The organism is Kitasatospora sp. NPDC101235 (assembly GCF_044767505.1).
Taxonomy (GTDB): domain Bacteria; phylum Actinomycetota; class Actinomycetes; order Streptomycetales; family Streptomycetaceae; genus Kitasatospora.
On the sequence record NZ_JBIWNZ010000027.1, the window covers coordinates 1 to 56468 of the forward strand.

The following is a 56468-nucleotide window of genomic DNA, read 5'->3' on the forward strand; positions in this document are numbered from 1 at the left end:
AGCCCTTCAACGACACCAGAGGATGGTGCTTCAATGTCGCAGTTCAGCTCCACGCCCGGCTCGCGATCGGTCATCGGACGCAATTCCCCGGGGTCCCCGACGCTCCTACTCATCGGCACGGGCACGGAGCAGTACCGCCGCTACGCGCTGGAGCAGATCGCCGAGCGCCACCGCGTCGTCCTTCTCACCCCGGCCGCGCCCACCTGGGCACTGCCCTACATCGCCGACCACGAGGTCGCCGACACCCGCGACCCGGACCAGGCCCTGGCCGCCGCCGAACGCCTCGCCGCCCGCCACCGCATCACCGGCGTGCTCACGTGGGACGAGTACGCCCAGCACAGCGCCGCCCGCCTCGCCGCCGCCCTCGGCACCTTCGGCAACTCCGAAGCCACCGCCCGCGCCTGCCGCAACAAGGCCGCCAGCCGTGCGGCCTTCGCCGCCGCGGGAGTCCCCTCCGCCGCCAGCCACCACGCCGACACCCTCGACCAGGCCCTGGCCGCCGCCGAGACCATCGGATACCCCGTCGTCGTGAAGCCGGCCGCGGCGGCCGGCAGCATCGGGGTGCGCCTCGCGGACGTCCCCTCAGACCTCGTCGACGCCTACACCCAGGCCGCAGCCCACGCAGGTCACGACGGTGTCCTCGTCGAGGAGTACCTGGACGGGCCGGAGGTATCGGTCGAGTGCGTCACCGCCCTCGGCATGACCACGCCCGTTGCCGTCACCCGCAAGCATCTGGGGCCCGCGCCGTACTTCGAGGAGACCGGCCACAGCGTCGAAGCGGGCGACCCGCTCCTCGCCCTGGTGGGCCCCGTGGCCGTACAGGCCCTGGACGCCGTCGGCTTCGCCAACGGCGTCTCCCACGTGGAGATGCGGCTGACGGACGGCGGCAGCACACCCCGCCTGATCGAGGTCAACGGACGCCTGGGCGGTGATCTGATCCCGCACTTGGTCCGCGAGGCCACCGGTATCGACCTCCCGCTCGCCGCCGCCGACATCGCCCTCGGCCTGCAGCCCGACCTCACCCCCACCCGGCGCCGGGCCGCCGCCATCCACATGACCTACGCCCCCGCCACCGGCCGCCTCACCTGCGCGACGGCGGACCCCGCACTGCGCGAACAGCCTTGGCTGGAACGCCTGGTCTGGGAGAAGCGGAGCGGCGACCACGTCGCCCTTCCGCCCGCCGGCGACCTCGGCACCGCCCGCGTCGCCCACCTCATCGCCCGAGACACCACCGCCGAGCGCTGCCTCCAGCACCTCGCCGACGCCAACCACCACCTCGACATCACCGTCGAGTAACCCAACGAGAAGGCCGGGTTCGGCGCGCGCACCGCGCGCCGGACCCGGCCTTCGTCGCAGCGGAGGCTCAACTTCGCTGGTACCGGCCAACTCCCAGTCGAACGCCGCCTGGATGTGACCGAGCCGACATTCGTAAATCGGACAAATCGGAACAAGACTCTCAATGTCTTGTGTTCTACCCCATACATCACGAGTAAGGGGGGCTCCTTGAGCCTGTTCGACCGCAGCGACGACCAGCAACCCAACTTCACCAACTTCCGCTACGGCCACGAGCCGCAGCCGGCCGAGCCGGCTCCGAGCACCCTGGCCGTCCCGCACCCGAACCCCCTGAGCCCCCGCGGCATGCTCATCTCCTGCGCCCAGTGCCAGGCGACCCGCGACTGGCTCCTGATCCACGTTCACCCCAACCTGGTGTTCGTGCGCTGCCGGTGCGCCCACGAGTGGCGCGAGACGGACCTGGAGGCGAGCGACGTCGCCGAGGCCCGGGACGACAACTTCGAAGAGCGCGAGTGGGACTCCTTCGAGGAGATGTACCAAGGCCTGGGCTTCGACGGCCTGTTCAGCGGCACGTACCTCTCGTAGCGAGCCGAGTTGCTTCTGATGCAACGTTCACCAGGTGCGGCGAACGGCCTCGACCTGGGACCGCATCAAGGGGGCCGGTCGAAGCCGGTTCCCCTGATGCGTCTCCCCTCGGGCGTTGGCACCCGGGGTCAATCCGCGAGGTCCTCGGGGCCCGGAGAACTCCCGCCGGGGGCGGGGAGGTCGGTCCCGTCCAGAATGTGCTCACCAGGGTGCCTGGTCGGCGCATTGAGGCGCAGCTCGGGCGGGAACGGCGGGAGGCCGGTCAGCGCCGTGGCGAGCCCGGTGTCGTCCAGGCCCGCCAGCGGGTCCAGCTTGATCGCCGTGGCCAGGATCTGCCGCAGCTCTTCCTCGACTGCCCTGAGGTCCAGTTCCCGGTCGGCCACCGTGACCCGCCACGCTGCCGCATCGACGCCTTGTGCCGGCGGTGTTGGGAAGGGGGACGCGATCCCCTGCTCCCACTCGGCTGCCGTCGGCTGCGAGTGGTGGGCGACCCACTCGTCCAGGTGCTCGTCGAAGTGCTCGGCGGCGTCGCGGACCTTGCGGTCAAGCACTGCGGCGCCGTCCGGCACCTGGAGCAGGCCGCACAGGTACGCGCCGCGCACCTTGCGCCAGTCCTGTCCCTCCGGGGTCTGCCAACGCTGCTTGTTGGTGATCGGCTGGAGCATCTTGGAGACCTTCGCGGTGTACATCAGGAAGGCCTCGATCTGCATCCACGCCCGCGGGTCGGGTGGAACCTGACCCGCGAGGTCCGCAGCCTCGCCCGGCGCGGTCAAGGCGTACCGGACGTCCCGGACCAACCAGGTCAGGTAGACCCGGCAGGTCCAATCACTCTTGATTGCATCGGTGTTCACGATCGGCCATCCCCCCTGGGGGAGTCGTCCGGTTCACGCCTTTTCCTGGAGCGAGGTCCGAGATGCCGTCTTACTCCAGGGTGAGCAGGGCGAGGAGGAACGGCGGGGCCAGACTGCGCATCCTCTCGCGGCCGTCGTCGTCGGTGTTCGCGAGCGTGGTGTTGAAGGCATCGGCCATGAAGAGCAGTTGCGCGGCGGTGGCGGTCTGCTCCGCCGGGGTCGGGTCCGGTTCGGACAGCCCGGTCAGCAGGAAGGTCCGGCTGGCCCCGACGAACATGCCCCTCGCCCACCACAGGGTGGCCTCAGCCGGTCGGCGGCCGCGCAGTTGGCCTCCGCCCAGCACGGGACCTCCCCTGCCGCTGTCCAGGCTGCTCGCAGCCGCTCGATCGGGGTTGCCTGGGCCACGGTGTAGAGGTGGTTGGCGACGCTGTCGGCAGGCAGGCCTGGAAGCTGGTGTCGCGGCGGGTCCGCCAGGGCCGCCAGCGGTTCGCGGGGGTCGGTCTCCAGCAGGTGGGCGGCCCACTGCGGGGTGCCGTTCGCGACGAAGTCGCGGGCTGCCCGGGCGAGCGTATCGGGGGCCATCTCGCCGGGGCCGGCCATGGCCGTGATCGCCGAGTGGAACAGGAAGCCGGTCTTGCCCAGGGGCTCGGCCTCGGCTGCCCCCGGATCGAGGTCGGCGGCGAACTGCCACCCCGGGGCGAGGTCCGGCCTAGCCAGGAGCTGCCGATCGATCGCCTGGATGCGGCGCTGCACCGCGGAGAGGCGGCGCTCCTGGGTGCCGACCAGGTCGGCCGCGCCGTCGTACACCCACTCCCGGAGGTCACCGTCCACCGGCATCGGGCCGAAGCCACGCCGTAACTGCCTGGCGAGGTCCTCTGCCGGACGCGCGAAGGCGCGGCGAACGGTCTCCTCGGGCACGGGCAGGCCGGCGCCGAAGGCCCTCAGCGCGAGGTGGCCGCGGTCGGCGCCCTGGCGGCGGTTGCGGGCGAGCCAGACCACCAGCTCCACCAACTGCTCGTCCGCCGTCGAGGAGCTGCCGCCCGAGGGGCGACCGGGGTAGTCCCGGCGGTGGGCCGGGAGCAGCGGGTTCGGACGGCTGCGCCAGCGTTCGAGATGACGTGCCGACACCTCGGCGCCGCGCTTCGCCGCGAGATCGATCAACCAGCGGTCGGCTGGGCTGGGGGAAGTTCTGGCCATGAGTCGAACGTAGTGCGGCCGCGTGTGCTCCGGTCGGTCTGCTGCGAATGACGGGCGGTGAAGCGCGGCTTGGTGTAGCGTCCGCCCGCCGTAGAACCCCCCGATGTTCCCCCGGTTTGGACGGAACACGACTTGCTTCGATTGGAGACGCGAAGCCGGAAGGGCCGGCATGTGGAGCCAACAGGCACAGGAGGGGCGGGAGATGGGAACAGAATCGATCAGCGCGGGACATGTCCGTAGCGGGCGCCGGGCGCGTCGGAGGGCGGCTGGAGTCCGATGGCGGCGGTACCTGCGGATGGCCGGCGTCAGCGCATTGAGAGGTGCGTCGTCGGCGGCGGGTGCGGCGGCCGTCAGCGGCGCGCTGTGGTGGCTGGGGCATCGGTGACGGACCGCGTAGGCCAACAGCACGCTGCCCCCCTTCCCCGGCGCGGGAAGGGGGGCAGCTGCGCTCCGTTCTCTGTCGGGGCAGGCAGGTGCTCAGCGGGCGCGGTAGTGAACCGTTGCGCTGGCAGCGTCGACGGCGACGACCCGGCCTTCCCGCTCCAGCCGGGCCAGGCTGAGCCGCACGGGGCCGGGTCGGCGGCCCAGGTGACGGGCCGCGGACTCGGCGCTGTGCGGCAGCGGGGCGGTGCGCAGCAGCGCGAGGACGTCGGTGTCGGTGAGGTCGTCCCAGGAACGGGCGGCGCCGAGGGTGAAGATGGTGAAGGAACCGCAGACGATGAGGAAACCGCTGTTGACGGCGTGGTGGGCGAGCGCGTTGTAGGCGCTGAGCGCGCCGAACCCGGCGGCGCCGGCGATGCCGGTGGCCAGCAGGCCTCGGACGAACAGCTTGAGGCGGTGGTTGTTCCCGGGGCGGGCGGTTCTCTTCACGGGGGCTGCTTCCTGGGCGAAGGGGGTGAGGGGACCGGTTCCGGGGCGGCGGTCAGTTGGACTTGTCGCGTTGGCGGGGAATGCGGCCGGTGGTGAAGGCGGTGGTCGTGGCGCGCTGGAGGCGTTGGAGCTTCATCTGGAGCGCGATCTGCTGGAAGCAGGTCAGGAGCATTCCGAGGGCGATCAGGCGCTGGTGGAGGCCTGCGCAGATCACGGCGCTGACGGCAGTGGAGACGGTTCCGGCGATGGCGAGGTACTGCGCGGACGTGAGGTCCCGGGTGATGTCGGATTCGTTGGTGTTGGTGCCGGTGGTGATGGCGAAGCCCTTCTGGTTCAGCGGGTGGTGCGGGTGTGCATGGCGGTCAGAAGGTCGAGGACCAGCTCGACCGGCGTGTGGCGGTCGAAGGTGGCCTTCCAGCCGGGATCGTGGGCGGTGCCCGTGATCGCGATCGTCCAGGTGTCCACCGTCGGATCGTCGGGCGCGTAGCCGAGGTAGACGCGTGTGTCGGGCGATGCGGCGTGGATGCTGCCGCGCGGGTCGAGGACCCAACTCCACCGGTGGAGCGCCAGGAAGTCGCTGATCAGGTAGGGACTGCCCGCGCCGATCAGCCACGTCCGGTGATCGACGCGACCGCCCGGAACGAGCCCGGGAACGGTGGGGGCGGTGACGGCGACGGTCATGAGGACCCCTTCCTTGTCGAAGGCGTTCATGGTTCCTTGCCGATGGCCGGTTTGCGTAGTTTGTGACGTCTGCCGGGGGCGAACACGGGGGTGATGCACGACGAGCGCTGTGCCGAAGCGCGTTAGTTGTCACATCGGCACGCAAACTGTCACCAAGATCGCGGAGTGCTGCCGGTCGGCCCCTACGGCCCGTGGATCACCGGCCAGACCACCTCGACCGGGGCCGTCGAGACGGTCACCTACAGCACCGGCGGGAACGGCCCACGCCCCCTCGGCCCTACGTGACCCCCTTCACCGTCAATCCGGGCGACGGCACGCCGGCGACCGAGATCACCTCCGAGTACACCGACCCGCACCGGCCAGGAAGCCGCCACTCGGTAGCTCTGGTGCGTCGGACGCGGCCGGCAGCGTCCGGTAGCAGGCCCGGCACCCCGCACGCACAACCGACGTCGAGCCCCCGCAGCAGCAGACGGGCCATGCCGCGCACACCGTGCAGGGGCTCCAGGGCCTGCGGGGCGATGGGCATCCGGTGCTTGAGAAGAATGTCGGGTTCCGCTGAGGGCGATCAGCCTGCCTGCGGTGGACGCGGGCTGGGAGACTCCCGCAGGGCAGCACCACCTGGGCAACGGCCCCGCCGCTGGGTCGTCAAGAAGGTCTGGACCGCGCCCGCGTCGCACCGGGGAGAGAGCCACCAGGAGGAAGACTTGGCACCGGAACCGCTCACCGACACGGGCCCGCCCGAAGGGTTCGATCCGCGCGGCCGCGACCGGGACGACCTCTACGGGGCGCTCGCACGGCTGCGGGACCTCGGCGAGGTCGTCTACTCCCGGCAGTTGCAGGCGTGGTGCGTGACAGGACATGAGGACATCGCAGCGATCCTGCGCAACGACGCGGACTTCTCCGCCCGCGACCACAAGCCGCGGCCCACACTCGACCTGCCGCCGGACGTCGCGGAGATACTGCGCACCTGGAGCGGCGACTCGGCGTCGCTGGGCGAGATGGACCCGCCCGAACACACCCGCGTCCGGTCCGTGATCAACGCGGGATTCACCCCATGGGCGCTGCAGCCGGCGGAGGCAGACATCCGGGCCACCGCCGTGCAGCTGCTGCAACCCCTCACCGAGGTCGCGGAGTTCGACCTGGTCGCCGACTTCGCGCTGCCCTACGCACTGACGGTGATCCTGCGCTTCCTCGGCATCCCGGAAGAGCACCACCAGGACTGCCTGCGCTGGTCCGACCACAAGGTCCAGCTCATGGTCGGCCGCGACCACACCCCGCAGCAGCTGCGGGAGTGCGCCACCGGTCTGCGCGACTTCGGCGCGTTCGCCCGAGAGCTGACGGCGCGGCGGCTGGCCGAGCCGCGCGAGGACCTGATCAGCACGATGCTGCACGAGTCCCCGCACGGCCACCGGCTCACACCGGAGGAGGTGGCCGCGCTGATCCCGACCCTGATCATCACCGGCCACACCACGTTGGCGCAGGGGCTGGCGATCACCGTCCGACACCAGCTCCGGTCGCCGGGCGGCTGGACCGCGGTGGTGGACGGCAGGGTGTCGATTCCCCACCTGGTGGAGGAGGGCCTGCGGCTGGACTGCCCGGTGGTCGGGATGTACCGGACCACGGTGCGGGAGGTGACGGTGGCCGGGCAGGTGCTGCCCGCCGGGAGCAAGGTGCTGCTGCTGTACGGGGCCGCCAACCACGATCCCGGCCGGTACCCGGAGCCGGACCACTGCCGGCCCGAGCGGTGGCCGACGGCCGCGCATCTCGCATTCGGCCGGGGCACGCACTACTGCGCGGGCGCCGGCCTGGCCCGCGCGGAGTTGCGGATCGCCCTGGAGGAACTGGCCGCCCGCTTCCCCGGCCTGTCGGCGGCCTCTGAGGCCGGCCCGGTCTACCGGCCGACGTTCCCGTTGCGGGCTCTGACCGCTCTTCGGGTGCGGCCGTGAACGAGCTGCTCGACTGCCCTGGCGCCCTGCCCCTCCCGTCGAGCGCCGGTCGTCCGTTCGACGCGGTGATCGCCGACGTCGACGACACCCTGACCCTCGACAACTCGGCGGCCGAACTGCTGACCGCCGCCGGGATCCCGCTGCAGCGGCTCGGCGAGCTGATCCGCGAGTCCGAATCCGGACGGCTCAGCCAGGCCGCCGCCGACCGGCGCCTGCTGGAACTACTGACCTCCAACGGCCCACTGACCCGCACGACAGCCGGGGCGGTGTTCGCCAAGGTCAGGCTCCGGCCGCCGGTGCCCGCGATGATCCGCGGATTCCAGCGGGCCGGGCTGCGGGTGGGCCTGGTCTCCGCCTCCTTCAACACGTACGTGGCGGGGATGGCGGCACGGCTGGGGGTCACCGACTGGTACAGCAACGTCCAGCTCGGCTTCGCCGAGAACGAGTCGCTGAGCACGGTGGAGTTCACCATCGACGCCGCCACGCTCAAGCACCGGCAGCTCCACGACTTCTGCGCCCGGTACGGGCTGCATCCCAGTCGGGTGCTGGTGGCCGGTGACAGCGGCTACGACCTGCAGATGTTCGCCTGCACCGGGCGGGGTGCCCTGCTGGCGTTCCCGCACAACTCCCACCTGCAGCCGCACGCCTGGCAGGTCATCGACCGGATCGACGAGCTGGCCGGCCTGGCGGCGCCCTCCGGCCCCACGCGCCCCCTGACCTGAGACACGAGCGGCATCCCTTCCGAAAGGCGTTCCCATGCGTTTCCGTCCCACCTTGCCCGACGACGTCCGCTGGCCCGAGGACGCCCTCCCGGCCGGGTGGCGCACCGCGATGGACCGGCTCACCACCTACCTGGTCGGCCGGGTCCAGGCGGGCGGCGTCTACGACCCCTGCCACAGCCGGGTACTGGAATCGGCCCTCGCGCTCGCCCTTCTGCGAGGCAGGCCCGAATACGCCGAACAGGCCGAGCGCATCGTCGGATACCTCGAGCGCAACCGCGCCGCCGCCCACCCGCTGGAGCAGGTCGCCGTCGCGGCTGCCTGCGGCGAGTCGGCCGACCGCCTGGCCCTCGACTTCGACGTCTTGATCGCGCAGGCCCCCGAGTTCACCGGCCGCCGCAAGCGCGCCTTCTTCGAGGCGCTGCTCATCGCCTGCGGCCTCCAGCTCGGCGCGGACGGAGAGCCGGACGAGGCGTCCTTCTCCAACGCCGGGCTCCACCCCTGGGCCGAGGTCCAGACCACCGCGGTGAAGCTCATATGGGCCACCGTCCCGGGTGCGAAGTGCCAGGCCGGGCAGCCTGACGTCGAGCTGCTGCTCGCCACCCAGGGCCGGGACGGCCTCTGGGAGGGCAATCTCCTGGTGCACCTGTCGGTGCTACACGCCCTGCACCGCCTCGGCGGACACGAGGACGTGGTGCGGGCCGGGGTCGAGCGGTTCCTCGCCCACCAGCGGCCCGACGGCGGGATCCCGTTCTTCACCGACACCGACACCTGGTGCACCGCGACCGCCGGGGTGGCGCTGCTGGCCGCCGGTGTATCCGAGGACGTGGTCCGGGCTGTCGCCGACAACCTGGTCAAGCGGCAGAAGCCGAACGGCGGCTGGTCGGTCACCGACATCTCCGAGGTCACCGACATCGACGACACCTCGGTCACCCTCGAACTCCTCCAGACCCTGGGCGACCCTGCACACAAGCAGGCGGTCGACAGCGCGCGGCAGACCGTGCTCGCCCTCCGCAGCCCGGACGGCGGCTTCCCCACCTACATCGTCGGCGCGCCGTCCGAGGCCAGCATGACCGCCGCCGCGATCAACGGCCTCACCTGCGCGCCGCCCCAGGACCCGGCCGTCCTCACCGACGCCCTGGCCTACCTCGCCGGCCAGCAGCGCCCGGACGGCACCTTCCCGCCGGACTGGAGCGCCAGCAGGTTCCACACGATCTTCCGCGCCGTCCTGGCCGCCTCGCACTTCGACGTTCCCGCCGCACACGAGCTCCGGGCGAAGGCCCTCGACCACGTCCTGCGCAGCCAGCACACCAACGGCGGCTGGGGCCAGCAACCCGGCTCGCCCAGCGACCCCGTCAGCACCGCCTACGCCCTGATCGCCCTCTGCCACCAGCCGGACCCCCGGCCGGTCGCCGCCGGCATCGCCTACCTGATGGCTCACCAGGACGTCAAGGGGAGCATCGACTCGATCTCCGACTCGATCGGCCCCCGCCCCTTCGTCTTCCGTATCCCCGTCCTGAGCGACATCTTCACCCTCCTGGCTTTCGGCCACGTCTCCCACCGCATGGCGCTCATCCCGGCCCAGGTGACAGAGGAACCAGCCCCGACCAGCGCACGACCGTGACCACCGGGACCGGGCAGGGACACCAGCAGACCAGCTCTTGCCCTAGCCGCTTCGTACGGGCTCCGGCAAGCAGCTGACCCGCGAGCGCCGCCGCCCTGACGGCCACCGGCGCGTTCCCCGCCCAAGCCGGCACCACACGGGCACCCGGAATCGTGGTGACCACCGTCAAGGGCGGCGCGGCCGTCGCCGGCATCGAGGTCCTCCCGGACGGCTCGGCGCTTGTCGTCGCCACCAGCAACGGCAAGATCATCGTGGCGAGGTACACCCCTGGAGCGAACTCGAACCCGGTGAGGATCAAGGCGCTGGCGGCCGTGCGGGTTCCGACAGATTTGTCAAGTACCTGGCGACTCCACTGACTGGGCGCCACCGCCTCGATACGATCTTGCTCGCCGGCGGGACGGTCCTGCGGGCAGGTGGCTGCCGCCACGCACACCGCAGGAGGACGTACCCATGGACAAGCGGCTGATACCGGTCGAGGACTTCACCAACGCGCTGAGCGAGGTGTCCGGTGCCCTGACGACGGCCGAGCTCGGCTGCCAGGTCGTCATCGCCCAGCCCGACATCTACCTGGACGAGGTCCCGGCGTTCATCCCTAGCCAGAAGCTCGCCCGGAAGAACGCCACGCGCTGGACGGAGAACCTCCGGGGCGAGCTGCTGAACACCTTCACCAAGGCGAAGTCGTTCGCCAACCTCTACGGCGCGATGACCGAGACCGACGTCGACAAGCTGGTCAGCCTGCTCGACAGCGAGGCGGGCAAGCAGGAGTTCGCCAAGGCGATCCTGCGCTACAAGGACGAGGCCAACACCGCGCTGGCCGCAGTCCGGGGGACCTCCGGCAACCTGAAGCAGTTCACCAACAGCCTCAACACCGATCTGCGTGACTTCCACCAGATCCACTCGGAGGTCGTGGCGAAGTACTCCAGCCAGGACAGCCGGACCGAACAACTCGTCCAGGAGATGGCGACCTTGGCTGAGGCCAGGTCACAGGAGACGGAGGCCGTGGCCGTGTTGGCGGCCAAGACCGGCGCCGGGGTCACCGCCACTCTCGGCACGGTTGCGGCCGGGGCGACGGTGTCGCTGACCAAGGCCGACCTGGTTGCCGCACCCCCCGGCCCCAACGAGGAGGTGCGCCGGAAGTTCGGGGCCTTGGCCGCCTTGGACGGCCAGTTCTCCGCATTGGCCGGGGAGGCGGTGGCTCACCAGCAGCAGCCGGCCGTACTGCAGTGGCTCTCCGGCAGCTACGCCGATCTTGGGCGCCCTCGCGACACCGCTCTGACCGGCCTGGTCGACGCCTGGACCGCGACGGCCAGCAGCTTCGGCGAAATCGCCGAGTCGGCGCAGGGCACCGTTGACGAGCAGACCCGCACTCGCGTCCGCACGAACCTGATCCAGGCGATCGCGGCCGCCAAGGAGCTCAAGACCCTGGCCGAGAAGCTGGAGGCCAGGGGCGTAGTGGTCGTCAACCCCACGTCGAAGTGATCACCGGTCACCGGCCCGCCAGGCCGGTGACCTTCCCCCGGGTGCTCCCGGAGCTGAGACGGCGGGGCCTGTCCGGGCGGGTCCACGCGCCGGCCGGATCTCAGCGTGGAAAGCGCGAGCGACATGTCGGACGGTGACGCCAAGCGTGAGAATCACGCGCTGGTGACAAGTAGCCCGAGCATCCGGTGACAACTACCATGCCACGGCCACCACTTCCGCCCAGGTCCGCCGCCGATAGCAGTGACAACTAGCGCGGATCGGCACAAGCGCCCCCAGGCCGGGCGAGGCTCGGTCTGGGGGCGCAACGTGAGGTCGTGGATGTGCAGTTGAGGGCTGCGGCAGCTACCGGGAGAATGCGTGCCCGTTCCGTGCGGGGGCGGTCGACGGTGCCGGGACGGCGCTGCCTGCGGGTTGTGCCGAGCGGATGAGGGCGCTGCCGGCGTGCGCGGCCAGGGCGCGGCTGCTTCCGCGGACCGGGGCCACCGGCGTGACGGTGGCCTGTGCGGGGAGGGCGCGGAGGTCGGCGCCGTAGCGGCGGACGGGGGCCGGGTTGAGGACGGCACCGTACAGGGAGGACACGAGACGGGTTGGCGTGCCCGAGGACGCGGTGATCCACCAGCGTTCGTCGTCGGTGCCGCCGGTGATCACCCAGCGGGCCTTGGTGCCGGCGAGTTCGGCCTCCGGGTCCAGGGCGCCGGGGAGGTGGTGGACCTCCGCGTAGCCGTCGGGGGACTGCCACAGGGGGTGGGAGAGCCGCTCGTCCTCGACGGTGTGCCAGCCCGCCGAGGCGAGGGTCTCGTCGAGGGTGGTCGGGTAGGTGTCGGCGAGGTAGTGCTCGGGGCCTTGGGCGTGGGCGGTGACGAGGTCGGTGGCGAAGTCGGCGACGATCTCGGCGGGGACGTGGTCGTCCATGGTGACGATCCATGCCGGAGTGCCGTGGAAGGGGTCGCGGGAGGCCGTGGTCTTCCACAGCGGGCCGGGGGTTTCCGGGAGGAAGCCGAACCGGATCCGGAGGTCCGGCGAGGCCGCGTACACGTTGGCCAGTGGGTCGTCGCCCATGAGCCAGCGGGCGTTGGCGAGTCGGCCGATGGTGGTGTCGGGAAGGCCGGCGCCGGGGGCGAGGTACCGAGGGGAGACGAAGTACTCGCGCCAGGCGTTGCCGGGGGCGCTGGGTGCGTTGGTGTCGGGGACGGACGAGGTCAGGGAGTTCTCCGGGGTGTTCGCGGGGGCTGGGTGACGTCGGTCCGTGCGGCCGGGGCCGGGGCCGGGGGCGGCAGGGCGGAAGCGGTCCGGGCCGTTGCGGCCGAGCGCGGGCCGAGCGCCTGGTCTGGGTCGGGGTGGAGGCGGCGGTAGGCGTCCACCAGGACGGGGGCGTGGTCGGCCCACTCGTTCATCTCGTGCCAGATCTCGGCGGCGATCTCCTCGACCAGCGGGTGGCCGAGTTCGTGGGCCATGGCGATCGTGTCGGTGATCCGCTGCCAGCTGGAGTAGTAGGCGCTGCTGAGCGCCCGCCTGCTGTGGAGGAGCCTCGGGTCGGGAGGGTCGGCCGTGGCCACCGCACCGACCCGTAGCAGGAAGCCGGCCGCGCACGGCAGGAGCGCCATGTAGTGCTGCCAGGCGGCCAGGTCGCGGGCGACGATGCCGGTGTCCCACCCATCGGTGTCCACGATGTTGCCGTCGGCGTCGCAGAAGCCGTCGCTGATGGCGTCCCAGTCGTCGGCGGCCTGCTTGATGCCGCGGGCCGCGGTCTCGACGACGCCGATGTACTCGGAGGCGGTGCGGATGGTCGGGCCTTTCGGGTCATCGGGTCCGGCGGCGCGCGGGGCGCGCGGCGGGTTCCCCTGCCGGATCGACCGCCGGCGGCTGCGGGGGCGCGGAGGTCGTGCGCGTTGCGGCGGCGATCCTGCGGGCGGGCGCGGGGGCGGCGAGCGGGACGATCGTGGCGTGGGGCCAGTGGAACGGCGGGACCTCGACCGGACGGCGCACCACGGGCGCGGGGTCGGCGACGGCGCGGTACATCGCGGCCACGACCGCGGGCGGGGATCCTGGGGAGAACTCGGCGCTCCAGTGGTGCGGGCTGTCCTCGGGGCCGCCGAAGAAGCTGTAGCCGGGCTCCTGCTGGCGCGGGAAGTTGCTCTCGCCCGGGCCGGGCTAGCGCAGTACGAAGCTGGCCAGGCTGTCGGGCGGATCGTGCACCTGGTAGTCCTCGCCGGAGAAGGTGACCGTCCATCCCGGGGCGGGGGGCCAGCGTTCGAAGTCGACTTCGTTGCCGCCGTTCGGCGGGCCGTGGGGCGCCTGGGAGTCCGTGCGAAGCGCGGAGGCAAGGACAGCGACGGCGGGCAGGACGAACTCGACCGGGGTGTGGCGGCTGATGGCCGCGTGCCACAGGAGGCTGCTGTCCGGAGCCTCCTCGCTCAGGATCAGCGCCGGGCCGTCGCTGGACCAGCGGGCCTCGTGGATCTTCACCCGCCCGCACGGGCTGAGGGCCCGAACGCCGTGGCCGTGGGTGGTGATGAACCAGCCGTGGTCGCGGTGCAGGACGTGCAGCACCTCCTGGTAGTCAGCCGGGCCGCCGGCGAGGTAGGGCGGTGCGATGCCGACCAGCCGGGAGCGGGGGTCGGAGGTCACCGCAGGGTCCTCCGGCTTCCCGGGGCGATGCCGGTGCTCGATGCCGCCGGCCGGTCCGGGCCGACCGGGGACGGTGCGGCGGAGCGGACGCGGGCGGCCGACGACCTCGCGGTGGCCGGCGGTTCGGCGACGCGTGCGGCGGTCTGCCGCAGCAGGCGGTGCTGCGCGGCCCGGGGAAGGGTGGACAGGTTCCGAAGGTGCTTCGGGGCGTCGGGGTTGAGGAGGGAGGTACCGCCGAGTCCCGCGGTGGTGAGCAGCGCCTGCACGGTCGCCGCGTGGACCAGCGGTGCCATGGCGTAGCCCGAGACGTACTCGCTGGCTCCGGGGAGGACCTCCGCCAGGCCGGTCGCTTCGTCCGCGCCGAACTCGGTGACGGCGAGCACGTCGAGGACGGCGGCGCGCAGCACGGCCGGATCGCGGTCGGATCGGGACAACGGGCCGCCCCAGGGCAGCAGTTCAGTGGGCGGCGAGAGGTCCGGCAGGGCGCTGCGCAGCGCGCTGTCGTAGCGGGGCAGGAGTCGGGCGGTCACCGCCGCCGCGGCACGGGCCGGATCCGGGGAGACGGCGATGCCGTGCGGAGAGAGGTGCTCGACGTCGTCCGTTGTGCGGCCGAACACCGCAGGCAGGAGCGGGGCGACGATGTACTGCCCGGTGTGGGGGAAGGGGCGGGGCAGCACCAGCAGTTCACGGCCCGCCGGACCGCGCAGGACCCCGGCGCTGGTGTACCTGAACTCTCCCAGCGCCCAGTCGGCGTGGGCGAGGTCCCAGAGCCGGTCGTGGAGTGCGTTGCGGGCGGCAGTGGTCGGCAACTCGACGGTGTCGGAGACCCATTGGTCCGGCAAGCGGGGTGCGAGCGCCTGGGTGAAGCCGGCCAGCGTCATGTCGGGTTCGACCCGGTGTGCTTCGGCCGCAGCGTTGGAAGCGGAGAGGATGTTCACCGGCGGCTCCTGGACGGGCCGGTGGTATCCGGGGCCGGGCCGGTCGTGGTGGCGGCAGCCTGGTTCAGCCGTACGGGGCGGATGTAGCGCAGGCCGGCCGCGGAGCGCCGGTCCTCGGGCTGTCTGGCGGCCGTCGGTGTCGTCAGCTGCAACAGTGTGGCGCGGGGCAGCCCGTCGACATGACGGGTAACCGGCCGGTCTGCGGAGGCCGCCTCCAGGGCGGCGTTGATGACCCACGCGGGTGCGCCGGAGGTGAAGTCTGCCCTCCACCCGGCTTCGCCCTGTTGGCCGGCGTTGACGGATACGGACCACCTGGCCCCCTGAGTGAGGTGCGAGGGGGTGTAGACGAGCCGGGCCGCGCGGTCAGGAGAGCGCCAAGTGGCGGGTCGACCGGACCAGTTGACACTGAGCCACCCTGCCCGGGCCGCGACGGCGTCGGGCGATCCGAGTTCACGCAGGTGCCTGTGGTCCGCGCCCGAGAGGAACTGGGCGGTGGCGACGGCGCTGGCCGCCACCGCCTCGGACGGTGTCTGGGCGGTGAAGCTGACCGACCAGGCGGGTGAACCGTCGACGGGGCTGTGGCAGGCCAGGGACCAGTCGCCCTCCGGGTTCTGCCGCAGGCTGGCTCTGTCGCCGGGGGCGCGGAGGGAGGGGTGGGGCAGGCCGTCTTCCTGTGCCCAGCCGTGGCGGAGCATGGGCGTGGTGATGTCGGCGCGGTCGCCGGGACCGGCCAGGTAGACGGGGCGGACGTGAATGTGCGAGGTCGCAGTCAAGGGAGCCTTGGGGGAGGGACGTTGGGTGCGGGATCAGCGGGAGCGGGGCCTTCCGGTGGACGGCGGCCGGGCCGACGCCGGGGTGAGGGGCGGCGTGTCGCTGGTCGGTATGGTGGTCTGGCGGGCGGCCGTGGCGCGGGCGCTCGGCGAGGTGACGGGCGGCAGCGGCACGCTGGTGTCCCGGGTCCACGCGTACGCGGCGTCGAGATCGGGGAAGCCGCCCTCGCGGACCGTGTACGTGCCGTCGTCGACCTGCCGCTGGTAGTGGAAGACCCGCACCGGGTCGGTGGCGGCTGGCGCGGTGTCCTGCGCGATGACCCAGATGTCGTACGGCTCGCCCTCGTCCGTGTAGCTGTCGCGCACGGTGAATCGGTCGCCGGACGAACGCAGGGACTCCTCGATCCGCCGGGTGAGAGGGTCGGCAGGGCGGATGGGGGTGGCGGCGGATGACGCGAGTTGCTCGGGATCCGCGCCCCGGGCGATGAGCCAGCGTTCGGCGAGCGGTACCAGCGCCTCGGTCTCCATGGCCGCCCGGATGGTGCCGGTGACGTTGTCGCGTTCCAGGTGGACGGCGATGATGTCGGGTTCACCGGGGACACCGTAGATCGCGGACTTGTCGAAGGCGATCACGTAGCTGGTGCGAAGCCGGGCGGCCGGGTCGCCCTGGTGCTGAGCGGCGAGGAACAGGAACGCGCTCTCGCGGACGGCCAGTTGCGAGAGGACCTCTTCGCTCTGGTTGTCGGCGGGCTCCAGGTCGTAGACGTCGAAGCCGAGGGCGGAGTTGGCAGTGAGGGCGGTGGGGGCGATGGTGTCTCCTGGGTCAGCGGTGTCGACCTGCGGATCGGCTGGCGGGCGTGGTGGCGGCGGCGGTCGGGACTGGGCCTGCTGGGCCGGTCCGGGTGCTGCGCGCGGTGGCGGCGGCGCGGCGGGTGGCCGCCGGAGCGGAGGAAGCGGCTGCCCGCGCTGCCTGGGCGGCCAGCCATGTCCGGGCGTCGGCGCCGTCGCCGGTGTGGTGCAGGCGGACGGTGAAGGTGCCGGCGCGCTGGTCGCGCGTGATGACGGCGGCGAGGTGGCGGCTGACGACCGAGCCCAGGACGGTGCTGATGCGCAGACCGGGGGTGTGCTCCACCGCGAAGTCGGCACCGCTGTGGAGCAGGACGCGGGCGCCGACGGCGTCGTCCGCGGTGGCGGGGTCGAGGCCGGCTAGGCCGAAGTCGGCGCCGTCGGTCGCGTTCATCGGCGCGGCGCCCGGCGGGCGGTGGGCTTCCCCGCCGGGGCGGTGAGTTCCGCGCTCGGGTCGGTGGCGGCCGGACGGCGGGTGCGCGCGGTCGACGCTGCTGCCCGTCCCGGCTCACGGTGGTGGTTGTGCCACGCATCGAGGGCGTCGTACATGATCCGCAGCTGGCGCAGCGCGGTGTTCGCCGGGGTGTCGTAGAGCGACTGCCCGGGACGCAGCGGCGTGTCCGCGGGCAGCTGGGCGGCGAGTTCGCCGGCGCCGCGACTGAGTAGGTGGGCGACCAGGTCGCGGTGGGGTGCGGGCAGGTCCGGCAGGGAACGCGTCGCGTCGGGGCTCGCCTCGGCGGCGGCCAGGGACAGGACGTTCTCGATCGCCTCGGCGACGTGCCGGTCGGGTCGGGCCAGGCCGAGCGCCTGGGCGGTGAGGTACGCGGTCGCCCAGACGTGCGACAGCTCGCGGGCGGCCTCCGTCGTGGACTGGCGGGCGATGTCGTAACAGCCGGTGTGGGCGAGCAGGCGGGCGTCCTGCAGGCGCTGGAGGTGGTGTCTGATCTGTGCGGGTTCCATGCCGTGGCTGGCGGGAGGGCCGTGGAGGCGCTCGTCGTGCAGCTCGTAGTGGTTGACCCCGAGCAGGGTTCGGACGGTGCCCGGGGCCGCGAGCATCTGCAGGAATCGGTGGGCGGGTGAGGTGGCGGTCAGCTGGAGTTCTCCATCGAGGTCAGCGCGTGCGGGCGGTGTCGGCCCGGGGCCCGTTGGTCGGCACCGCGGTTGTCTTCCGGCACCCGAGCGGCTCCTGGAGTGTGGTGGTCAGTGGCGGGGAGCGGACGGGTGGGCCTGTTGACCGACGTCGGCGACGGGCGCGGGGGCCTGGCCGACGGGCCGGACCGGGCCGGTGGCGTGCCGCGACGCGGTGGAGGCGGCGCTGGTCCGGGCCCGTGAGGCCAGGCCAGGTTCGGGAGGCGTCGTTCTGGCTGGTGCCGGGCCCGTGGCCGGCCCGGTGGCGGTCATCGTGCCGGCCTTCCGGCGCGGACCGGATCGATCGCCTGCGCCGGGTCCAGGCTTGGCGCCGCGACGGACGGGGACGCCACCTCCGTGCGGGCGTGTCCGGCAAGGGAGGCGTGGACCCGGGAGCCGGCGGGCGTCGGCCGAAGCTTTCGTCCGGCATAGAGGGACCGGCTCATGTCGTGCTCGACCAACTTGCGGTCGATCAGCCAGTTGACGGACACGGTGCTGACGCGCATGCCCGGGCTGATGATCTGCTGGCCGTGCCGGATGCCGCTCTCCCGCACGATGACCTCGCCGCGGGCGACGGCGTCGAGGGCCAGGCGCTGGGGGGCACTCAGCTTCACCGGACGGGACTGTTCGGCCGCGCGCTGTGGTGTCGGCGTCCGCTCCGGCGTGGCGGGCTCGGCCGGTAGTCGGGTGGCCAGCAGCTGGTGCAGCCCGGCGAGGCGCTCCAGGCGCTGGTGGAGCTCGGCGCGGCGTGCGCAGAGGAGGTCGAGCGTGTGGGCGCTGGTGCCGATCACGCCGGTGGTCAGCGGCATGTCGGTGTCGAGGCCGTCGATGACGCGTTGCACGTCGCTGCGGATGCTGCGGGCGCTGGCGACCATGTTCTGCTGGACGTGGTCGAGGCGGCGTGCGACACGGAGGACTTCGGAGGCAGAGCTGCCGAGCAGGCTTCCCTCGTCGTCGCGACCGCCCGGTATGTCCCTGGGGTGGGCGACGTCGAACTCCCTGAGGACCATCGCGGTGCCGATCATCGTCGGATCGGCGGACACGGGTACGGGCGTGCCGGAGGGCTGTTTCACAGCGTGGCCGCCGCGCGGGCGGCGACGGTGGCGAGGCCGACCTCGACGGCTTCGGCCAGAGTGTCCACCAGGGGGGCGCCGTCGGTGGCCAGGCGCTCGGGGCAGTGCAGGCCGCCGGTGTGCAGGACCGGGACGGCGCCGACCGCGCGGGCGGCGACCGCGTCGTCGGCGCTGTCGCCAATCACGATGACGTGGGCCGGGTCGATGCCGGGGCCGAGGGCGGCGAGGTGGGCGGCGAGCGCCGGGGCCTTGGTGGAGACGGAGGGGCCGACGCGGCCGTCGATACGGTCCATCAGCCCGGCGATGCCGACCTGCCGCAGTTCGTGCAGCAGCCGCTCGTGCGGGGCGAGGGAGAGCAGGGACTGGCCGATGCCGCGGGCGCGCAGGCCCAGCATCACCTGCCTTACGCCCGTGCGGAGCTTGACCGGACGCTGGTCGAGTACGGCGAGAAAGGCGGCGTCGTTGCTGGCCCACTCGGCGTCGGAGATCGGCCGGCCGAGGAGGTGGTCGTAGAAGCTGCGGATCGGAACCCGGTGCTGGGAGCGGTAGGTGTCGACGCTGACCGGCTCGCCGCCGAGGGCGGGCAGGGTGGCGTTGAGGGCCGCGACATGGTCGCCGAGGTCGTCGCGGACGGTGCCGTTCCAGTCCCAGACGATGCGGACGCGGGCGGCGGCGGTGGTGCTGGTGGTCAAGCGCTTGTCTCCTGAGAGGTGGTGGGGTGGGGGGTGAGCAGGTCGGTGCGGGGGAGGAGGACGGCCGCGGCCAGGAAGGCGGCGAACACGGCGAGGGCGGCGACGGGGGTGGTGCCGTGGTCGGCGAGGCGGCCGGCGATGGCGGTTCCCACGGCCTGGCCGACGCCGACGACCGCGACCAGCCAGGCCGCGGCCTCGGTGACGGCCCCCTTGGGAGCGAGGCCGTCGCAGAGCGCGAAGGCGCAGGCGAGCAGCGGGGAGAGGTAGAGGCCGGGCACGACACCGAAGGCGAGGGCAGCCAGCGGAAAGGTGGCGAACAGCATCGGGGTGAAGCAGACCGCGTACCCGCCGGCCGCCGCGAGCAGCTGGCGCTGGGGCGAGAACGGCCAGGGGGAGCGGGTGTAGGAGATCCCGCCGAGCAGGCTTCCGACGGACAGCGCGGCGGGCAGCAGCCCGGTCAACCAGCCGGCCCCGGTCCGGTCGGCGAGGCCGATGGCCAGGACGTTGAAGGCGCCGAGGTTGACGCCCAGGCAGAGCATCGCGGCGAGCAGGACCAGCAGGCCGCGCGAACGCAGAGGTCCGCTCCAGTGGACCTCGCGCCGCTCGGCCGGCGGCCAGCCGGCAGGCGGGCGGGTGGCGACGATGGCCGCGCCGATGCCACCGACGATTGCGCACGCCAACAACGCGGCTGTGGGGGAGAGGAGTTCGCACAGGACGGTGGCGCCCAGCGGCCCGGCGACGAAGACGATCTCCTGGCTGACGCTGTCCAGGGTGAAGGCCACCCGCTGCTCGGCCGGATCGGGTACGAGCCGCGGCCACAGTGCACGAAGTCCGGCCTCCAGCGGTGGTGTTGCAGCGCCGGCGAGCACGGCGAGCGCTCCGGCGATGAGCGGCCGGGTTGCCAGGTCGGTCGCGGCGAGCAGGGCGAACGCCGTGAACGCCACACTCGCCGCGAGGGCCGAGACGATCCCCAGCCGTGTGCGGTCGACGAGCCGTCCGAGCAGGGGCTGGCCGACGGCGCCGGCCAGCCCGTAGAGGGCGGCGAGGACGGCCCCGAGTACCACCGGTCCGCCCTCGGCGCGGACGGCGAGCAGCAGAGCGAGGGGCGCCATCGCGGTGGGCAGCCGGCCGACGAGGGTGCCGGCGAGCAGCGCGCGCACGTGCGGGCGGGCGAGGACCTCGCGGGAGGTGGGGCGGGGCCGGTCGGTGGAAGCGGGGTGCATGCGGGCGGCGGGGTCTCCTGGTGGTGCGGGTGGCGGGATCAGCCGGGCGGGGCGGTGCGCAGTGTGGCGGCGGCGGCCCCGAGGTGGGCGCTGGCGCTGGTGAGCAGCGCGGCGGCGCGCAGGCGCCCGGCCTGGGCGAGCCCGGCGGTGTCGGTGATGGTGCTGTCGGGGGCGGACAGCTGGTCGAGGACGGTGGCCATCGAGCCGCCGGCGGACAGCAGAGCCTGCTGGGCCTGCTCGATCCTCGCGAGCGCGCGAAGGTAGGCGCGGGTGGGCGGGTCGGCGGCGTCCACGACGGCGGCGGCCGAGGCGCTGACGGTGGCGAGGTGGACCAGGGTGGTCAGTAGGTTGCGGCTGAGCAGCCGGACCGGGTCCGGTGCGCGGTGGGGGATGCCGAGTGCGCGGGCGAGGGCCTGGACCTGCTCCGACTCCTCCTGGAGGTCGGCGGTCAGCAGTACGGCCGCCTCATGGCGGGCGGTGGTCAACGGCTCCTCCGGGGGGCTGCGGTGCTGCTTTGGGCGGGGGTGACGACGGAGGAGGCGGGACCTGCGGCCCGGGCGGCCGGCGAGGTCTGGCGGGCCGCGTCGGAGCGGTACGGGTCCGGTCCGATCTCCAGGTAGCGGTGCAGCGCGTTCGGCAGATCGGCACTGCGTCGGCGGGCCGGGGACTCTGCGGCGAGGCAGCCGACGACGCTCTCGGCGAGCGCCTCCGGGCAGTCGCCCACCAGTTCGGCCTCCCAGCCCTCGCCGTCCACGCCGACCGTGACCAGCCACGCCTGCTGGTCGGGAGGGCACAGGATCTCCGCGAGGTTGTCGGGCGAGGTGATCCGCGTGGTCCCGCGCCCGAGGGTGTCCGCGTCGTCCCATCCGGCTTCCGACAGGCAGCGCAGTGCCTCGCCGAGATCGGAGCGGTCGGGTGCCCTGTCCTCGCCGACCATGGCGGCCTCGACCAGCGCTTCGGCGGCGCAGGCCAGGACTTCGTCGGGGGTCTGGGCGCTGAACGTGGCGTGCCAGCCGGGACCTTGAACGGTGAGCGCCTCCCGCTGGTACCGCTTGTCGGCGGGGTCGTGCAGCAGCACCTCGACGCCCCCGCGGGAGAACGCCTGGCCCTGGTCCCGCGCGGCGGGGGTCCAGGACGCCTCCTGGAGGACCCTGCGGGCGCGGACGACGGAGGTGTACGAGCCCAGAGCGAGGTAGGCGGGCCGGACGCCGACGGTCCGGCTGCTCCGGGAGGGGTCGGGAAGGACGGGCCTGACCCGCGGCTTCGGCTTCGGGTCGGAGGCGGCTGTGCGGCGCGCCCGGGGAGCGCGCGGGGAAGGGGCGGTGGTGGAATCCATGGCAGTCCTCAACGCCGCTTGGCGGCAGTAGAGTTGGAGACGAGAGGGGCAGGCTGCGGCGGGACCTCGTGGCTGAAGGTCAGCGCGGCGGTCGCCGAGCGGACCGAGGCGGCCCTGGCGCGCGCGGTCGCCAGTTGCGACGGCGACGGCGCCTGCGCCACGGCCGGGGCTGCGGTCCCGGCGGGGGCCGCGGGCGAGGGCTTCGCGGTGGCCGGGGCGGGAGCGGTGTTGCGGGCGGTGGCGCGGCGGACGGTCGTCTCGGAGCGCGGCGGCGCCGGAAGATGGCGCTGGGCCCATCGGCCGATGGCCTCCAGCGGGGCGGCGAGGGCCTTGCCGGCCGTGGTCAGTCCGTACATGTAGGTGCGGCGCTCGCCGGTGCGCTCGACGATCCCGTCCGCCTCCAGCTGCTGGAGCCGCTGGTAGAGGCTGCTGGGGTCGATGCCGGCCGGCAGGGCGTCGTCGAGGATCTCGCTCGGGTAGGCGGGTTCTCCGTAGGCGGCCAGGGCCATCACGGTGGAGACGGTGTGTGCCCGGTTGAGCGTGGCCAGGGCCTGCTCGGTGTAGGCGCCCGGACCGGTCCCGTACTCGGGGACGCCCTGGTGGGCGGAGGCCCAGCGGGTGACGGGGATCTGGAGGTAGGCGACGGCCTCGCGCCCCGCCCGGGTGGAGGAGACGAGGGTCGTGCCGGCCTCTTGCCGTCGGGTGATCAGCCCGTTCTCCTCCATCGCGTCCAGGCGCCGCTCCAGCTGGGCCTCGGTCATCCCGTGCGACCTCTCCGCCAGTTCGGACATCGGTCGGGTGCCGTCGGCGAGCTTGAGCAGGCGCAGAAGCGAGATGGTGTCCTGCGGGCCGAGGACGGACACGGCGGCCTGGATGCGCTGGGCCTGGGCAAGGGGGGAGGAGGGCATGGTGGTGGTCCTTCGCGTGGAGGAAGACGGGCGGCGGCGGGGCGGGTCAGGCCGCGGGCAGGGAGGTGAGCAGCTGCAGCCGGCGGGCGGCCGTGTTGTAGACCTGGTGTCCGCTGCGGCGTCCGACGGCGAGCAGGTAGATCCCGCCGCGGTCGGAGGCGGCCTGGGGCGGGTGCTCCTGGTAGACCAGGCGCCAGCAGCGGTCGTGGTCGAGGTAGATCCGGCGGCAGCCGGTCAGGTCCCACAGCCCGCGCCGGCCGAGGACGGGGCCGCGCTGCTGGCAGCGGACCAGGCGGCGCAGGTGGTCGACGGCGGCGTCCTGCAGGTCCTGCGGGAGTCGGCCGAGGTCGATGAGTGCCGCCGGGTGGGCATCGAAGTCGAGCAGGGCGGCGGCGGTCACGGGCGGTCCTCGGTTAGACGGAGATGCGGGGCACCCCGGGCTGGGGCAGGGAGTCCGGGTCGGTGAAGGGCGGGTGCGGCAGCAGGCGGTGGTGCGGGTGGTCCGGATTGGTGGTGCACGCGCCGAACGGCCCGTCCGGGGCGCGGAGTTTGAGCAGCAGCGGCTCCAGGTGATCCCTTTGCCACACGCTCGGTCCGGTGGCGCCGGAGCGGGAGTCGGTCAGCTCCTGCCAGGCCAGCCAGCAGTGGTGGATCCGGGCCAGCGCCTCGTCGTGCTCGGGCCACCGGGCGCACCAGGGCCTGCCGCTGGTGATCTCCTGTCCGTAGACGCCGAGCAGGATGTGGTCGACCCACGGGACCATCGTGGCCACCTCGGCGGCCAGGGCGTCGTCGTCGAAGGCCAGGAGGGTCAGTGACACCGCGTCGGCCTCGTCCGGCCCGCCGTCCGCCTCCGCGGCCGGGCCGCCTTCGGCCAGTGGCCCGACTGCGGGATCGGCGTCGTCCTGCTCGTCGGCCAGACGCTCGGCCACGATGGCCAGCGAGTCACGCTCCGCCTGGAGGCGGGCCAGGGTGGCACGCCACTCCGCCACGGTCTCCGGTGAGACCACCGGACGGCCTGGCGGATCGGCGGGCATAGGGGTGGACAAGGGCGGCTCCTGGGGGAATCGGTCGTGCGTCGGTGAACACGACTCTGCCCGCCAGGCGATCCCTTGCTCGGGAGCTATGCCATGGGGTATGGCCCCCAGGAATTCACCGGGCAGGCGCCGGATGATTTCCGCAGAGAGGAATGCCTGTGGTCAGCAACTTGGTTGCCAGTGCCGCCTGTTGGGGGACGACCCCATTTCCCAGTGCGGTCAGCTGAGCGGATCGGGAAATTGACGTGACCTGCGTCACGTGGCCTTTTTCGAGGCCCATTGTCCATTCGACGAATTCCGGGGAGAGGCGGCCGCGGGAATCCACGGGATCGGGTGCCGGGCGGGTTATCCGTTCCCAGCGAGTGATGGCGGCGGCGTACTCGCCCCAGCGCACCGCGGCTGCGGCCACATCGGCAGCTCCGGCTGCGGCACGGGCGGGCTGAAGCCCTTGCGTCCGGGCCGGGGAGGGCCCCCGGCGGCGCCCGCCTTCGAGGTCCGGTGCAGCTTCGCCGCCGCGCTCGGCAAGGTCAGATCGCCCTTCGAGCCGCGCTGGTTGGGGCCGCCCTTGGTGCCGTCGCTCGCCCGCGGCGTCGGCAGCAGATGCTCCACCAGATCGGACAGGTTGGGGCCGTGGCCGCCGGCCTTCCTGCGGTCCGGGTGCTGGGAGCCGCCGATCGAGCCGAGGTTCGAGGTCGGGGTGAGCAGCAGCGTGACCACGTGGCCGAGGTCCTCCCGCCCGGTGTCCGGCCCCTTGGAGTCCCGTGCCCGCGGGGTCGGCAGGTTCGGCGGGCCAGGCGGCGATGAAGACCCGCTCGCGCCGGTGGGGTGCTCCGACGTCGGAGGCGCGTAGCACCTGCCAGCGCGCGTCGTACCCTGCGTCGGCCAGGTCCCCGAGTATGGCACCGAGTGCCCGCAGATGATGCTCATCTCCGGTGTCTCCCAGACACCACGGGCACCGTTCCATGTCGCCATCGGGATTCGAGCGAGCGGGGGTGGAGAGCAGGCCTCGGACGTTTTCAAGGATCACCAAGCAGGGTCGGAGAGTTCGGATGGAGCGGGCGATGGTGTGCCACAGCCCGGAGCGGGTGCCCTCGGCGAGGCCGGCCCTGGTTCCGGCGACGGAGACGTCGGTGCACGGGAAACCAGCGACGAGGACGCACACGGGCTCGACCTCGGTGAAGTCGACCTCGGTGATGTCGCCCAGGTTCGGGACGGCGGGCCAGTGGCGCTGAAGGATGTCGGCGGCGCCGGGTGCGGGGTCTGCGTGCCAGGCGACGGTGCCGCCGAGCACCGACTGGACGCCGAGGTCGAGCCCTCCGTAGCCGGAGCAGAGCGAGCCGATGCGAAGACCGTTCATCGCGACGTCCTGCCTCGGGCGTCCGTCGGCAGAGACCAGGTGCGAGGTGCGTCGGCGGGAGCGAAGACGGCGGCTGCTCGGCGTGCCACGGCGGAGCGGACCCGGGCGGCGCTGGCCCGCAGGCTGTTTCGGGTGGGCTCGGCGGTACGTTCGGCTGCGATCTGCAGGCTGGTGGCGGCGCGGTCCAGGAGCAGCTCGGAGCGCCGCAGCGACAGGTGGTGTCCGCTCGGATCGGCGGTGTAGGGGCGGCCGGTGGCAGGGTCGTGCCGGATGGCCCGGTCGAGGGAGACGAGGTGCCGGTCGGCTTCGGCGAGGCCCAGGGCGGCGTCCCGCAGGGCCAGGCCGACGGGATGGGGTCGCGTGCCGGGAGGGCGGGATGCGGTGAGGTTTGCCGCGAGCGTGACGACGGAAAGGTGGTTCTGGCGTAGCGCCTCGATGTGTTCGGGCGCTGTGTGCAGGGCGTCCGGCCGTCGGAGGGAGTCGAGGTCCGTGCGGGCGATGCGTATTCGGTCGGCGGCGGCGGACAGGTCGGTGCGGAGGGAGGACAGGAACGGGCTCCAGGTGGGGGATCAGAGCCGCTTGGTCATGGAGGGGCCGGCCGCGGGCTGGTGGCTGGGGCGTGCGGCGTCGGGACCGGTGCGGAACGGGCGGGTGAACGCGGAGCGCAGACGGGCGGCGGCTCCGCGGGCGGGGCGGCCGGCCCCGGCGACGGGGCGGGTGGACTTCGCGGCGGATCTGGGTGCCGGGCCGTTGTCGCGCAGGTTGCGGGCGGCCAAGGAGAGCGTCTGGGCAGCGTCCTGATAGAGCCACTGGGCGTGCTGGCAGGCGAGGGGCGTCGGTGAGAGCCGGTGTGTGTCGGCGAGTTCAAGGACCTCGCTGATCCGCTGCAGCGCCATCGCCGACATCGAGACCGCCCGGGTGGTGGCCCGCCGCTCGCGATGGGCGGCGGCGGCCTTCTCGGGTGCGGCGAACGGGTCGCCCGGCCGCAGGGCGGCTTCGGTCAGCCCGGTGTGGAGCACGTGCAGGGCGAAGAGCTGCGCGCCGACCGTGTCAGGGGCAGGCAGGGGGCCGTGCGCGGGTACGGCGGGCCACGAGCCGGCGACCTCGTCGAGCATCGCCGCGAGTTCCCACGCGGTGGGGTGCGCGGTGGACAGAACGGGACTCCTGAGGGTCAGCGGCCTCGGCGCAGCGGGATGACCGGAGCCGTGGGGGTGACGGGTTCGGGGCGGCCGGCGCTCGCGGGCTGGGCGCTGACGATCCGGGACCGGGCGGCGGCAGCCGAGGCCTGCGTGGTGCGGATGGGCAGCGGGACCACCGGTGCTGGGTCTGTGTCGGTGAGCAGGTCGGCGACGGTGGCCAGTTCGCGGGTGGCGATGACGGCCAGGGCGTCGGCGTCGGCGAGCGCCTGCTGGACTCCGCGGGCGCCGCCGGGGTCGAGGAGCCGGGTTGCGGCACCGGCCACAGCGGCCAGGGCCTCACCGGCACGCGAAGCGGTGGCGGCGAACACGGCGAGGGCACGGCGGTCGGATCGGGGATCCGCGACTCGAAAGAGATACTCGTCGCTTGCCTCAGCGGCGATTGCGACCAGGTGGGTCATCGGCCACGCGGCCTGGGAGGGGTGGTCGGTGATGCCGGGAAGCGTGCGGCGAACGGCCTCCAGCCGGTCGGCCAGCGACCGCATCACGACTGTGGGGTCGGTGTCGTTCAGGGCACTCCGATCGTCAGAGGGACACAGCGGGGGTCACCGGCGAGGGGCTGCTGGGGCCGGTCGTGCGGTCGGCGCGGGGGGCCGGGAGACCACTTGGGAGGCCCCGGCCCGCCGCGCCGCCGCGGCGGCACTCGCCTGCCCGGGGCCCGGGGCGAGCACCGAGGCCTGGCCCCTGGCCTTCGCCCGGGCGGCGACCATCCGGGCCGTCGGGCCGGCGGGCTCGGCCACAGCCTGCCGTTCCTGTTTCAGCTCGCGCTTTCGGACCGTGCCGAGCCCGGTGCGGAATCGGCGGATCGTGGCAATGACCTGGCTGAGCTCTTTGTCAGCGGCGACGAACTGGGCCGACACGCGCAGGTTCAGACCGGAGGACTGGAAGTGCGAGCGGTACTTGCTACGGGGGCGGCTCTGGTTGGCCAGGTCGCAGGCGTCGTCGAGGAGTTCGGTGAGCTTGTGCAGGACGGGGCTGGTCCGGGTGGCGGCGAACGCGGGCCCCCAGTCCTCGCCGTAGTTCGCCGGCGCCGGTCCGGTGCGGTGCGAGAGCTCGGCCCGCAGACGGGAGGCGGCGGAGATGTAGTCGGCCAGGGCGCCGATGTCCCGCGCCAGCAGATCCGGTGTCGCGGACCGCGACCGTTTTGCGGTCTGGCGAAGGCTGCGCCGGATGGTGGCCAGCTGGTCGGCGAGGTCGGTCAGACGTTGGACGTCCTCCTCGCGGATATCGGTCACCGGCGGCGACCGGATGGCGCGGACGGCTGGCCGGCAGCAGGAACGGAGGCCGTCGCGGAGACGGCGCGGGAACGCCGGGTGCGGGCGACCTCCGGCGCGGCAGCGGACGGCAACTTCTTGCTCAGCACCACCAACTCGTCCCCTGCGGCGACCGCGGCATTGCGTCCTTCGGTGATCGCGCACAGCATCTGGTAGCCCAGACGCCGCTCCCGCTCGACAGCTTCGGCGTCGTCCAGTTGAGCCGGAGGTCCGTCGTCGAGGAGGATGGCCAGGGCGTGAGCGAGGTGGCGGTGGACGGTGGCGGCTCGCGCCCGTCCGGTGCGGAAGGCCGATGTTGCCGCCGCGAGGCGCCGCGGATCCTGGGCCGGTGTGGAGGCGGCGAGGTCGTACATCCGGGTCGAGCAGTGCCGCAGCACGGTCCTGGCGTTCTCGCACTCTTCGGTGACGGCCTTGACCATGCCGGAACGGCCGGGCACATGGGCTGTCTTGTCGAGGTTCTCCGCGACGAAGGTGAAGATGCGCGCCATCTGCGCCAACTCGGCTTCGTAGCTAATGGCTAGAGGCTCCGAACGAGGAATGGGTGGCTCCTGGAAGGGCTAGCGGCCATGTGCTGCGGCCGGGGCGGGGGCCGCGGCGGAGCTGGCCGGAGGGGCGGTGAGCGAAGTGGGGGCGGGCGTACCGGCGGTGCGGGCGAGGGCGGCCCGGCTGCGCACCGGGGGCAGGGTGGCGGAGCTGCGGCCTGAGCGGGCCTGGTGGCGCAGGGCTTCGCTGGCGTCGGTGAGTGCGAGCCGAGTGTGGGAGAGAGCAAGGTTCAGCTCGCGTTCGGCGCGCTCGCGGACGGCTTCGGCGCGCGGGCTGCTCAGGTCGGCGACCTCGTGGAGGCGAGCGGACATGGCGACGGCACGGCTGATGCTGGACATCGCCCGCCCGACCTCGGAGCTGGCGTCGGCCAGTGCGCGGGCCGTGGCCCGCCGGGTGCTGTCGGCACGCGGCGACGACGCCAGAACGTCGGCGGTCGCGACCAGGTGGGCGTGCCGGTCGCTGATGCGGCCGACGTGCTGGGCCAGCTCGCGCACACCGGGAGGGCCTTGCTCCCGGTACGCACCGGGCAGGGCAGCGGCCACGACATCGAGGCCGTCGGCAGCGGCGCGCAGCCGAGTGGCCTCGGGGCTCGGCGGTCGGGGAGAACTCGTGGAGGGCAGGACGGACTCCTAGGAGGATTAGCTGGACTGAGGGGGAGCGGGTCGGGCGGGCGGATGTCCTGCGGGATGACGGGGTGGTCGGGGTGGTCGGGTTCGTTCAGCGGGTGCTCCTGATGGGGGATCCGCGTGGCGTCGCGGCTTCGGCTGGCGACGGGCGAGAGGCGCCAGGCAAGGCGGCGGTGGGAACCCGGGTGCGCGCGGCTGCGCGCCGGTCGGTCCCACCGGGGACCGGTGTGGGGCCGGATCGGAGAGAGGAGCCGTCGGCGGTGCGCCAGCGATCCTGGACGGCCTCGGCCAGGCCGAGGGTGTGCAGCGCGCAGCCGAGCAGGCGAGCGGCCGGCAAGGAGACATCCCGCGCGAGGAGGCGCACGACGCCGGCCGAAGCGGCACTGTGGCGCAGGACCGAGGCACGCAGGACCCGCTCGCCCCAGTACTGCGGGTCGCCGGTGAAGCCGTCGCGGGTGGCCGCACGCACGCCGTCGGCAGTGACGGCACCGCAGGCGATGGCACCCTGCTGCTGCGCCTCCCAGAGCACGGTCAGCGTGTCGACGGGCTCGCCCCGGCGGGCGAGGGCGGCCAGGGCCTGGTAGACGGCGCCGTGGCCGCGGTCGAGGAAGTCGCCCGGCCGCAGCCACCGGACGATCTGCTGCAGCCCGTCGGGGGCGGCCGTGGCGGAGGAGAGCAGCGCAGCCTCGTCGACCGTGGTCGACTCCCGGACGGCATCGGCCAGTTCGAGCGGCCACGGGCCGGGCAGCGGGCGAGGCCGCTCGTCCAGCGCGCCCCAGAGATCGGCCAGCTCGTGGACGGCCTGGCGCAGCTCGCCGGTCAGCTCCAGCACGCCGTCCAGGTCGCCGGTCCGCGCGGCGTGCTGGAGCCGGTGCGCACGTTCGTGGACTTGGCGGCGGATCGAGGACTCCAGCACCATCCTGGCGTAGGCACGGGCGTGGCGCGGGTACGGGCAGGCGGCGATCAGGCTCGCGCCGTAGCTCGGGCTCAGCCCCCGGCTGGCCGCTCCCGCTGCGGCCATCGCCTCCAGCGCGAAGTCCCGGAGCTGCTTGTCGTCGGCTCCCTCGGCCGCGCCGGGGTGGCCGGCCGTTCGCTGCGCGAGCAGGACCTCGTACAGGGCGGCGTGGGCGGGGCGGAGAAAGTGAGATGATCTCAACCAGGATGCGACGGAGTCGAGTTCCGGGGGAGACAGGAGAAGAGCGCCGAGCAGGGCCTGCTCCGCTTCCAGGTCGGGGGCGAGTCCGGCGGCGGTCACCGTCACCGCGTCCGCCGCGCGACGGTGGCCGCGCCCTGGACCGGTGCGACCCGGTCGCGTACGGGAGCGGGAAGGCCGAGCGGGGCGAGCCCGGTGACCGGGTCGGTGGCGGACAGAAGCGGGGTGGTGCCCGCGTACGCGTCGATCCCGTCGATCCAGTCCCGGGCCTGGGCCAGTGTGCGGAAGCCGCCCTCCGTGATGGTGTACGTCGCGCGCTGCACGTTGACGGTCTCCAGCTGGATGAGGAACCGGCGGCCGACAGCACGCGGGTGCCGATCCTGCAGCAGGACGAAGGTCGCCTCCCGCTCGCCGTTGAAGAACGAGGGGTAGGCGTTGGCAGAGTCCAGGAATCGGTAGCGGTCGCCGCAGCGCCGGACCCGGTCCTCGATCAGCCGGGTGGCTCTGGAGCCGGGGCGGGTGAAGCCGTAGTCCTGTCCGGAGATCAGTCCTTCGGCCCGGTCGCCGGGGCCGAGGTTGTACGGGTCGTCCGGGACCGGCCGGTAGTCGGCGACGGCGCGAGGGTCGGCCCCCCGTCCGACCAGCCAGCGACCCGCCCACCCGAAGGTCGGCGCACCGCGGGCGTGGACGCGGCAGCGGTGGGTGCCCGGGTCGAACGCGACGTGGACGGCGAGGGCCCGGTTCATCCCCGGAGGCCCGCCGATGGTGTTCCAATCGAAAGCCACCAGGAAGCGCTGGTCGCCCGCCTGGTGGGAGCTGACGACCTCGAACAGCTCGGGCTCCAGGGTCAGGTACTCGATGGTGGCCTCGGAAGCCGGGTCCTCGGGCGTCCAGCCGCGCAGGGCCTGGGCGATGTCTTTCACGAGCCTCCTGCTCGGATCGGGATTGTCGGGGTGCCCGTCAGCGGCGGCACGGGCTTCTCCTGGCGGATCGCCTGCCGTCAGCGGGACGGCTTCGCCGGGCGCGGGGGCGGCGCGGACTCCGAGGGCATCACGAAGGCGTCGAGGCCCGGCAGCACCGGCGTCGCGGAGACGATCGCTGCGCCCCGCCGGGCGTGGCCGGCGGCGACGGATCTGGCGGCCGCGGATCTGGCGGCGGCCTGGCTTCGCGGGCCGTAGAGGTTCGTGAGGTAGTGGCGTACCGGATCCCGCCACGGGCGGCCGAGGAGCGGCCCCAGGATCCGGGCGACATCGGTGGGGGCTGCGACATCGGCGGCCTGCCGGAAGCGGGCCGACTCCGAGCCGGTCCACGGGTGGTCCGCCGGCATCCCGACCAGCAGCGCCACTTCCGCCAGTCCGAGCCGCCGTCCGGGGTCGTTCGCCCAGTAGGCGCTGCGGGACCGGCCGGTGAGGGCGGGTGCTGTCCGGTCCGCCGACCACTCGTTGCCGCCCGAGGTGACGCGGTTACCCCGGGTGTTGACCCGAACTCCCGCGCGCCAGCCCAGCGCCTCGGCCGCGGTTCGGGCGGGGACCGGGTCTGCGGGGTCGACGGAGTTGAACTTGACGAATCGGTGCCGGGCGGCGACGAGGTAGGTGCGACGCCGGTGGGAGGCGAGGCCGAGGTCTGCCGCGTCCAGCTGCCAGTGGGCGGAGTCGCACCAGTCGGCCATCTCGAGTACCTCGCCGATCGCGTCCGGCACGACCGGTGGCAGCGCGCCGGACTGTTCCATGGCGAGCCACTGCACGTTGTCGTAGCAGGCGGAGAGGCTGAGTGCCCAGAGCGCGGCCTCGGCGACGAGCCCGATGTCCGGGTCGGTCATCCTGGAGATCGGCTCGCGGGCGTCGTTGCGGGCGATCAGCGGACCTGTCCACCCGCAGTTCCCGTCCCAGACAGGATCGGTGCAGATCAGACAGCTGTCCGCTTCGTCGCACTCGCCGTCGTCGTGCCAGTGCCCGAACGACGCCTCCAGCGCCAGGGGCAACATGTCGAGGAGCAACTCCAAGTTCTCGTGGGCGTGGCCCTGCCGGAGGCCTGCTGGGCTCCAGGTGATGCACGGCGCGCTGACGATCAGGCCTTCGACATGCCGAAGGGCCGGGTGGGTGGGGTCGAGGTGGCGTACGTCGTAGCGGATGCGCCGGAACCCGGCGGCCTCCGCTGTGGCGGCAGCGTCCGCGTCCAGCTCGACGCCGACGACATCGAAGGGCGTGCCCCCGTCGGCGAGGATCTGGAGCCCGACGTCCCAACCGCCGGGGCCGGCGAACAAGTTGACGATCCTGGGCGGGTCTCCGCGGCGCGGCGGGAACAGCCAGGAGACCGGCCATGGGTGTGCGAGCGTGACCAGTTCGCGGTAGGACCACGGTCCCGTCTGCCGTAGTTGAGGGAACCACGCGGGATCCCCGGCCGTGGAGAGGTTGGGCCACCGGCGGGGCGGAAGAGATGTGTACTCCTGCCGCACTACCGGGCTCGACCCGGTGCGGAAGATGCCGATGCGAGCGAGGGCGCCGGTCGGAGTGCCTCGCGGTCCGGCTCCCTCCCTGCACTTGCCGGAGAGGGAGCGCCGAGTTGAGCGGTCGCGGTGGTGCCCAGTGCGGCGGCCCTGCGGGGCGAGCCGGCCGAGGTGGCGTGCGGAAGGCGCAGGCCGACGGCGATCTGGGAGTCGATCTCGTCCAGCGTCTCGACGTGACGGCGAAACGAGCTGGCAAGGTGCGGGCCCGCGATGGAAGGGTCCGAGAGTGCCACCAGGGAGGAGCGCAGGCTGCGCAGGAGCTTGAGGTCGTCCCTGATGGATGTGGTCCGTGTGGCCGGGACGGCCTCCCACTCGCCGGTGAGGTCTTCGAGATCGCCGTAGATCCCGCCGGCCACCTCGTTCAGGACATCGGGATCGAGGTGGGGAAAGGAACTGTCCGCCAGAGCGTGCGGGTGGACCGCACGAAGGTCGACGAGATGGTCCGCGAGCCACCACAGGGCGTCGACCTGGTGCATCGCGGTGAACTGTGGGGCCTCCGCCGGGGCGAAGACCCGGATGTAGGTGTCGACCGCTTCACGGACCGCGTCGGGCAGGATTCCCCTGGCACAGAGCAGATCCCGTTGGTTCTCGCGGGTGAGGGTGCCGGCATCGGAGCGCCCGTCCCGGTTGAACACGGAGTGCTCGGCGAAGCCGAACCAGTTGCCGGGTAGCTCCCCGTACGCACTGGAGACGATGCGGATGTTGATGCCCGTCCACGTGTCGTGGACGCTACCCTGCGCGAGCGTGGCGATGATGACGGCGTCGGCGCGGTGGGTGATCTGCTGGAGGCCGGTGGTGGTTCCATCCGGCAGCGGACGGATGAAACGCAAGGCCTTCGCTTGGTCGACCGTGGTGTACGAGGACGTCAGAAATGGCCTCCGGATAGGGCGGGTATGGCAGTGCCACCGACCGCGTCGAGGTCAGCGGGCGTGGCGGTGCGGGGGTGGGCCGGCCGTGGACCCGCTTCGGCTCGGAAGGAAGGGGTCCAGGACAGGCGGTGGAGCGAGCAGATGGCTGGAATGGGCGAGCGCCGGATGGCGCCGACCGGGTGAAGGTGCGAGCATCCCGGTTGCCACTTCGGTGAGATCGGTGCCGATCGCCTCCAGCCGCCTCCTGGCTTCGGCGAACTTCATGGCCCGGTCGTTGTCATGCCGTTCCCACAGTCGGTCCTCGGCGACCTCGAGAAAGCGGTGTAGTTGGGCGAACGCGCCGTCGTCGTGGTCGACGACGTGCGCGACGACACCGGCGAATTCGAGCGGCCCCTCCGTCGATGACGCCAGGTTGGCCCAGTGCGTGATGCTCGACCCGGGCGGTGTGGTCGGCGGCTGGTGGCTGCGGGCCAGAACCGAGGCGAGACCTGCGTCGAGCAGAGCGTCCTCGTCCTGGGGGCGCGGCCGGCCGCCGGAGCTGTTGTGTCCGACGCCGGGTTGACGGAAGGCGATGGCTGGCTCCAGAGGGGAAGGTTGATCAGGACACTGGGTCGCCGGAGCGGCAGGAGTATGGCGAGCACCCGTCGGTAGGGCCGAACTCGGCCTCGTCGTCGGAGTTTCGGTCCTCCAGGGAGAGCTGCTCGCGGCGGGTCAGCCGGTCGATGGGCGCTTCTCCCAGTGGCACCCGGGAGCGGTGCAGGTACGCCTGGCCGAGCAGCGGGCGGCCGTGGGCGCTGGCCCGGGCGTTGCCGGCGCGGATCTCGCGGTCGAAGGTGACCACGTCCTCCCACTCCGCCGGATCGCCGTCGCGGATCGCGCGCCACTGCGCGTTGCCATGGAACGGACACCCCAGGCACGAGGACTTGGGAGTGCTCTCCAGGCCGTGCTCGGCGAGCAGGCCCAGGCAGTCACCGCGCGACAGGCCCAGCTCGATCAGTGGGAATCGGTTGCGCGTGTATTTGACGTCGGCGTCCTTCGCGCGATGGAATTCATCGGTCGAAATTCCGATCCACTGCTCGGCGAAAACGTCGGCCGGTATTCGCGTCGGGTAGGGGTATCCGAGGATTTCCCGAACCTGTCGCTTGATGGGCTTGATCTTGTATTCGCCGGTGCACTGGCGGCGCGTCATGCCAGGTGAGCCGTCCTGGTTCAGGATGTAGAGCGGCATGCTGGCGAAACGGTGGGACGGGTCCAGGGCGTCGTTCCTGATGTTGCCCGAGGAAACTCGGAGGATGGGTATTCCGGCGGGTTTCGCTATTTCCCGTTCGACGCGGTCGAGGTGCTCGTAGACCTTCTTCGGTTCCCAGCCGGTGTCCGCGAAGATGGCGTAGTCGAGGCGGGGTAGCTCGCCGAGGGTGGACAGGAGCAGCAGGGTGGTGGACTGGACGCCGGCGCCCAGGGACAGGGTGCGTACGGTCGGGGTGCTCGTGGTGGCGGTGCTCACGCGGCGGCCTCCGCCTTGGCCTTGGCCCGCGCGGTGATCGCCGCGGTCTGCCGGGAGGACGCCTTGCCGATCACGCCGGCACCGGATTCCTTGTACCAGGGCCGGAGTTGGAGCAGTGCAGGCTTGATGCCGGTCGCGAACAGCAGCGCCGAGCCCTTCTTGAGGGCGCGGATCTGGTCGGCGGGCAGGATCCGCTCCTGCCGCATCGAGACCGAGGTGGAGCGGCCGGAATCGCTGCTGGAGTGTGAGACGGTCTCGACGTCGTGGTCACCGACGAGCCGGCTCAGCTTGTCGGCGAAGTCCGCGTCGTCGATTCCCGAGCCGACGAGTTTGATCGTGGCGGCGGACCACATGGCGTCCATGCCGACCTCGCCCCACACCCGCTGGCCCTGCCGGTAGGACTGGAGGATTGTGATTGGGATGACCCCGCGGGAGCCCAAGTGCGAGTACAAGTCCGGCAAGTCGCCGATTTTGCACACATTCGCCGCCTCGTCGAGGACGCACAGCAGCGGCGGGTCGAGGCGTCCGCCGTCGCGTTCCGCCTGGATGACGGCGGTGCGCATCACGCTGTCCGCGGCGGCGGCGATCAACGCGCTCGCGCTGCCGCCGCCGTCCTTGCTGAGCAGGTACAGCGTGTCGCGGCGGGTGACGAAGTCGGCTGGCTTGAACTCCGGAAGGGTGTCGTTCGGGGTGACCCAGGCGGAGATCTTCGGGTCCAGCAGGCACGACGCGTACTGCCGGGCGGTCTCGAAGATGCCGTCGCGGGTCTCGACTGCACCGCTGACGGTGCCCTGCAACTGCGCTGCGATCGCCGTGAGTTGATGTTCCTTGAGGACGTCGATCGGGGTGCGGTCGGCGGGCTGGGCGAGCCAGCCGAGCACGTCGGTGATCGGGCGCCCGTCGGTTCCGGCGGCCAGGAACAGTGCGGTCAGCGTGTTGGCGGCGGCGGTGGACCAGAAGTCGCCCTGCTCGTTCTCGTCGACGCTCGCGGTGACGAAGTGCTGGGCGAGGCGGCGGGCGCCGGGGAGGTCCTTGGCGTCGGCCAGCGGATCCCACCACATCGCCTGCTCGGTGTGGGCGATCTGCTGCGGGTCCATCGTCCACGTCCGCCCGGCTTCGGAGCGGGCGTCGTAGGTCACCGTGAACGCGTCGTTCGCGGCCTTGTTGGAGGTGAGCAGGACGGGGCCGGGGGCATTCAGGATCGACGGGACCGCGAGCGAGGTGGTCTTGCCGCTTCGGGGTGCCATGATCGCTACGGCGACGTCCTCCCAGGACGTGCGGACCTCGGGTCCGCCGTCGCCGAGGTTGCCGAGGAGGATCCCGGTGTCGGCGGGCTTGATCGACCCCGGCTTGGCGTCGGCGAGGCTGGGGCGAAGGCTCCTGGCCTTGGCCGAGACCTCCTTGGGTAGCAGGACGGCCAGGTCGCGGCTGGTGGCCAGCCCGGCGCTCTTCTTGGACCGGCGGTGCTTGAGCACCTGCGTTACGCCGATGCCGGCCAGGGCGGCGAAGAGCGTGCCGGGGACGATGCGGGCGCCGATCATGACCTGGAGCGGGCCGAGCTCCGGCCATAGGCGGTCGGGGTGCAGTGCGGCGACGACCGGCTGGTACGGCTGCCAGGGACCGCTGCCGAAACAGGAGTTGGTGAGGTTGCCGCCGGCCCAGGCAAGAGAGCCGTAGGCGGCGAGGGCGAGGCCGGCGCCTATGAGGGTGTAGAGGACGGCATCGGTGCCGGGGCTGGAAGAGGGGGCTTTGGGGGAGGGAGAGGGGGAAGGCAGAGAGGATCCTTGCGGGAAGCCCGGGCACGGGGGATGGGCACGGGCGTGGAGAAGGCCGCAGCCGTGGTGCGGTCCTGGGGACGGGCTGGCGGCGGCGCGGTGCGGTCACGCGCTCGCGACTCAAGCCGGACAATCCGCTGGTCAGCGGGAGGGTGATGCCGGTCGGTCCGCCGGGGCCCACGGCCGGGTGGCGGCCGGCGGCATCGCGGAGGCGACGGGCCGGTGCCCGGTGTGCGTGGTTGCGGCACGGTGCCGGACGTGGGCGAGGTCCGCCAACTGGCAGGCTGCGAGCGCCAGGGAGTGGTCGCGGTGCAGCCCTGGTGCGGTGGCGTCGGCGCGCATCAGCGGAGCGATGATCCGGACCTCGTGGCTGTCGGTCCGCAGCGCGATCCACCGGCATCCGGCCGAGGGGTCGTCGGCCGGCACGATGCCGGTGGCGGCCAGGACCCGGCGGACGGTGGCCGCCCACTGGGCGTCGGTCAGGCGAGGGGCGTCGGGGTGGTCACGGATGGTGCAGTGCCACACGTCGCGGCTACGGCCCGGGAGCGCACCCTCCTTCGGGCGGTGAGCCTGGAGGAGGGCGTTCAACTCGGCTGCCAGGCAATCGAGTTCTGGAGTTCCCGGTGGCGGGAGTTCGGCGATCCCGCGCCAGGCGCCGACGACGCTCACCGGAGGGCCGCCGCCCGGCCGGCGCAGGGCATGGTGCTGCGCGGCGGTCAGCAGGTCACGGGTGCTCGCGTACCGCGTGATCGAGGGAATCAGGGAGAACCGTTTCTTTACCGGCCCGGGGAGCGGTGTGGTTCGGGCGTGTGCATGGTCGGGGTGGGGGTGTTCGGGGCCGGCCCCCGATCGGCGCCGGGGGCCTGGGCGGTAGTGGTGCGCGCGGCGGCGGAGCGGATGCGAGCCGCTCCGGCGGCGAGGTCACGGATCTGCGCGGGCAGGTCGGTGAGGTCGGCGCCGGCTTCCCAGATCTCGTCCGCGGCCCGGCCCAGCGGTTGCCAGAGGTACGTGCCGCCGGGCCGGGCTTTGGTCCACCGGCTCGCGGTCGCGACCACGTCGGACACCGCTTCGAGGGTGCCGCCGTCGCGGGTGATCTCCTGGAGCAGGTCGGCGACCTCGGCGGGGTCGGTGGAGTCGCGGATCCGTGCGGCGACTTCGCGTAGGCCCTTGGTGAGAAGCGCTGCCGAGGTGGCCTGGGTGCGCTCCTGAGGCAGCGGGTTCATCGCGCTCTTCCCGGGGTGGCGGCCGGAGGGCCGGGCCGGGTGGCGGCCTCGGGCGGGGCCGACGGGGCTGGCGTGCTGGAAGCGAGTCGGGCGGCCTGGGCTCGGTGGGCGAGTTCGGCGTTCCCGGGTCGGTGGGAATCCCATGGCCACTGGCCGCCGATCGCGTACAGTCCGCGGTCGTCCGGGACGACGTGCATTCGTCCGCCGTCGCCGTCGTACCCCCTGGGCCAGGTGTAGATCAGCGAGCCGTCCGGCTGGAAGGCGGCCTCGAAGCCGGCGCTGTCGGCGAGCATGTCGGCGACGACCCGCTCGGCGACCGGGCGGGTGAAGAGCACGGTGCCGTAGGGGTCGACATAGCCGCGCCGGGTCGGTGCGAGGCCTGGCAGGAGGTCGCGGTCCGAGCCGTCGACCGTCCAGTAGTGGACGCGCTCGTTGCCGCGGACTTCGGGTCCGTCCCACAGCCTCTGTTCGGTGGCCAGGGCTGCTGCCGCGGCCTCGGCAGGACTGGCATGGTCGGCCATCAGCGCGCGGGCGCCGGGCAGGTGGAGGGCAGCCTCCTCCAGGGAGTCGAGCAGACTCTCCTCGACCCTGGCGAACCCTTGGCAGAGTTCGTTCAGGTGCGGGCTGGCCTCGTGGGGACTGAGGGCGTGATCCCAGGCAGCGAGGTCGGCCCGGGCGATGTCAGCTGCCTCGGAGGTGAGTTGGAGCAGGCCCTGTGGGGAGACGAGGGCTGTGAGGAGGTTCTGGCTGAGCCGGCCGTCATCGGCGTCGATCTGGTCGGCGAGGCTGCGTAGCCGCTGGGCCAGGGCCAGGCGGGTGGAGTGGGTCAAGCTCGGGTTCTCCGGAGGTCGGGGGCGTGGGAACGGACGGACGCGGTGGCGCCGGTGAGGGAGGCGGCGGTGGTGCGCACGGCGGGGGACCGGGTGCGGGCGGCCGAGGCCCGGGCGGCCGGGAGGGTGTCGGAGTGCGGGTAGGCCACCTGGGAAGCGGTCCGCTGGAGAGTGGTGAGGGCCTCGGCGCTCGCGTCGAGCCAGTCGGCGATCTCCTCGCGCTCGTGCGGGAGTCCGCGGGCGTCACGCGCGCAGCCCGCCGCGGTGCGCAGCAGCTTGCGGGTGCCGTCGGCGACGTTGAGCGGGCCGGTGATCATCTGGGCGGCAACGTCGGCGAGTTCGCGCAGGTCGTCCATCCGGGGGAGCAGCTCGGTGAGTTCGTCGAGCGTGCGCCGCAGGTCGGCGAGGACCTCCAGTGCCTCCTCGCCGGTCGCGGAGAGCCGAAGTTGCGGATCGACCTCGACGTCGTACCCGGCGCGCTCCAGCCGGTGGGCCGCTTCGCCGACCAGGGCGCGGAAGACGAGCGGGCCGTCGGTCATACCCAGGGACAGGGGCTGGTCGGCGGCGCGGGCAGGGGTGAAGCCGGACTTCGTCAGGAGCGCGCGGGCCGTAGCGTCGGCGCCGCTGGCGCAGGCGGCGCCGAACCGGCCCGGCGTGATGCGGATCGGGCCGGTCACCGCCGTGCCGTGTGGCCGAGCGTAGTGGTGATCGGTGCGGCGGGCACCGGGGCCGGGAGCTGCACGGGCCGCGGGACGTGCCGGGTCTGGGACATGGTGCGCTGGGCGGCGCCGGCCCGGGGTGAGAGGTCGGCGGTGTCGGTGGGGAAGTCGAGGCCGAAGGCTCGCAGCCGAGTGGTGATCTGCTCCAGGTGCAGCCGCAGCAGGACGGTGGTGGCGCTGGCCTGGCCGAACTGCTCGGCGGTGGCGCCGGCGGAGCGCGCGGGGCTGGCTCCGCTGGCGGCCTCGGCCGCGCGCCGCAGGGCCTCCTCGATCTCGTGCAGCAGGGGTTCGAGGAGCGCGACGGGACGGGCGATGTCGGCCGGCAGGGTGCTGTCGGCGAGGGAATCACTCAAGCGGCGCACCGCCCAGGCGGCGACGCGGGCGGCTTCCGCGTCGTCGGGTCGGCTGTGGGAGAGTGCGGTGGTCAGGCTCACATCGCCCCCTAGAACGGGTTCTCGACGACACGGTCGGCGTCGGTGGCGGCGGCGAGCAGCTCCGGCAGGTCTGCGGGGGCGGCCTCGCGCTGGTCCACCCACCAGCCGGCACGGTCGATCGCGCGGGCCAGGCCCTCGACCTCCTGCCACCGGTCCTCGCTGAACTCGCCCTCGGTGACGAGGTTGCGGTAGGCGCCGGTCACGAGCTGGTGACGGCAGCGCCCGCCCCAGTCGAGGATCGCCGCCGGTCCGGACAGCGGCGGCATCCGGTACTGCTCGGCCCAGTCGGCGGCGGCCTGCTGCTCCTCGGCCCGGCGGGCGGCGATCCAGGCCGCGCGCTCCTCGCCGCGGTCGCCGTCTCGCTGGGCGCGCCAGCAGTCGGTGCAGTCGCGTCCGGCGAGCCAGCGGGCGTACCCGGCCCGCCGGTCGGCCGGCCTGGCGCCGAGGTCGTGCTCGTGCTCGTGTCCGCAGGAGTGGGTGACCACCCACGTGGTCTGAACGGCCATGTCGTCTGGCCTCCTTGGAAGTCGGGGAATCAGTGGCGGTGCTGCTGTACGGCTGGCTCGGCCTTGCGGGCCAGGATGGCGGCGACGAGGTCCGGCTGGACGGCGACGGTGTACCGGCTGCGGCGGAGGCGGGCGGTCGCCCGGGCGACGGCGGGAAGGCCGTCGTCCTCGGGGCGGTCGGTGGCCGGGGCCCGGTAGAGGTCGAGGGCCGGCACGTGCTGCCACCCGGTTCGGGTGAGCAGCGGGGCCGGGTTGATCGGCAGGTCGTCGGCGACGGCGGCGACGATGCCCAGCTTCGGGTGCCGGCCGATCGCGACGTCGGGCTCGTCGGCGTTGCCGGGGCGGGCGGCGGCGCAGGTGTCGAACTCGGGGTCGGTGAGCACCCGGTGGCCCATGGTCCGCAGGGCACGGACGGCGGCCACGGCCCGTTCCCGGCTGCCGCGCCGGGGGGCGGTGAGGCGGAACGATCCCAGGGCGGCGGGGGCGGGAACGAAGCCGAGCTGCGGCAGGAGCGCGTCCGCGATCCGGAAGGCCATGGCGCTCGGTGTGGCCGAGACCGTGCCGGTGTGGGCGTTGCGGGAGATCGTGATGTCGGCGGTGTCGTCGTTCCCCGGGAGTGCGGACACGTGGGCTCCTCAACGGTCTTGAGCAGGGGAGTGTTGGTCAGCGGGTGTGGATGCCGTAGGCGCGGCGCGGGTCGACGGGCCGCGCGGCGGCTTCGACCGGCTGCGTGGCGGTGACCCGGCCCAACCGCAGGCTGGTGGCGGTGGCCGCCTGGGCGCGGGCACCGAGTTCGGGCGCGACGGTCGGCCGGGCGGCCTGGACGGGGCGGGCAGCTCGGGCTGGTGCGGCGGCGGAGATCGTGGCCAGGTCGCGGCGGACACCGCCGAGGGTGGTCTGCGCTTCGTCCAAGACCGCGGACACCTGCTCGGGGTCCAGGGCCTGGGGGTCGTCGCGCAGTTGCTGGTCGAGCGCGGCCAGGATCTCCTGAACCGCAACGAGCGTGTCCTGCCGGTTGCTGAGCAGCGCGCCCATCCGGCTGTCCGTCCCGGCCCGGTCGGGGGCCGCGCGCAGCTGGGTGGCGAACGGGTCGAGGCCTACCACCGGCTTGACGGCGCCCGCTTCCTGCCGCGGTGCCGGGAAGATCCGGGTGGCGAACGGGTCCTGTGAGGGGTCCTGTGTCTCGGCGTTGTCGGCGATCTTGACCAGGTGGGTGCGGAACGCCTCGCCGGGCTCGCCGGGAGCGTGATCGGGGTCGAACGCCGCGTCCGAGGCGACGGTCAGTCCGGCCGCCCGAAGCCGGGCGACGGTGTCCGTGGCCCGCTCGATGCCGCCCGCCTCGGGCCGGGTGAGGGAGTACAGGCTCGGATGGTTCGGCACTCGATAGAAGCCGGCCTGTGCCAGGAGTTGCACCGCGGCCGGGCTGTCCGTGCTGTTGGTCGCGGTGATCCCGTGCTCCGGGTGGCGGCCGACGGCGACGTCCGGGTGCTGCCCCGCAGTCGGCGGAGGAGGCTGAGGAAGGACGCGGCCGGGGGTGACGACCTGAGCACCCGGGGCAGTGGCGAGGGAGGACGGCGAGGGGTGCCCGGGGTGCGTGCCGGGGGTGTAGTCGAAGGAGGGGTCCGGGTGGACCTCGGCGCCGGTGGCGCGCAGGGCGGCCACGGTCTGCCGGGCGTGGAGGATCAGGCTGTCGGTCCGGCCGGTGAACGCCATGCCCGTGCTGCCGGGGATCGGGGTGAAGCCGTAGTCGGCCAACAGGCGGCGCTGGCGGTAGGTGGCGTTCTCCAGCCCGGAGGCGGTGACGCCGTGGTCGGGGTGGCTGAAGATGCGGATGGCGGGGCTGTCGCTGATGCGTGCTCTCCTAGAGCGTGGCGGCGGTGGAGGGGGCGGCGGTCAACGTCCGGGCGGCGGGGGCGGCCTGGATGATCGGGCCGGCCGGCAGTCCGAGTGCCGAGACGGCGCTCGCCGCGGTCGCGCGGGCGCTGCGCGCGGTGGTGATCGGCGCCTCGACGACGGAGCCGGTGTCGGCCAGCGCGGTCTGGACGGTGGACAGGCTCTCGGCCAGTGCGCTCGTCTGGTGGCGGGCGATGCTCACCTGCGCCCCGAGTACCTCGCTTTGCTCCGGGGGGAGTCGGGCGACGAACTCCTGTGTGGAGTCGATCAGTTCCAGGAGGTTGGGCAGCGCTCCGACCCTCGGATCGAGGGCGGTGTCGAGCACGTCGGCGACGTCCCGGCTGTCGGTGAGGCTGCGGAGGTGGACCGTTTCGACGGCGAGGTCCTCGGCGGCCTCGGCGAGCCGGTCGGCTCCGGCCGGCGGAGCCGAGAGTCCGACCGTGGCGACCTGCAGGCCGAGGCCCTGCAGGACCAGGCTCGCCCGCGCCGCCGCTGCCAGGGCCCGCCGCTCGTCCGTGTCCGCGGGCGGCAGGTAGATGTCGCGGTCGGGCGCGCTGCCGTCGTAGCGGAACCCGAACTGGCGCAGCACATCGGGCACGAGCCCCTCGGTGGAGTCCGTCGCGGTCGCCGCGACGATCCCGTCCGTCGGGTGGCGGGCGAAGACGACGTCCACCCCGGTCAGCGGCATCCGTGGAGCCTGCGTGGTGGGCGCGTTCAACGAGCCCGCCTGGTGGAGCCAGGCTGCCTGGGCCGCGCGGGCGACCGCTTCCGGGCCGCTGAAGACGTACTCACCGTCGTCTGCGCCGGGCTCGGCGCCGTTCTGCCTCAGGAGTCGGTGGGTGCTGTCGGGAGCGTCGGGCCCGAGCCGGGCGATGATGGCACCGTCCGGGCCCGGACCGAAGGAGATGTCGGACAAGGGGGTCCTCAGCTGTCGAAGTGGGAGGTGGGTCAGCGCCGGCGGCTCGCGGCGGCGGACGGCGGCGCAGCGGCGCCGGGGGTTGGGCGCCGTCCGGGGGCGAAGCGCCGCGAGGCCGCAGCGGCGCTGGCCCGGACAGCGGTCGGCGGGCGGGTGTCGCGAAGAAGCATCTGGCGGAAGGCCCGGCGGGTGTGGCCGGCGAACTCCTCGGGCACGTCGCCGGTGATGTACATCGCGCTCTCGGGCAGCCGGTGGAGCAGCTCCAGGTAATGGTTCGGCCGGCCGCGCTCGGAGGCGATCATGAACTCGGTGTCGTCGAACGTGCGCCGCGCCTCCACCAGCAGCTCACCGGATGCGATCCGCTCGGTGATCACCCGTGAATCGGGCGACTGGGCCCGGCCGAGCCGGCGGACGGCCTCCGTCCTGGCCTCCCTCGCCACGGCCCCGGCGTTGTGGAACGGCCCTTCGGAGGTCAGCCAGTCGTAGTGCCGTACGACGTCGGGGGACCGTTGCTGCGGGGCATGCCAGTTGCGCACCTGGACACCGGCCTCGGCCAGCTGCCGGACCGCGAGGGCCGCGGCATCGGCCTGCTCGAACATCATGATCATCGGGGACATGTGCCAGGCCCCGAGCGGCTCGGCCCGGTTCACGAAGCCGGCCTCGCCGAGGATCTCCCTGACGTCGGTGTCGAGCTGCTGCGGCGCGATGACGAACTCGCCCCAGTCGTGGTTCCAGCCGAAGGTGGCGACGTCGGACCGTCGGGTGGCGCTCATCGGTGCCGGGCGCAGCCAGTCGGGCTCAGGGCCGGTTGCGTGGCGGGCGGCTCAGGCTGCTGTAGTTCCTTGATGCGGGCCAGCAGGTCGGACTCGGCCTGGTCGCGGGTGGCGGCGGCGTCCTCAAGGATCTCCACTTGGTCGGACAGGTCGGCGAGCAGGTGGTCGTCGACCCGGCGCTGGCGGTCGGCGCAGATCATGAGCCGCATGCGCTCGAACGCGACGTGCGTCTCGGCTTTCACCAGCGCGCGGTGGGCGTCCAGCACACGGGCGACGTTGGCCTCCAGGCGTGCTTCCTCGGCGTGCAGCGCGGCGATACTGATGCCGACGGCCGCCTCCACGCGGTCGTCCAGGCGGGTGAGACAAGCAGGCAAGAATCAGCTCCAGGACAAGGGGAAGGAGAACGAGGGCCGATGGGGAGGCAACAAGCAGGGCGGGGAAACGCAGGAAGCCGGGGCGTCCCGAGTTCGAGTCGTCAGCGCGTCCGACCGACGGCAGGCGTGGCCAGGGGAACAGGTGCGGGCGCACCGTTCGGAGCGGTCGTCCGTACGGGCGTGGCGGAGCGGACGGTGCCGGAGGAAGCCCGCGCCGCCGAGGCAGCCGGCGACGGCGGAGGGGTCACGGGCAGCGGGCCGGTCGGCGGCCAGCGCGCGGCGTAGTCGCTGAAGTCGGAGGTCGGGTCGGTGTCCCAGGGCACCACGGGGCCGCGGTCGTAGTCGTACAGGCCGATGACCTCGATTCCGTCCGCGTGCAGGACGTACGCCCAGTTCAGGCCGCCGGTGGTCTGCTCAGTGACGATGTCCTTCGAGGGCGGTGATCCGTCCGGGGTGATGATGCCGTCGGCGCTGAACTGGCTGCTGGGGTAGGGGCCTCGACGGAGCCACCGGTCCCGTAGTTCATCGGGGGCTCCGTCCAGCAGATCGGTGCCGATCCCTTCCCAGCCGATCACTGGGGTGTCGATCAGGTGGTGGGACAGGGCCTCGACGTCGCCGTGGAAGCGGTACTGCCGGGCGGACAGGAGCAGGGGAAGCATGTGGCTGGGGTAGCCGTCGGAGTGGCAGTAGATGCCCGTGAAGCCGACACCGGTGGGACGGGCGATGACAGAACGAGTGGACAGGTAGCGCTCCTTGAGGGGAGGAGGAGGCGGTGCCGAGCAGGGTGGTTGGACGCCGCTGCTGGACGGGGCTATCGGCTGCGACCGGGGCCCGCAGCGGGCGGTCGCGTCGGGCCAGCCGGACGCTGTGTCTCGCCGACGAGCCGCGCTGCGGTTGCGGACGAAGCCTGAGCCCGCTGTTGAGGGGTGAACCGGGCCGGCAGCCGCAGCTCTGTTCTCTCGTCCACGGTCAGGAACCCCTCGCGTTCGAGTGCGTCCGCTGCCAGGACGGAGCCGCTGGTCGCCATGACGATCCTGCCGAGCACCGGGTGAGGTGCGATCGTGACGAGCGGCACGTAGGTTGGACTGCTCGGGGACGTCACGGGCGGGCCCCGGCGGCGGCCCGCGGCGCCACCATGTGCGGGGCCGCCGCCGGATCCTGGAGGGCAATCCCGGCGGCGTTCTCGACGTACCGGGTGGATCGAGAGGCGGACACCGCAGCCCTGCGCGGCTCCGGCAGCGGGAACGGGAGGGTCAGCGGGTGGCCGAAGACGGCCGCCGCCGCGTCCAGGTCCGGGTACTCCGTGGTGCCGAAGAAGCCGGTGCCGCCGTCGGTGGAGAGGACCGCAGCCGCACCGTCCGCCGGAAAGCTGGCCAGCAGGTGTCGGGCCCCGTCCGCCGTGCTGAGCTGGGCATGGACCACCAGCCGGCCCGCGATCAGGTCCGAGGTCAGGTGGTGGGCCCAGATCGTCCCGGGCGCACGGGTCAGGGTGGGCTCTTCCGTCGCCGGCTGCGTGACGGACTGCTGCCGCTCCGCCTCGGAGTACAGGCGCAGGACGTCGTGGCCGGCCGCGTTCAGCAGGCGGGTGGCCTCGGCGACGAGCCGCGGGGTTACCGACGGCGCGGTGGTGCGCGGGGTCCGGTGAAGGCCGGTCGCGTCGTCGCGGACGAGTCCGGCGTGCTCCAGCCACTGCCTGCTGGAGCGGTCGACGGACAGGGCGGCGACGGTGTCGAGGACGGGGTGGACAGCGAAGGTGATGGGTGGGGGCACGTTCCTCCGTGCGTTGAGCGGTGGGCTGGGGGAGCAGGAGGCGTGACTACTCCTCGTCGGTGTCCAGGTCCGGGTTGGTGCTCGGGTCGTGGACGTAGCCGAAGACGATCCGCTCCAACTGGCCGAGCAGGAGCCCGTTGTGGAGCCGGAAGGCGTCGAGGCGCTCGGCGACGTAGTCCTGCCGGTCGGCCTCGGCACGCGCGACCCGGGCCAGGTTGCGGGTGGAGAGCCTGCCCCATTCCAGGAGGTCGGTCGGTGTGGCGAGGTCCATCCACACCCAGATCCCGGAGCCCAGCTTGAGGATTCCCTGGGGGTGGAACATGCCGGACTTGCGACGAGGGTTGGGGCTGCGGCGCTCGCCGAAACCGCGCACCAGCCCGTGCACCATCTTGTCGAGGGCCGCGGAGCGGACGTGGGCTTCGAGGTCGGCGGCGGAGATCCGCTTGTGGACCTCCGCTTCGAGGTCGCCCTTGCGGAAGCGGCCGGTCTCGTCGGTCACGGCGCGGGCGGAGTCCTCGACGATCTCCCACAGCCGCAGCTCGGCGGAGGGGCTCATGCGGCCTCACGCTCCCGCCAGGCCTGGGCCATCTCGGCCAGCGCTTCCATCGCCTGCTCGATCACCTCGCCGGTGACCGCTCGGCCGACCAGCATGAACTGCTCGTCGTAGAGCGAGACCGTGTCGGTGCCGCGGGCCTGAGCGAGCGGCGGCACCACCTCGCAGAGGAAGGCGGTCGCGACCCGGCGCCGGCGCACCTCCTCCTCGGCGCGCTCCTTGCGCTCGGTCCACGCTGCCGCCAGGCCCAGCTCGCCCTCGACGACCTTGTCGGCCAGCTCCGGGTCCTCCGCGCGCAGCCGAGCCAGCTGGTTCTCGACGGAGTCCGCCTGCGCCTTGGCTTCGCGCGCGGTCTTGTACGCCTCGTCGAGACCGAGCGCGCCGCTGATCACCTGGTCGACCAGGTCGGGGGCGTGCCGAATGACCGTCATGGCCTGGCCGATGCGGCCGAGGGAGACGCCGACATGTTCAGAAACTGAACGGGCGGACAGTTCAGTTTCTGAACGGCCTTCCTGTTCAGAAACTGAACAGGCCTTGGCGGCGACCATGGCGCTCTGCCCCTTGGTCAGGCTGCGGCGGCGGATGTTGATGCGGAGGGCGTAGATCCCCGGGTTCGGCCCCGTATAGGTAGCGAACTGAGGTTCCACACCGCCGATCTCGCACGCCCGTAGGCGGTTGCGGCCGTCGAGAAGCCGACCAGTGGTGTCAAGCATGATCGGGAGGTACTGGCCGTTGTCCTTGATGTCGTCGGCGAGGCTGCGCAGCTCCTCGTCGTCGAGCATGGGGAAGGCGCTGGCGGAGGGGTGGATCTCGATGATGATGTCCTAGAGAGTCGGTGGGGTCGGGTTGCCGGTTCGGCTTCAACCGCTATGTAGTGGACGCCAGTTGGTCGCGTGGGTCGGCCTTCATCCGGCTGTCGGTGTCGTAGAGGCTCCGCTCGGCGGGGTGGAGCAGGTGCTGCACCACGAACGACCTGCCGGCGATCTTGTAGAGGCCGCGTCCTCGGGTGAGTGCGGCGATGGCCTGCGTCTCGACCCCGGTCAGGCCCAGCAGGCTTGCGGTTGCGGCGAGCTGGTCCGGCTCCTGCCGGTAGATGATCCTGGTCGCACAGTCGGTGAGCAGGCCCTCGGCCAGGGCCCGACCGCGGGAGCCCGCGTCGCCGGCCGACAGCAGGTCGGACAAGCGGTGGATCACCAGGAGGTTGGCAATGCCGAGACCGCGCGACAACTTCCACTGCTGCTGCATGCGTTCGAGCAGCGGCAGGTGGCGCATGAGCCGCCATGCCTCGTCATACACGATCCAGCGCCTTCCGCCCCCGGGGTCCGAGAGCGCGGCCTCCATCCAGGCGGAGGCGCAGGTCATGGCCAGGATCAGGCCGGTGTCGTCGCCGGCGGCGCCGAGCTGGGACAGGTCGATGCTCAGCATCGGTGCACGGGCGTCGAACTGGACGGTCGACGGCGCGTCGAACATGCCCGCCAGATCGCCCTGGACGAGACGCCGCAGCGCGTGGGCGAGGTCTTCGGCAGCGGCGCCGAGGCGACGGGCGGGATCGCCGAGGGCGTCGTCCAGGCGCCGGATGTTGCCGAGCATGGCGGCGATGTCGCCGAGCAGCGGCACCCGGCCGGCGCGCTCGGCGTCGGAGACGACCTCGTCGAGCGCGATGTCGAGCGCGGTGTGCTCCATCGGGACCAGGTCGCGGTGCAGCACCGTGCGGGCGAGTGCGCCGAGCAGCAGGAGCCTGCGCTTGCGGACCTCGGCCACCCAGTCGGCCGGATTCGTGCCCGGCGGGGCGGCCGGAGCGTCCAGCGGGTTCAACCTCCCGCTCATCCCCGGCCCGAGGGCGATGGTCCGCCCGCCGAGCGCCTCTGCGACGGCGCTCCACTCCCCCTTGGGGTCGCAGGGGATGTACACCTTGTAGCCGTGCGCGATGCTGCGCAGCGCGAGGCTCTTGGCCAGGGCGGACTTGCCCATGCCGATCACGCCGGCGAGCAACACGTTAGGATTTGTAAAACCTTCAACTTTCCCGTACAAGCTGAACGGGTCGAAGGAGAACCCGGCTTCGGCGTGGACGTCGCGGCCGATGTAGACGCCGCCGGCGCCGAGGCCGCCTTCGGCGAGGAAGGGGAAGGCGCCGCTGGCGGTCGCAGTGGTCATCCGGTGGGCCGGGAGCTTGAGCCTGCCGCCGCGGGCGGAGGCCGGGCCGGGGCGTCCACCGGCGGGGTAGACGGGCCGAGCGTCGAGTTCGTCGACGGCAGTGGCGATGCGGCGGTGGGGCCGGTCGGCGAGGCGGGCTTCCCGCTGGGCAGTGAGGAGGTCGCGGCGGGCCTGGCGGCGCTCGTCACGGTCGCGACGGGTGGGGGTGAACAGCGCGCTGGCGCTGGTGGTGCGTATTCGCAAAGGGGGAACGCTTCCTCTGACCCGGCCGGTCAGCGGCGGATCATGCCGGTGGTGGGGGTGTGCAGATCGGTGGGCGTGGTGAAGTACCGGACCCTCTTGGCGGCCTTGAGGTGGCGCTGGCAGACGGTCAGATCCGGGGCGCCTTCGGGGAGGCGGAGTGCGCAGGCCTCGCGACTGGGTGTCCGGCCGTCTGTGCGCGGGGCAGCGTGGTAGGCGTCGTGCAGGTGCTCGACCGTCTGCCAGAGCCGGATCCGGGCGTTGTGCAGGTGGTCGCCTTCGGCGGCGGCGTGGGCGCGAGTGCGCACGGTGGCGTGGTCGATCATGAGCTGGAGCGCGACGACGTGCTCGTGCAGGGCGTCGATTTCCGCGCGGCTCAGGGGCTGATCGTTCATCAGCTCCGTGGTCTGGTGGCAGGCGAGGGAGGCGGTGGCGAAGGCGATCAGGTTCGCCTCGTCGTGGTGCATGGGGTGCCCTTCGGCGGTCAGAGGCGTGCCAGCGGGAGGGCGGCGGCGGTGAAGGCCTCGGCCTGCTGGAGGCTGAGGCGGCGCAGGTCGATCAGGGCGGCGACGGCGGCGGTCTCGACCTGGGCGCACGCGGCGCTGAGCTGGTCGGCGTCGTCGGCGGAGACCACGAGCAGGCCGGTCATCGCGACGTCGGCGTGGCCGGCGATCAGCTGCAGCTCGCGGGCCTTGACGTCCTGGTACTCGACGGTGTCGGCCTCGGAGTCGACCTGGCCGCGGCGTACGCGTTCGGCGGCGTCGGCGATGATCGTGGACTTTTTTCGCTGCACGTCCTTGAGCGCGGCGTCCAGGCCCTGGGGGGTGTAGAGGAGGGAGAGCGTGCGCCGGACGCCGGAGGAGTAGAGGAGCTGGTGGAGGAAGCCGGCCGAGGTCTCGGTGCGGGGCCACTGCTCGATCCAGAAGACGGCGTGGTGCGCGGAGTCCGTACGGAGCTGGTCCGGCTCCTCGACCAGGACGACCGGACCGGCGGCGGCGACGTCGGCCTCGGGGCGGCCGGAGTCGGACCAGCGCTCCAGGGCGCCGAGGACGGCGGGGTCGTAGGCGGTGCGGACGGTGGCGGCGATCTCGCCGGCGGTCAGCCAGCCACCCGGCGTCAGCCCGGCACCGCGCACGGACGCGTCCAGGCTGGAGGTGAGCTGGGCCAGGACCGCGAACGCGCCGCCGAGGCCGCCACCGGCCTGGTTGATCAGGCGGCGCGCGGCGCGCAGGTCCAGCGCGATGGCGATGTACGCCTCGTGGGGAGCGGCAGAGGGACCGGCGGCGGCGAGCAGGTCCTCGTAGATCGGACCGGCGACCGGCGTCGAGGGCCGACCGTGCTCCAGCCAGTACCGCTGGAGGGCGTCGCCCGAGTCCGGGACCGTGCGCTCCATCACCTGGATCCGGGCGATCTGGCCCGAGCGGGACAGCGCGGCCAGAGCCCGGCCCCAGCCGGTCACGTTGCTGGCCTGGGTGGACGGGTCGAGCAGGGCGAACGCCCGGGAGGAGACGCGGGTGACGGCGGTCAGGGTGGCCTGCTGCTGGTCATGGACGGCGCCGAGGCGCCCGTCGGGGGAGGTGACGGCGCGCAGCGAAGCGGCGGTGCCGGGCAGGTGGAGCAGGCCGTCCACGCGGGGACGGGTCGAGGGGCGGGCCAGCCAGACCAGCTGGCCGCGGGTGCGGCGAAGCCAGTACCGGGCGGCGATGGGTGCCCACTCGGCCAGTGACCGGCCGCGTATTCGGAAGACGACGGCGACGGTCATCAGCACCCACAGGGGGGTGAGGGCGAAGGCGCCGAGGATGCCGAGCGTCATCAGGACGGCGAGCAGGATGGCTGCGCCGATCGCGGTGAGGACCAGCTGCGGGAGGGTCAGGCCGAGGAGGATGCCTCGGCGGCTGCGGGCAGGGAACTTGACGGTGGTGGGGGTCTCGCTGGGCGTGCTCAGGAAGGGGGGTGCTCTCTGGTGCAGGGGAGAGGCGACCCTGTTCCTCCCGGCGGGGCGGCCGGAGGGCGCAGGGTCGGTTCTGCCAGTGGGGGAGGGGACGGCCCGCTCCCTCCCCGGGGGCAGGGAGGAAGGGTAATCGATCCTGCCGGGCGGTCCGTCAGGCGGAGGGCGGGCCCGAGGGGAAGGTGAACCGCTGCGGGGAGCCGGTGCCCGTCCTCGTCGGGCCGGGAGGTGGGGTGATCACCGGATCGAAGGCCGGGGTGCCTCCGCTGCCCGCCGGTGCGGGCGAGGCCACCGGCGAGGGGACGCGGCTTGGCACGGGCGCGGATCCAGGGCTCGCGGGGGCTCCGGCGGGGAGGGGTGCGGAGCCCGGAGTCGACAGGTCGGGCGAGCCCGCCGCAGCGTGGGCTGCCGCTGCCGGGCTCGACCCGCCGGACGCGGCGGGGCCGGGGGATCCACCCGAGCCCGAGCCCGAGGACGAGGACGGGGACGCGCCGGAGCCGGTTGGGCGGGTGATCAGTGCCTGGCCCTGGTCGCCGTCGCTGTGGTCGGTGGCGGGCCGCTTGACGAGCGGGACGCCTCCGTCGCCGCCGCCGGAACGCTGCTGGCCGTACTGGAAGGAGGTGGGCGTCGCCTTGGCGAGTGTGTCGGTGCTCGGGCCCTCGGGGCCGCCACCTCCGCCACCCTGGCCGACGCCGGCGGACTGCATGCCGGGAACCTGCGACGGGCCGGCGGGACTGCTCCCGGCCATCGCGGCACCACCCGCGGCCCCGCCGGAGGCCGCGCTCATCGCGAGTCGGCCGCCCTTCTTGGCGGTGGCGCCGGCGGTCTGTAGGCCGGCGGCTGCGGACTGGTGGAGTCCGGCGGACTGGCCGTCGCCCGCCCAGTGGACGAACTTGTAGATCATGAAAGGGCACAGCAAGACGAGCGCCATGACAGTCAGGCCCGCGATGATGTCCGAAAGCGCCTGCAGGCCGTCCTTGGTGTCGGAGTTGCCGATCGCGGAGACGCCGACCAGCATGATGATCGTCATCACGAGTTTGGAGAAGACCACGGTGGCGGTGGCCTCGACCCATCTCTTACGCCAGTCTCTCGTCGGCTCCCACGGGCCTCCGGCGGCTGCGAACGGCGCCAGGACCACCAGGATCAGGATGCTGACCTTGCGGCAGACCATCATGGCCCAGTAGAGGATCGCGCCGACGGCGCAGCCGAGCGCGACCAGGGCGGGGACGGCCCAGCCCAGCGGGGAGACGACTGAGATCATCGACACCCGGACGATGCGGCGAACGGCATCGTCCATCGAGCTGTTGGCGATGGTGAACAGGCCGCGGGACAGCGCGTCGACCGTCGCCAGGGCGACGCCGGTGAAGGTGATCGCCGTCGTCGCGAAGAGCGCGCTGCCGGCGGTGGCGGTGACGGCTTGGCCGAGCGCTTGCCCGTCCCGGCGCCACGCCGCCCGAACCAACTGGAACATGAAGGTCATCGTGAGCATGACCAGCGCGATGGGCAGGATCAGGGCGTAATTGTCACGGAACCAGCTGGCGCCGAGGTCGATGCTGGTGGTCTTGTCGACGGCGCGGCTGGCCAGGTCGACGGCGCTCTTCGCGAGGTCGCCGCAGCTCTTGGCGATCCACTTGCCGATCGAGTCCGTGATGCTGTCGGAGACGCCGCCGACGACGAGATCGCACAACATCCCCGTTCCCGGGAGATCGCAAAAACCGATGGTCTTCTCCTCAAGTAATAGATGGGAAAGGGGAGTTAGGGGTAGACGGTGGGGGCGACGGCGGCAAGTGCGCAGTCGGTGCCGGGGCGGCACTGGACGGCCAGGGTGATGGCGCGGTCCTCGGCGCCCTGGCCGCCGCCGTCCCAGGCGACGTTGACCTTCGTGGTGACGGTGACGGCGTAGATGTAGGCCTGGGTGATGGCGGCCGGGTTCTGCTGGATCGCCTTGGTGTACGCGTCGGGCACATGGGCGGAGACCTGGCCGGCCGTGGAGGTCTGGCCGTTGTCGCGCAGCCGTGACCACAGCACCGGGTCGGGGACCTGGCCGGCGACGGAGTCGCCGTCGGCGTACGGGGTCTCCGGGGTGAGCCACTGGCGCAGGCCATCGACGAAGTCCGGCTGCGTGACCTTGCGGGAGTCGTAGGTCCACAGGGCGTGGGCGAACGCCTCGCCGAACTCAGTCGGGCTGCTCGTGTGCGGGGGGCGGGCGACGGCGGCGCCCGCCTCGGCGGGCGCGGCGGTGGCGCGGGGGCCAGCCGTGATGCCGGTCGAGGAAGTGGCGCGAGGGGAGGAAGTGGGCTGCGGGGCCGTGCGGCTGGCGTGGCCGCCGCCCGCCAGCCGGGCGAGGAGCCCGGCCAGCAGGCCGACGACCAGCAGCACGCCCAGCCCGATCAGCAGCCTCCGGCGGAGCGTCGAATCAACGCCGTAGAAGGGGGACTTGGGCTTGGGCACGTTACTTGACCTGCGTCCCCAGCGTGCTGAAGAACGCGACCAGTCCGTTGGCGGCGCCCAGGAGCAGGGCGACGCCACTGGCCACCATCGCGCCCTGCTTGCCCTTCTGCTCGGCGCCGTGAGATCCCGAGTGGTGGCCCCAGGCCCAGACCACGCCGGCCACACAGAGCGCACCGACGGTCGCGACGACAGCGAACAAATTGATGGAGGAGACGACCTGCTTGAGGACGCTCAGGCCGGGAAGGCCGCCTTCGGCTGGCGTGACGCCGGGGTCGTAGGCGAGGTTGGTAACCGCCTGGGCGGCGAGGATCAAGGACAAACGGTTCTCCATGGAGAGGGGGAGGGCGTGCCGGGGCGCGAAGCGGCGTCGCACCGGCACGGGGTAAAGAGCAAAGGAAGCGCTCAGGGAGCGACTCGGCGGACCGCGATCACGCCGGATTTCCAGGAGTTGAAACTCGCGACGCGAACGACGTCCCCGGTGTGCGGGGCGTGCACGACGAGCCCGCTGCCGATGTACATGCCCACGTGCTCGGGCCCCTGGGAACCCCGCTCGGTGAACAGCAGGTCGCCGGCGCGCACTTGGTCGACCGGCACGGCGGTGCCCTGCTTCACCTGGTCGTAGGTGGTGCGGTCCAGCGTGATCCCGGAGGCCTTGTACGCCTGCTGCATCAGACTGGAGCAGTCGCAGCGGCCCATCGGGTCGGGCCCGTGCGAATTCGTGCAGGAACCGCCCCACTGGTAGGGGGTATTGAGCTGGCCGAGGGCCCAGCGGATCGCCGACTGAACGGCCGGTGGGGCATCGTTGGGGATGGTGTAGCCCTCGGGGAGCACACCTGGCGGGATGATGCCCCAATCGGTGGTGGCGCCCGGAGGCGTGCACGAGCCCGGCGAGGCGCCGGTCGCCGGGGGCGTTCCGACCGTCGGGGCCTTGAGGGCCGCCCCAATCGCCTGCTGCAGGGCGCTGGCCAGGGGCTCCCACTGCGCGTACGCATCGGGATAGCCACTCTTCTGCACCTTCTGCGCGGCGACGGTGACCGGGAGGTCCTGCCACCCGGAGACCTTGAGCAGCTCCTTGTAGAACGCGGTGGACGCGTAGACCGGATCCTGCAGCTGGGCCGGGGTGCCCCAGCCCATCGACGGCCGCTGCTGGAACAGGCCCAGCGAGTCGCGGTCGCCGCTGGACAGGTTCCGCAGCCGAGACTCCTGCATCGCGGTGGCGAGCGCGACCACCTGGCCGCGCGGCGGGACCTGGAGGGCGATGCCGGTGGCGACGATCGTCTGGGCCATCGGGATCTGCACGGTCGGCAGCTCCAGCCCGGCGACGGGAGCCGTCGGCCCGGCGGCGCCGGACAGGATCAGCTTGACCGCGGCCTGGATCGCGGCGGTATCCACAGCCTGTGAGCCGCCGGCGCCGGCACACGTCCCGTCAGAGCCCCCGGCGCTGTCCCACTTGCCGTCCTTCTGGGAGGCCATGGCCACCGGCAGAATCAGGACGAAAGGCGTCAGGAGAACGGCCGCACCGAGCCCGGCGACGGCCTTCTTCACGCCGCCTGCCGCTGCTGCGCGCCCTTCCGGACCAGGCCCGGCGGGCCGTCGGAAGACATGAAGAGGTGAAGTCCCGGCAAGGCGAATCTCCGATCGCGAGGGCGTGCAACCGGGCCGCCCAAAGGCGTCCCGATGCACTGATGAAAGAGGGGAAGTCGCGGCCGGACGAGGAATCCGGAGGGGGTGCGTGCACCCATCCGGCCTGGTAGCGGCGCTTGGCGACGTCTTCGAAGGTAGGAGCCGGAATATCTATCGTGCAAGGAGTTCGGAAAAATTCGCGGAAATTTCCGAACTCCTTGCAAAAAAGCCAATTCGGCTTCTACCTTCGATGGAGACCCGAAGCCACCCGCGCTTCGGGCTCTTTCTATGCGCCAGCCGCAGCCGGAATCGACCCGGCCGTGGATCCGCGCACCCCCCTGATACCCAAGAGGACATTTGACGACCGACTACACCCTTCTCCGGGGCGACGCCCTGACCGTCCTGAGCGGCCTGCCCGACGGAGCGGCCGACTGCGTCATATGCGACCCGCCGTACAACAGCGGCGGGCGCACGACCCAGGAACGCGTCGGTCGAAGCGCGAAGGCGAAGTACACCACCGCCGGCTCGAAGAACCAGCTCCCCGACTTCCCCGGCGAGAACAAGGACCAGCGGTCGTACGGGTTCTGGCTCTCGCAGCTGCTCGCCGAGGCCTACCGGCTGACCGTGGAAGGCGGCACCGCGGCCGTCTTCACCGACTGGAGGCAGTTGCCGACCACCACGGACGCGCTGCAGGCCGGCGGCTGGACCTGGCGCGGCATCGTGCCCTGGTACAAGCCGGCCGCTCGCCCGCAAAAGGGGCGCTTCACCCAGAACGCGGAGTTCGTGGTTTGGGGCAGCCGCGGCGCGATGGACGGCGACCGCAACCCGGTCTACCTCAAGGGCCTGCTGGAGGGCAGCCAGCCCTCGGGCAGCAAGCGCCAGCACATCACCCAGAAGCCCGTCCAGATGATGCGCGACCTGGTCAAGATCTGCCCGCCGGGCGGCCGGATCCTGGACTTCACCGCGGGGTCCGGCTCGACCGGCGTCGCCGCGCTCCTCGAAGGCCGATCGTTCCTCGGCATCGAACTGACCGACCACTACGCCGACATCGCCGAGGAACGCCTCGCGGAGGCCAAGCGCACCGCCGAGGCAACCGACCCGGCGCCGGCGTAGTCACCCGAGGACCTTTCCGGCCTCGACCGCCCCCGGCCCAGCGGCCCCGGACCACCCCGGGGCCGCCCCACCATCCGATGGAGCCACCACCCGATGACGCACACCAACCCGTCCCACGACATGCCGATGGCGGTCTTCCCGGGTTACCTCGCCGGCCCCGGCGAGGACCTCGACACGCTCTTCGCCTTCTCCGCGGGGCGAGACGACTGGCTGCTGACCGTGGAGGACAACAACCTGGTCGCCTGCCACGAGAGCGGGACCGGGACCGTGATCCTCGACCTGACCACGGACAGCACCTCCCCCCGGTGGACCGTCGCCTCCGGC

65 protein-coding genes and 2 pseudogenes (1 of these 67 running past the window's edge) are annotated in these 56468 nt (G+C 72.6%); 9 read left to right on the forward strand and 58 right to left on the reverse strand.

Annotated elements, in window-relative coordinates:
- The first annotated feature begins 33 nt into the window (after positions 1-33).
- Positions 34-1296, forward strand: coding sequence for an ATP-grasp domain-containing protein (locus tag ACIRRH_RS33350; RefSeq protein WP_403074833.1), 1263 nt, complete (start codon positions 34-36; stop codon positions 1294-1296).
- Positions 1297-1503: 207 nt separating this feature from the next.
- Complete coding sequence (locus ACIRRH_RS33355; protein WP_403074836.1) at positions 1504-1878, forward strand: hypothetical protein; 375 nt, start codon at positions 1504-1506, stop codon at positions 1876-1878.
- A 128-nt stretch (positions 1879-2006) separates the two neighbouring features.
- Here the strand turns inward: ACIRRH_RS33355 and ACIRRH_RS33360 are convergent, their stop codons facing one another.
- From ACIRRH_RS33360 to ACIRRH_RS33385, 6 genes are all read right to left on the reverse strand, one after another.
- The gene (locus tag ACIRRH_RS33360) at positions 2007-2729 is read right to left on the reverse strand and encodes a hypothetical protein (protein WP_403074838.1); all 723 of its coding nucleotides are present in this window, start codon (positions 2727-2729) and stop codon (positions 2007-2009) included.
- Between the two features lie 70 nt (positions 2730-2799).
- Positions 2800-3006 (reverse strand): hypothetical protein, encoded by a 207-nt coding sequence (locus tag ACIRRH_RS33365; RefSeq protein WP_403074840.1) that lies wholly within the window; start codon positions 3004-3006, stop codon positions 2800-2802.
- Positions 2973-3926 carry a hypothetical protein gene (locus ACIRRH_RS33370; RefSeq protein ID WP_403074843.1) on the reverse strand — a complete coding sequence of 318 codons (954 nt, stop codon included), beginning with the start codon at positions 3924-3926 and terminating at the stop codon, positions 2973-2975. Before ACIRRH_RS33370 ends, ACIRRH_RS33365 begins: the two co-directional genes overlap by 34 nt.
- A 477-nt stretch (positions 3927-4403) precedes the next feature.
- Positions 4404-4796 (reverse strand): hypothetical protein, encoded by a 393-nt coding sequence (locus tag ACIRRH_RS33375; RefSeq protein WP_403074845.1) that lies wholly within the window; start codon positions 4794-4796, stop codon positions 4404-4406.
- A gap of 52 nt (positions 4797-4848) precedes the next feature.
- Positions 4849-5010 (reverse strand): hypothetical protein, encoded by a 162-nt coding sequence (locus ACIRRH_RS33380; protein ID WP_403074847.1) that lies wholly within the window; start codon positions 5008-5010, stop codon positions 4849-4851.
- A 119-nt stretch (positions 5011-5129) separates the two neighbouring features.
- Positions 5130-5507, reverse strand: coding sequence for a DUF317 domain-containing protein (locus tag ACIRRH_RS33385; protein ID WP_403074849.1), 378 nt, complete (start codon positions 5505-5507; stop codon positions 5130-5132).
- A gap of 674 nt (positions 5508-6181) precedes the next feature.
- On the opposite strand from ACIRRH_RS33385, the gene ACIRRH_RS33390 reads away from it, so the two are divergent.
- From ACIRRH_RS33390 to ACIRRH_RS33410, 5 genes are all read left to right on the forward strand, one after another.
- Positions 6182-7423 (forward strand): cytochrome P450, encoded by a 1242-nt coding sequence (locus tag ACIRRH_RS33390; protein ID WP_403074851.1) that lies wholly within the window; start codon positions 6182-6184, stop codon positions 7421-7423.
- Entirely contained in the window at positions 7420-8145 is a 726-nt protein-coding gene (locus ACIRRH_RS33395) for an HAD family hydrolase (RefSeq protein ID WP_403074853.1), read from the forward strand. The genes ACIRRH_RS33390 and ACIRRH_RS33395 overlap by 4 nt, the downstream gene beginning before the upstream one ends.
- 34 nt (positions 8146-8179) lie before the next feature.
- Complete coding sequence (locus ACIRRH_RS33400; RefSeq protein ID WP_403074855.1) at positions 8180-9766, forward strand: prenyltransferase/squalene oxidase repeat-containing protein; 1587 nt, start codon at positions 8180-8182, stop codon at positions 9764-9766.
- 155 nt (positions 9767-9921) lie between these two features.
- The gene (locus ACIRRH_RS33405; RefSeq protein WP_403074858.1) at positions 9922-10122 is read left to right on the forward strand and encodes a hypothetical protein; all 201 of its coding nucleotides are present in this window, start codon (positions 9922-9924) and stop codon (positions 10120-10122) included.
- A 94-nt stretch (positions 10123-10216) separates the two neighbouring features.
- Positions 10217-11245, forward strand: coding sequence for an HBL/NHE enterotoxin family protein (locus tag ACIRRH_RS33410; protein WP_403074860.1), 1029 nt, complete (start codon positions 10217-10219; stop codon positions 11243-11245).
- 342 nt (positions 11246-11587) lie between these two features.
- Here ACIRRH_RS33410 and ACIRRH_RS33415 read toward each other — a convergent pair whose 3' ends face one another.
- The 52 genes and pseudogenes from ACIRRH_RS33415 to ACIRRH_RS33670 all read right to left on the reverse strand — a co-directional run bounded on the left by ACIRRH_RS33415 (position 11588) and on the right by ACIRRH_RS33670 (position 54953).
- Positions 11588-12304: a DUF317 domain-containing protein gene (locus ACIRRH_RS33415; protein WP_403074862.1), complete on the reverse strand. Its 717-nt coding sequence runs from the start codon at positions 12302-12304 to the stop codon at positions 11588-11590.
- Between the two features lie 140 nt (positions 12305-12444).
- Positions 12445-12912, reverse strand: a complete 468-nt coding sequence (locus ACIRRH_RS33420) for a hypothetical protein (RefSeq protein WP_403074865.1) — start codon at positions 12910-12912, stop codon at positions 12445-12447.
- Positions 12913-13045: 133 nt separating this feature from the next.
- Positions 13046-13321: pseudogene (locus ACIRRH_RS33425) on the reverse strand (hypothetical protein); the annotation flags it as partial.
- Positions 13322-13396: 75 nt separating this feature from the next.
- Positions 13397-13873: a hypothetical protein gene (locus ACIRRH_RS33430; RefSeq protein WP_403074868.1), complete on the reverse strand. Its 477-nt coding sequence runs from the start codon at positions 13871-13873 to the stop codon at positions 13397-13399.
- Positions 13870-14811, reverse strand: a complete 942-nt coding sequence (locus ACIRRH_RS33435) for a hypothetical protein (protein WP_403074871.1) — start codon at positions 14809-14811, stop codon at positions 13870-13872. The genes ACIRRH_RS33430 and ACIRRH_RS33435 overlap by 4 nt, the downstream gene beginning before the upstream one ends.
- On the reverse strand, positions 14808-15584 hold the full coding sequence (locus ACIRRH_RS33440) for a DUF317 domain-containing protein (RefSeq protein WP_403074874.1): 777 nt from the start codon (positions 15582-15584) through the stop codon (positions 14808-14810). The genes ACIRRH_RS33435 and ACIRRH_RS33440 overlap by 4 nt, the downstream gene beginning before the upstream one ends.
- A gap of 33 nt (positions 15585-15617) precedes the next feature.
- Positions 15618-16214, reverse strand: coding sequence for a hypothetical protein (locus ACIRRH_RS33445; protein WP_403074877.1), 597 nt, complete (start codon positions 16212-16214; stop codon positions 15618-15620).
- A 190-nt stretch (positions 16215-16404) separates the two neighbouring features.
- Positions 16405-16821: a hypothetical protein gene (locus ACIRRH_RS33450; protein WP_403074880.1), complete on the reverse strand. Its 417-nt coding sequence runs from the start codon at positions 16819-16821 to the stop codon at positions 16405-16407.
- Positions 16818-17483, reverse strand: coding sequence for a hypothetical protein (locus ACIRRH_RS33455; protein WP_403074881.1), 666 nt, complete (start codon positions 17481-17483; stop codon positions 16818-16820). Before ACIRRH_RS33455 ends, ACIRRH_RS33450 begins: the two co-directional genes overlap by 4 nt.
- A 341-nt stretch (positions 17484-17824) precedes the next feature.
- A complete protein-coding gene (locus ACIRRH_RS33460) occupies positions 17825-18598 on the reverse strand; it encodes a hypothetical protein (protein WP_403074884.1) in 774 nt (257 codons plus the stop codon).
- 26 nt (positions 18599-18624) lie between these two features.
- On the reverse strand, positions 18625-19320 hold the full coding sequence (locus ACIRRH_RS33465; protein WP_403074886.1) for an HAD family hydrolase: 696 nt from the start codon (positions 19318-19320) through the stop codon (positions 18625-18627).
- Positions 19317-20543 carry an MFS transporter gene (locus ACIRRH_RS33470; RefSeq protein ID WP_403074888.1) on the reverse strand — a complete coding sequence of 409 codons (1227 nt, stop codon included), beginning with the start codon at positions 20541-20543 and terminating at the stop codon, positions 19317-19319. The genes ACIRRH_RS33465 and ACIRRH_RS33470 overlap by 4 nt, the downstream gene beginning before the upstream one ends.
- 38 nt (positions 20544-20581) lie before the next feature.
- On the reverse strand, positions 20582-21028 hold the full coding sequence (locus ACIRRH_RS33475; RefSeq protein ID WP_403074891.1) for a hypothetical protein: 447 nt from the start codon (positions 21026-21028) through the stop codon (positions 20582-20584).
- Positions 21025-21879, reverse strand: a complete 855-nt coding sequence (locus ACIRRH_RS33480) for a DUF317 domain-containing protein (protein ID WP_403074893.1) — start codon at positions 21877-21879, stop codon at positions 21025-21027. Before ACIRRH_RS33480 ends, ACIRRH_RS33475 begins: the two co-directional genes overlap by 4 nt.
- A gap of 8 nt (positions 21880-21887) precedes the next feature.
- Entirely contained in the window at positions 21888-22787 is a 900-nt protein-coding gene (locus ACIRRH_RS33485; RefSeq protein ID WP_403074896.1) for a winged helix-turn-helix transcriptional regulator, read from the reverse strand.
- Between the two features lie 46 nt (positions 22788-22833).
- Positions 22834-23187 (reverse strand): hypothetical protein, encoded by a 354-nt coding sequence (locus ACIRRH_RS33490; protein WP_403074898.1) that lies wholly within the window; start codon positions 23185-23187, stop codon positions 22834-22836.
- Between the two features lie 13 nt (positions 23188-23200).
- Entirely contained in the window at positions 23201-23833 is a 633-nt protein-coding gene (locus ACIRRH_RS33495) for a DUF4913 domain-containing protein (RefSeq protein ID WP_403074901.1), read from the reverse strand.
- 333 nt (positions 23834-24166) lie between these two features.
- A complete protein-coding gene (locus tag ACIRRH_RS33500; RefSeq protein ID WP_403075119.1) occupies positions 24167-24538 on the reverse strand; it encodes a hypothetical protein in 372 nt (123 codons plus the stop codon).
- A 136-nt stretch (positions 24539-24674) separates the two neighbouring features.
- A pseudogene (locus ACIRRH_RS33505) lies at positions 24675-25178 on the reverse strand (DNA cytosine methyltransferase); the annotation flags it as partial.
- 569 nt (positions 25179-25747) lie between these two features.
- Positions 25748-26293 carry a hypothetical protein gene (locus ACIRRH_RS33510; protein WP_403074903.1) on the reverse strand — a complete coding sequence of 182 codons (546 nt, stop codon included), beginning with the start codon at positions 26291-26293 and terminating at the stop codon, positions 25748-25750.
- 56 nt (positions 26294-26349) lie between these two features.
- Positions 26350-26859, reverse strand: coding sequence for a hypothetical protein (locus ACIRRH_RS33515; protein WP_403074906.1), 510 nt, complete (start codon positions 26857-26859; stop codon positions 26350-26352).
- 60 nt (positions 26860-26919) lie between these two features.
- Positions 26920-27609 (reverse strand): hypothetical protein, encoded by a 690-nt coding sequence (locus ACIRRH_RS33520; RefSeq protein WP_403074908.1) that lies wholly within the window; start codon positions 27607-27609, stop codon positions 26920-26922.
- Complete coding sequence (locus ACIRRH_RS33525) at positions 27606-28145, reverse strand: hypothetical protein (RefSeq protein WP_403074911.1); 540 nt, start codon at positions 28143-28145, stop codon at positions 27606-27608. Before ACIRRH_RS33525 ends, ACIRRH_RS33520 begins: the two co-directional genes overlap by 4 nt.
- A 60-nt stretch (positions 28146-28205) precedes the next feature.
- Entirely contained in the window at positions 28206-28733 is a 528-nt protein-coding gene (locus ACIRRH_RS33530; protein WP_403074914.1) for a hypothetical protein, read from the reverse strand.
- A gap of 175 nt (positions 28734-28908) precedes the next feature.
- Entirely contained in the window at positions 28909-30078 is a 1170-nt protein-coding gene (locus ACIRRH_RS33535; protein WP_403074916.1) for a DnaB-like helicase N-terminal domain-containing protein, read from the reverse strand.
- A complete protein-coding gene (locus tag ACIRRH_RS33540; protein ID WP_403074918.1) occupies positions 30075-30893 on the reverse strand; it encodes a hypothetical protein in 819 nt (272 codons plus the stop codon). Before ACIRRH_RS33540 ends, ACIRRH_RS33535 begins: the two co-directional genes overlap by 4 nt.
- Before the next feature lie 77 nt (positions 30894-30970).
- Positions 30971-32233, reverse strand: coding sequence for a DNA cytosine methyltransferase (locus tag ACIRRH_RS33545; RefSeq protein WP_403074921.1), 1263 nt, complete (start codon positions 32231-32233; stop codon positions 30971-30973).
- A gap of 191 nt (positions 32234-32424) precedes the next feature.
- The gene (locus ACIRRH_RS33550) at positions 32425-33306 is read right to left on the reverse strand and encodes a hypothetical protein (protein ID WP_403074924.1); all 882 of its coding nucleotides are present in this window, start codon (positions 33304-33306) and stop codon (positions 32425-32427) included.
- A gap of 637 nt (positions 33307-33943) precedes the next feature.
- Positions 33944-34777: a hypothetical protein gene (locus ACIRRH_RS33555; protein WP_403075100.1), complete on the reverse strand. Its 834-nt coding sequence runs from the start codon at positions 34775-34777 to the stop codon at positions 33944-33946.
- Positions 34778-34845: 68 nt separating this feature from the next.
- Positions 34846-36390: a type IV secretory system conjugative DNA transfer family protein gene (locus ACIRRH_RS33560; protein ID WP_403074927.1), complete on the reverse strand. Its 1545-nt coding sequence runs from the start codon at positions 36388-36390 to the stop codon at positions 34846-34848.
- 375 nt (positions 36391-36765) lie between these two features.
- Positions 36766-37293: a hypothetical protein gene (locus ACIRRH_RS33565; protein WP_403074930.1), complete on the reverse strand. Its 528-nt coding sequence runs from the start codon at positions 37291-37293 to the stop codon at positions 36766-36768.
- A gap of 107 nt (positions 37294-37400) precedes the next feature.
- Positions 37401-37847 carry a hypothetical protein gene (locus ACIRRH_RS33570; RefSeq protein WP_403074933.1) on the reverse strand — a complete coding sequence of 149 codons (447 nt, stop codon included), beginning with the start codon at positions 37845-37847 and terminating at the stop codon, positions 37401-37403.
- The gene (locus tag ACIRRH_RS33575; protein ID WP_403074935.1) at positions 37844-38677 is read right to left on the reverse strand and encodes a hypothetical protein; all 834 of its coding nucleotides are present in this window, start codon (positions 38675-38677) and stop codon (positions 37844-37846) included. The genes ACIRRH_RS33570 and ACIRRH_RS33575 overlap by 4 nt, the downstream gene beginning before the upstream one ends.
- Positions 38674-39354: a hypothetical protein gene (locus tag ACIRRH_RS33580; RefSeq protein WP_403074936.1), complete on the reverse strand. Its 681-nt coding sequence runs from the start codon at positions 39352-39354 to the stop codon at positions 38674-38676. Before ACIRRH_RS33580 ends, ACIRRH_RS33575 begins: the two co-directional genes overlap by 4 nt.
- Positions 39351-39830, reverse strand: coding sequence for a hypothetical protein (locus ACIRRH_RS33585; protein WP_403074939.1), 480 nt, complete (start codon positions 39828-39830; stop codon positions 39351-39353). Before ACIRRH_RS33585 ends, ACIRRH_RS33580 begins: the two co-directional genes overlap by 4 nt.
- A gap of 8 nt (positions 39831-39838) precedes the next feature.
- Positions 39839-40336 carry a hypothetical protein gene (locus ACIRRH_RS33590; protein WP_403074942.1) on the reverse strand — a complete coding sequence of 166 codons (498 nt, stop codon included), beginning with the start codon at positions 40334-40336 and terminating at the stop codon, positions 39839-39841.
- 29 nt (positions 40337-40365) lie between these two features.
- The gene (locus ACIRRH_RS33595; protein ID WP_403074945.1) at positions 40366-40962 is read right to left on the reverse strand and encodes a hypothetical protein; all 597 of its coding nucleotides are present in this window, start codon (positions 40960-40962) and stop codon (positions 40366-40368) included.
- 37 nt (positions 40963-40999) lie between these two features.
- A complete protein-coding gene (locus ACIRRH_RS33600; RefSeq protein WP_403074948.1) occupies positions 41000-42091 on the reverse strand; it encodes a hypothetical protein in 1092 nt (363 codons plus the stop codon).
- Positions 42092-42197: 106 nt separating this feature from the next.
- The gene (locus ACIRRH_RS33605) at positions 42198-43145 is read right to left on the reverse strand and encodes a hypothetical protein (RefSeq protein WP_403074950.1); all 948 of its coding nucleotides are present in this window, start codon (positions 43143-43145) and stop codon (positions 42198-42200) included.
- Positions 43146-43177: 32 nt separating this feature from the next.
- The gene (locus ACIRRH_RS33610; RefSeq protein ID WP_403074953.1) at positions 43178-43918 is read right to left on the reverse strand and encodes a hypothetical protein; all 741 of its coding nucleotides are present in this window, start codon (positions 43916-43918) and stop codon (positions 43178-43180) included.
- Entirely contained in the window at positions 43915-44292 is a 378-nt protein-coding gene (locus ACIRRH_RS33615; protein WP_403074954.1) for a hypothetical protein, read from the reverse strand. The genes ACIRRH_RS33610 and ACIRRH_RS33615 overlap by 4 nt, the downstream gene beginning before the upstream one ends.
- A gap of 101 nt (positions 44293-44393) precedes the next feature.
- Positions 44394-44951: a hypothetical protein gene (locus tag ACIRRH_RS33620; protein WP_403074957.1), complete on the reverse strand. Its 558-nt coding sequence runs from the start codon at positions 44949-44951 to the stop codon at positions 44394-44396.
- 439 nt (positions 44952-45390) lie between these two features.
- The gene (locus tag ACIRRH_RS33625) at positions 45391-46062 is read right to left on the reverse strand and encodes a hypothetical protein (protein WP_403074959.1); all 672 of its coding nucleotides are present in this window, start codon (positions 46060-46062) and stop codon (positions 45391-45393) included.
- Positions 46063-46108: 46 nt separating this feature from the next.
- Positions 46109-46618, reverse strand: a complete 510-nt coding sequence (locus ACIRRH_RS33630) for a hypothetical protein (RefSeq protein ID WP_403074960.1) — start codon at positions 46616-46618, stop codon at positions 46109-46111.
- Positions 46615-47397: a ParB N-terminal domain-containing protein gene (locus ACIRRH_RS33635; protein ID WP_403074963.1), complete on the reverse strand. Its 783-nt coding sequence runs from the start codon at positions 47395-47397 to the stop codon at positions 46615-46617. Before ACIRRH_RS33635 ends, ACIRRH_RS33630 begins: the two co-directional genes overlap by 4 nt.
- An 85-nt stretch (positions 47398-47482) precedes the next feature.
- On the reverse strand, positions 47483-49012 hold the full coding sequence (locus ACIRRH_RS33640) for an ATP-binding protein (RefSeq protein WP_403074966.1): 1530 nt from the start codon (positions 49010-49012) through the stop codon (positions 47483-47485).
- Between the two features lie 29 nt (positions 49013-49041).
- The gene (locus ACIRRH_RS33645) at positions 49042-49476 is read right to left on the reverse strand and encodes a DUF6238 family protein (protein WP_403074969.1); all 435 of its coding nucleotides are present in this window, start codon (positions 49474-49476) and stop codon (positions 49042-49044) included.
- 17 nt (positions 49477-49493) lie between these two features.
- Positions 49494-50954, reverse strand: coding sequence for an SCO6880 family protein (locus tag ACIRRH_RS33650; RefSeq protein WP_403075103.1), 1461 nt, complete (start codon positions 50952-50954; stop codon positions 49494-49496).
- Positions 50955-51111: 157 nt separating this feature from the next.
- Entirely contained in the window at positions 51112-52647 is a 1536-nt protein-coding gene (locus tag ACIRRH_RS33655) for a conjugal transfer protein TrbL family protein (RefSeq protein WP_403074972.1), read from the reverse strand.
- Positions 52648-52712: 65 nt separating this feature from the next.
- Positions 52713-53408, reverse strand: coding sequence for a hypothetical protein (locus ACIRRH_RS33660; protein WP_403074975.1), 696 nt, complete (start codon positions 53406-53408; stop codon positions 52713-52715).
- A 1-nt stretch (position 53409) separates the two neighbouring features.
- Complete coding sequence (locus tag ACIRRH_RS33665; RefSeq protein ID WP_403075105.1) at positions 53410-53718, reverse strand: DUF6112 family protein; 309 nt, start codon at positions 53716-53718, stop codon at positions 53410-53412.
- A gap of 92 nt (positions 53719-53810) precedes the next feature.
- Entirely contained in the window at positions 53811-54953 is a 1143-nt protein-coding gene (locus ACIRRH_RS33670; protein ID WP_403074978.1) for a C40 family peptidase, read from the reverse strand.
- A gap of 435 nt (positions 54954-55388) precedes the next feature.
- Here ACIRRH_RS33670 and ACIRRH_RS33675 point away from each other — a divergent pair, with 435 nt between their 5' ends.
- Both ACIRRH_RS33675 and ACIRRH_RS33680 read left to right on the forward strand, forming a co-directional pair.
- Positions 55389-56144 carry a DNA-methyltransferase gene (locus tag ACIRRH_RS33675; RefSeq protein WP_403074980.1) on the forward strand — a complete coding sequence of 252 codons (756 nt, stop codon included), beginning with the start codon at positions 55389-55391 and terminating at the stop codon, positions 56142-56144.
- A gap of 93 nt (positions 56145-56237) precedes the next feature.
- Positions 56238-56468: the 5' portion of a DUF317 domain-containing protein gene (locus ACIRRH_RS33680; protein ID WP_403074982.1), read on the forward strand. Its footprint extends 525 nt past the window's final position; the window shows 231 of its 756 coding nt (coding positions 1-231); the start codon lies at positions 56238-56240; its stop codon lies beyond the right edge, outside the window.

Coding starts and splice junctions, on each gene's coding strand:
- ACIRRH_RS33350 (WP_403074833.1), top strand. CDS start 34: ATGTCGCAGTTCAGCTCCACGCCCGGCTCGCGATCGGTCATCGGACGC.
- ACIRRH_RS33365 (WP_403074840.1), bottom strand. CDS start 3,006: ATGTTCGTCGGGGCCAGCCGGACCTTCCTGCTGACCGGGCTGTCCGAA.
- ACIRRH_RS33370 (WP_403074843.1), bottom strand. CDS start 3,926: ATGGCCAGAACTTCCCCCAGCCCAGCCGACCGCTGGTTGATCGATCTC.
- ACIRRH_RS33385 (WP_403074849.1), bottom strand. CDS start 5,507: ATGAACGCCTTCGACAAGGAAGGGGTCCTCATGACCGTCGCCGTCACC.
- ACIRRH_RS33400 (WP_403074855.1), top strand. CDS start 8,180: ATGCGTTTCCGTCCCACCTTGCCCGACGACGTCCGCTGGCCCGAGGAC.
- ACIRRH_RS33410 (WP_403074860.1), top strand. CDS start 10,217: ATGGACAAGCGGCTGATACCGGTCGAGGACTTCACCAACGCGCTGAGC.
- ACIRRH_RS33415 (WP_403074862.1), bottom strand. CDS start 12,304: ATGGGCGACGACCCACTGGCCAACGTGTACGCGGCCTCGCCGGACCTC.
- ACIRRH_RS33450 (WP_403074880.1), bottom strand. CDS start 16,821: ATGAACGCGACCGACGGCGCCGACTTCGGCCTAGCCGGCCTCGACCCC.
- ACIRRH_RS33455 (WP_403074881.1), bottom strand. CDS start 17,483: ATGCTCGCGGCCCCGGGCACCGTCCGAACCCTGCTCGGGGTCAACCAC.
- ACIRRH_RS33470 (WP_403074888.1), bottom strand. CDS start 20,543: ATGCACCCCGCTTCCACCGACCGGCCCCGCCCCACCTCCCGCGAGGTC.
- ACIRRH_RS33480 (WP_403074893.1), bottom strand. CDS start 21,879: ATGGATTCCACCACCGCCCCTTCCCCGCGCGCTCCCCGGGCGCGCCGC.
- ACIRRH_RS33485 (WP_403074896.1), bottom strand. CDS start 22,787: ATGCCCTCCTCCCCCCTTGCCCAGGCCCAGCGCATCCAGGCCGCCGTG.
- ACIRRH_RS33510 (WP_403074903.1), bottom strand. CDS start 26,293: ATGCTCGACGAGGTCGCCGGCTCGTGGCCCGCCGTACCCGCGCACGGC.
- ACIRRH_RS33515 (WP_403074906.1), bottom strand. CDS start 26,859: ATGCGGTCGCTGGCCGACCGGCTGGAGGCCGTTCGCCGCACGCTTCCC.
- ACIRRH_RS33560 (WP_403074927.1), bottom strand. CDS start 36,390: ATGATCGGCGCCCGCATCGTCCCCGGCACGCTCTTCGCCGCCCTGGCC.
- ACIRRH_RS33570 (WP_403074933.1), bottom strand. CDS start 37,847: ATGAACCCGCTGCCTCAGGAGCGCACCCAGGCCACCTCGGCAGCGCTT.
- ACIRRH_RS33590 (WP_403074942.1), bottom strand. CDS start 40,336: ATGGCCGTTCAGACCACGTGGGTGGTCACCCACTCCTGCGGACACGAG.
- ACIRRH_RS33610 (WP_403074953.1), bottom strand. CDS start 43,918: ATGAGCGCCACCCGACGGTCCGACGTCGCCACCTTCGGCTGGAACCAC.
- ACIRRH_RS33620 (WP_403074957.1), bottom strand. CDS start 44,951: ATGCTTCCCCTGCTCCTGTCCGCCCGGCAGTACCGCTTCCACGGCGAC.
- ACIRRH_RS33630 (WP_403074960.1), bottom strand. CDS start 46,618: ATGAGCCCCTCCGCCGAGCTGCGGCTGTGGGAGATCGTCGAGGACTCC.
- ACIRRH_RS33635 (WP_403074963.1), bottom strand. CDS start 47,397: ATGCTCGACGACGAGGAGCTGCGCAGCCTCGCCGACGACATCAAGGAC.
- ACIRRH_RS33645 (WP_403074969.1), bottom strand. CDS start 49,476: ATGCACCACGACGAGGCGAACCTGATCGCCTTCGCCACCGCCTCCCTC.
- ACIRRH_RS33655 (WP_403074972.1), bottom strand. CDS start 52,647: ATGTTGTGCGATCTCGTCGTCGGCGGCGTCTCCGACAGCATCACGGAC.